Source organism: Actinoplanes sp. URMC 104, from assembly GCF_051386375.1.
Lineage (GTDB): Bacteria > Actinomycetota > Actinomycetes > Mycobacteriales > Micromonosporaceae > Actinoplanes.
In genome coordinates this window covers 459637-516199 of record NZ_JBPQTO010000007.1, presented here as the reverse complement: position 1 = coordinate 516199, position 56563 = coordinate 459637, and the positions used below count along the sequence as shown (strand labels likewise).

Genomic DNA, 56563 nt, shown 5'->3' with positions numbered 1-56563 from the left:
CCTGATCTTCATCATGGTGTTCGTGCCGCGCAAGCGGGAGGCCGTCAACAAGGGGCACTTCATCGGGATCATCGCCCTGACCCTCGCCAACGCGGCCGTAGCCGTTTTCTGGCGCTGACCGTACGTAGTCACGGCCGTTGACGGCGTGCCACACGCACTATCCGGCATGGGCAATCAACGGCGGCCTAATCGGCATCAGTCGAACGTATGATTTTCGACCGTGCTTTTCGAGTTGAGGTTGTGCCGCAGCGCATTCATAGCTGAACTCTGACGCGGCCGGCTCGTTCTCCGGTCGGCCTGGCGCGCTTTTCCGTCGAACAAATGACGGGCTGCGCGTCGTCGCCGCCGTTTCGCTCGCTCACCCGGCCGTCCGCCGTGTGGCCCGGCCGTCGTTGTCGTGTCGCCCTCCTGGCTGCTGCTGTCGTGCGGCCCTGCCCCCGTCGTCGTGTCGCTCGCCTGGCTGCCGCCATCGCCCTCGCTCGCCTGTCTGCCGCCATCGCCCTCGCTCGCCTGTCTGCCGCCATCGCCCTCGCTCGCCTGTCTGCCGCCATCGCCCTCGCTCGCCCGGCCGCCGCACTCTCCCTCATTCACCCGGCGCCGCTATCTCGCTCGCTCACCCGGCCGTCGTCTCGCTCGCCTGCCGCCGTTGTCGTGCTGCCTCGCGCCCCGGACGCGCCGTTGCCCGTGACATCGCTGTCTGCGGCCCGGCCGAGGAGTACGTCCCTTTGGGCAGGCCGCCGGCCCCGGAATAGGTGCTTTACCGTGCAACTACCCCAGCCGTGCCGGACTCGGGGCGAAAAGCGTCATGTGCCGACTTGCCCCGATCGTTTTCGCGACGGAAACAATGGCGCCCGAAACCGTAAATAGTTCGCGGCATTCTCTTACGTAATTCATAGATTCGCTGTGTAGCGTTCCGCCCGCGGCTTGATCAACTCGCACCTTTTCGAAACACCGCCACGGCTTCACCCCTGGAGCGCCCGCCATGACCGACCCCGACATCAGCGTCGTCGTCCCTACGCACAGTGACCACCGCTGGATCTCCCTGCAACGCACCGTTGCGTCCGCGCGGGAGCAGAAAGTCACACCGTCCGAGATCATCGTGGTGGTCGACCACAATCCAGCGCTGTTCGAGCGGGCCAAGGCTGAGTTCGACGGCGTCACCGTGCTCGAGAACACGTCGGCGCGCGGGGCGTCGGGCAACCGGAACACCGGCGCCTTCCACGCCCGCTCCGAGCTGATCGCGTTCCTCGACGACGACACCGTCGCCCACCCGACGTGGCTGGGAAGCCTGGCCGAGCCGTTCGGCGACCCGCGGGTGGTCGGCGCGGGCGGCAGCATCGTGCCGGCGTGGGAGAGCAGCCGCCCGAGCTGGCTGCCGGACGAGCTGCTCTGGACGGTCGGGGTCTCGTACGCGGGAATGCCCACCTCGGTCGCGGAGATCCGCAACGTCTGGTCGGCCAGCATGATGGTGCGCCGCGACGCCTTCCTGCGGGTCGGCGGTTTCCGGGCCGGGTTCGGCAAGCTCGGCGACCGCAACCGCCCCGAGGACACCGAGCTGTGCCTGCGGATCAGCGCCGAGACGGGCGGGCACTGGATGTACGTTCCGGACTCCGTCATCGAGCACGACGTGCCGCTGGACCGCTCGACGTTCCGGTTCTTCCTGCGCCGCTGCTACGCCGAGGGCCGCGGCAAGGTCCAGATGGCCGCCCTGCTGCCGCACGACCAGAAGCTCGGCGCCGAACAGAACTACCTGCGGCGCACCCTGCCCCGCGCAGTCGCCCACAACCTGAAGGCCGCCACCCTGGGCCGCGGCGGCTTCCACGCCTTGCGCGCCGCCACCATGATCGCCGCCGTGGCCGCCGCAGGTGTCGGCGGCGGCGTCGAGACAATCGCCGCGCTGAGCGACCAGGAAACGGCTTACCACTGACCCTGTACGTCACGCGGCCGCCCTCCCGGGCGCTCAGGCCCCTGCTCGCTCAAACCCGGCCCGCCCCGCTCAGACCTCCACCCGCTCGGGTCCCCTGCCGGCCCGGACTCCCGCCATCTTGGCGTCCACCGGGGCCACCCGCTTTGATCTTGCTGTCGCTCCGGAAGCGCAAGCCATTCGTCGGCTCCGATTAACCCGGGCGTCCTAGCGTCCGGCCATGCGAAAGTTCGTCCGTCTCGCGGCCGGGACCGGTGTCCTGGCCCTCACCCTCTCGATGGCCGCCACCGCCTCGTACGCCGGCGGCCACAAGGTCACCCAGCCCACGCTCACCGGCTGGGCCGCGCTGCCCGCCGGCACGTTCGTGCCCGGCAGCGAGCCCTCCGGCGCGCTCGCCACCGGGAACCTCAACGGCTTCACGGCGCCGTTCGCCGACCAGCCGGTCCAGGGCTTCTCCGGAATCGTCGACAACGGCGACGGCACCTTCGACGTGCTCTCCGACAACGGGTACGGCAACCAGGCCAACTCGGGCGACTTCCTGCTGCGCATCCAGAAGCTCGCGCCGGTCTTCCGCACCGGCAAGGTGGACGTGCTCGGCGGCGTCACGCTGACCGACCCCGACGGCAAGGTCTCGTGGAAGCTGACCCGCGAGGACCGCGTGCTCACCGGCGCCGACTTCGACCCCGAGTCGATCCAGCGGGTGGCCGACGGCTCGTACTGGATCGGCGACGAGTTCGGCCCGTACCTGCTGCACTTCGACCGCGCCGGCCGCCTGCTCGACGCGCCCGTCCCGCTCGACGGCGTGATCGCGCCGGAGACCGCCGCGCGCACCGGCGCGACCGCGACCGCCCGCAGCAGCAAGGGCTTCGAGGGTCTCGCCCAGTCGCCCGACGGCCGCTACCTGTACGGGCTGCTCGAGGGCAACGTGACCGGCGACCCGGCCGGCGCGCTGCGGCTCAACGAGTTCGACCTGCGGGAAAAGGCTTACACGGGCAAGCGCTGGACGTACCAGCTCGACAACCCCGACTTTGCCATCGGCGACGCGATCGCCGTCTCCCGCGGCCGCTTCCTCGTCATCGAGCGCGACGGCGGCCAGGGCGCGACGGCCGTCGTCAAGAAGATCTACCTGGCCGAGGCGCAGACCGACGGAACGCTGCGCAAGACGCTGGTGGCCGACCTGATGAACATCGCCAATCCGCGCAGGCTCGGCGGTTTCGGCACGACGTTCACGTTCCCCTTCCAGACCATCGAGGACGTCGTCATCCTCGACGACCACACGATCGCGGTCCTGAACGACAACAACTTCCCGTTCTCCACAGGCCGCAGCGCCACCGCGGCCGACAACAACGAGTGGATCACCATCGCGCTGCCCCAGTCCCTGCGGGCCGACAAGCGCCTGCTCAAGTAGTCGAGGCGGCAACACACCCGATACTCGATCCTCGGATTTCGGCCCGGCCGTGAGTGGCCGGGCCGCTTCTTTTCCGGTACGGGCTTGCCCGCAGCTTGTCGGTAGGGCTTTGCCGGCAGGCCGCCCAGATGCTGACGCTGCCACCCCACTTGCCTAGCCTCCTAGGACGCCATAGCCGAGGTGCACTGGCGCAGGTACGGCCGCCGCCATCCGAGCCGCACCGTCATCGAAGCGGCGCCGCCTCGACAGCTGCACCTACCGCTCGGGCCGCACCGTGCTGAACCGCACCGTGCTGAACCGCACCGTGTTGAAACGCACTGTGCTGGAACCGCACTGTGCTGGAACCGCACCGTGCTGGAACCGCACCGTGCTGGAACCGCACCGTGCTGGAACCGCACCGTGGTGAAACCTCATCGTGTGGGAACCGCATTGTGTTGGAACGACACTGTGTGGGGGCCACACTGCCGCTCGCGCCCTGCAGGTGTGCGACATCGGGCACGGCACTGCCGGGGCTTCGAGCAGCGCCCGCCGTCCGGCAGACGTTCGCAGTGCATCGATGCTGCTGAACTTTATTGGACGCGCCGGCCTGGAGGGGCTGGCTGCGGATCTGCCAAGCAGTGCCGGAGCGGATCTGGGCGTTGCTGCGCTGTCCTCGGTCGGTCGGTGGGGCCGCCGCGGCCGGGGTTTCTGATCTTGGAGGGTGGGTGCCTTGCATCGCCGTGCGGGGCTGTCGCTACGGTATGGAGATCGGCACCGTCCTAAGTGGAGTCTCTACTCCGTTTAAAACGGACGCTAGGCTGATGAACGGACAGTCGGCCGTCATAGCGACATAACAGACGGGGGACAGGCAGATGGCTGCTCGCGCGCCGCGGGCCGATGCTGTACGGAATCGGTCGCGGGTTCTGGCCGCGGCCGAGCAGGTGTTCGTGGCGCGAGGCACGTCGGTCTCGACCGAGGAGGTCGCTCGGGTCGCGGGGGTCGGCATCGGCACGGTCTTCCGGCACTTCCCGACCAAGGCGGCGCTGATCGACGCGGTGTTCCGGGAGCGGCTGCGGCGCTTCGCCGAGGAGGCCGACCGGCTGGTGGCCTCGGACGACCCCGGCACCGCGATCTGGGAGTTCCTCACCCGGGTTGCCGAGGTGGCGGCGGGCAAGCAAGCGTGGGCGGATGCGTTCGCCGCCGCGGATCTGCACGACGCGTTGACGCCGGCGCGGGAGCAGCTTCCGCGCGCGCTCGGCGTGCTGCTGAACCGGGCGCGCGAGGTAGGAGCGATCCGCCCCGACGTGACCGTGGCCGAGCTGGTCGCACTCATGCTGGCGGTGTCCCGGGTTCCCGAGCGCGCGGCCGACGGCGCCGTCCTGCGCTCCCGCGTCCTGTCGGTCGTCTTCGACGGCCTGCGCCCGCGCCCCGCCGCGAGCCCCCGCGTTCCCCACCAGCGCGGCTGACCGGGGACGGGTGAAGCGGCGGGTCTACGCTGAACGGGTGGCCCAGCTCACCGTCGCCTGGATCGACCACCACTACGACCGGGACCATGCGGGGCTCGGCCGCAGCCGGTTCGCCGAGCACGTGTGGGTGCACGCCAAGGAGTTCGACGACTGCTGGGGTGACATCTCGCCCGTGGGGTTCGCCTGCACGGCCTGGCGGCTGGCCACGGCGCCCCATCTCGACCCCGGTTTCGTACGCCTGCACCGCCGCGTGCTGCGGGCCGAGTGCAGCCGCAACACCTGGGACGGCTCGCTGACCGCCGCGGCCACCCTGGTCGCGCCCTGGCCGGACGCGCTCACCCGCGACCGCTCCTGGACCCGCGACCGCGGCTGGCGCGGCTGGCCCGAGACGTTCGGCCAGTTCCTCGCCCCCTCGCAGCAGGAGCTGAGCCGCATCCCGCACGCGCGGTCCACGCTCCTCGTCGACGCCCCGCTGCCGCTCGCCGATCTGCCCGAGGTGCCCGAGGACCCCGGCCCCAAGCTGCCCGAGCTCGCCGAGCGCGCCGTCACCGTGCTGGTGCGCGAGCTCAACGACCTGCTCGCCCCGATGGTGGCGCGACTCGACGAGGCCCGATGACGAGGCTTCTCACCGCGCTCCACTCGGACGAGGACCGGTCCGACGCCGTACGCGTCCAGCAGGAAAGCGTTTCCCGCCACGATCTGCTGGCGAGGGCAGCGGCACGGGCGGCGGACCTTCGCGGTCGCCGGGCGGTGGCCGTGCTCGCCGAGCCGACCCTCGACACGGTCGTCACGATCACCGCGGCCCTGCTCGCCGGCGTTCCCGCGGTGCCCATCCCGCCCGACGCCGGCGATCTCGAGCGCGAGCACATCCTGCGGGACTCCGGCGCCGAGCTGTACGCCGCGGAATCGGCCGCCTCGGGTTCCGTCCCGGCCGAGCCCGACCCGGACGCCCCTGCCCTCGTGCTCTACACCAGCGGCACCACCGGCCCGCCCAAGGGCGCGGTCCTGTCCAGGAAAGCCCTTGCCGCCGACCTCGACGCGCTCGCCGCCGTGTGGCAGTGGACCCCCGACGACACCCTCGTGCACGGGCTGCCGCTGTTCCACGTGCACGGGCTGGTTCTCGGCGTGCTCGGCCCGCTGCGCATCGGCTCGCGCCTGGTCCACACCGGAAAACCGACCCCCCAGGCGTACGCCGCCACGCCCGGCAGCATGTACTTCGGCGTTCCGACCGTGTGGTCGCGCATCTGCGCCGCCCCCGCCGAGGCCCGCGAGCTGAGCCGTGCCCGCCTGCTGGTCAGCGGCAGCGCCCCGCTCCCCGTGCCCGTCTTCACCAGCCTGCAAGCGCTTGCCGGCCAGGCGCCCGTCGAGCGCTACGGCATGACCGAAACGCTCATCACGGTCAGCACTCACGCCGACGGCGAACGCCGCCCCGGCCACGTCGGCCTCCCCGTCCCCGGCGTCGAGACCCGCCTGGTCGACGACGCGGGAAAGCCCTTACCCCGCGGTGACACGATCGGCCACCTCCAGGTCCGAGGCGCCACCCTGTTCGACGGCTACCTCCGCGCCGACAACGCGAGCCGCGCCGACAACGCGAGCAGCGCAGGCGGCGGGGGTAACGCGAGCGGCGGGAGCGGCCCAGACGGCATCGGTAGCGCAGGTGGTGCGAGCAGCGCAGGAGGCGGGAAGAGCGCCGGCGGCGGGAGCGGCACAGCCTGGGGAAGCGCCGGCGGGGCCGACAGCGCGGGCCGGTGGGCGCTCCGGGCGGAACCGGCCACCGGGCCCGGCGGCTGGTACGCCACCGGCGACGTCGCGACGATCGGCGTCGACGGCTGGCACCGGATCGTGGGGCGGGCGTCCACGGACCTGATCAAGACCGGCGGCTATCGGGTGGGCGCGGGCGAGGTCGAGGACGCGCTGCTGCTGCACCCGGCGGTCCGCGAGGCGGCGGTCGTCGGCACCCCGCATCCGGACCTGGGCGAGCAGGTCACCGCGTACGTCGTGGGCGACGCCACCGAGCGGGAGCTGATCGCCTTCGTCGCGGAGCGGCTGGCCGCCCACAAGCGGCCCCGCGCCGTCCACCTCGTCCCGGCCCTGCCCCGCAACGCCATGGGCAAGGTGCAGAAGAAGGCGCTCCAGGAGGGCACGTGGTGAGGGTCTGGCTGACCCCGCAGTTCTGGCTGCGGGTGTTGATCGTCGGCTCCGGGTTCGCCGGGCTGCTCATGGGGCAGCACCGGATCGCGTACTACACGGTGCAGAGCAATCTCGTGACGCTCGGCTATTTCGGCGGCGTCCTGTACTGGATGGTGCGGCGCCGCACGACCGACCCGGCCGCGCCCCGCCTGCGCGGCGCGGTCACGCTGTGGATTCTCATCACGGGGCTGATCTCGCACTTCATGCTGCAGCACGGCGCCGACCCGCTGCCCGGCCTGGCGGCGAGCGACCCGGCCGAGCAGGTCGCCAACTGGTCGCGGTTCCTGGTGCACTACGCCGTGCCGGCGCTCGTGGTGGCCGACTGGGTCGCGTTCGGCCCGCGCCGGGTGTCGCCGTGGCGCGACCTTCCGCTGTGGATCCTCTTCCCGCTCGGCTACGGCGTGTCGTCGGTGGCCCGCGCCGTGTTGTTCCCGACCGTCACCGACCGCTACCCGTACTTCTTCCTCGACCCTACCTCCCGCGGATACGGGTGGGTGGCCGGCCAGTTCGTCGAGCTGGGCGTCATCTTCGCGGTCCTCGGAGCGGCGCTGCTGGCCGTCGACCGCCTGGCCGCGCGGCTGAGCAGGGCGGCGCAGCGGGGACGGGCGACGCGGCCGACCAGGGCGGCACGGCCAAGCGAGGCGCAGCGGCGGGAAGGGGCGGCGCGACTGAGCGGGCCCGCGCAACCGGAAGACGCCGGGAAAGAGGCCGGGGAGGAGGCCGCGCAACCCGAGGAGGCCGCGCGGCCGGACGAACCTCAGCTCACGTCCCCACCCGCCCGAAGCGCACCTGGGACCACGACCAGATCGGGGCGAGCCTGACCCGGTCGCCCGGCTTGGGCGCGTGCCAGACGCGCCCCGCGCCCGCATAGACACCCACGTGGTAGGCGTGCCCGCCGGACACCCAGAACACCAGGTCGCCCGGCCGGGCCGCCGCCTTCGGAACCGCGCGGGCGGTCCGGTACTGCGCCTGCGCGGTCCGGGGCAGCCGCAGACCGACCTTCGCGTACGAGTAACCGGCGAGCCCCGAGCAGTCGAAGGCGCCGGGCCCGGCAGCCCCGTACCGGTAGGGCTTGCCACGCTGGGCGCTGGCAGCGGCGACGATCCGGACGCCCCGGGCGGCGGCGGCCCCAGCGGCGGCGGCCCGAGCGGCCGGAGCGGCGGCGGCCGGAGCGGCGCTGGCGGCCTGCGCGGCCGAAGGGGTGACGAGCAGGGTGGTGGCGATGGCCGTGGCCGCAACGAGCAGCAGCAGACGGCGCAGCGTCGGGAACAGCAAGACGATCCTCGGTCCTTCAACCGCCTGCGAGGTTAGCTGTCGGATTAGGCCTGAAGGCGGCCCGTCGCTCGCGCGACCTCACCCCGAGCCGGCCATCGCTGACCGGCAGTCTGGTTCCCCCGTTCCCGCCCACTGAAGTTCCGTCGGTGACAGGTCGGGCCGCCCCCGGTGGGCGGGACTCGGCGTCCCGGGGCGGCCTGGCGCGACCGGCGTTGCGGCCGCACCCCAGGACGATCGGCCGGGATCCGGGGTTCGGCACCTTTTCTCAGCCGTCCCGTGCGCCTCGTTCGTCCCGGACCGGAAGCCCGGGCCGATCTCGCAACGGACATCCGGGCGGAGCCGCGCTCGTTCGGCGCGATACCGGGCCGGCCCGGCGGTGAACCTTGTCACCGAATTCGTCGCGGCATCCGGCTACGCGGAGCAACTTAAGGCATCCCTTAGGTAGCTGTTGACTTTGGACGCCCGGCGCGAAAGATTGCTGCCCAATCGATGGAGGTGCAGCGTGCAGGTGCCGGCTCCGTTCGAGTACGAGCGTGCCACCAGTGTGGATCAGGCGATCGGGCTGCTGGAGCGGCTGGGCAGCTCGGCGCGGCTGGTGGCGGGCGGGCACAGCCTGCTGCCGATGATGAAGCTGCGGCTGGCGAACTTCGACTACCTGATCGACATCAACCCGCTGCACGACGAGCTCGGCTACATCCGGGTGGAGACCGACGGCGTACGCATCGGGGCCCTCACGCGGCACCGCGAGCTGCTCGAATCCGACGAGCTGGCGGCCGCGTTCCCCATCTTCCGCGACGCCGAGCGGGTCATCGCCGACCCGGTGGTGCGCAACCGCGGCACGCTCGGCGGCTCGCTGTGCCAGGCCGACCCGTCGGAGGACCTGTCCGCGGTGTGTACGACGCTCGACGCGAGCTGCGTCATCCGCGGCCCGGGCGGCGCCGAGCGGGTCGTCGGCATGGCGGACTTCCACGTCGGGCCGTACGAGACGGCGGTCGGCGACGGCGAGATGCTCACCGAGATCCGGCTGCCGCTGCGGCCGGGCGGCGGCAGCGCGTACGAGAAGGTCGAGCGCCGCGCGGGGGACTGGGCGGTGGTCTCGGCCGGCGCCGCGGTCTGGCTGGCCGCCGACGGCACGATCGCCGACGCGCGCGTGGGGCTGGCCGCCGTCGGCCCCAACACCACAGGCATCCCGGAGATCTCCGCCGCGCTGCGCGGTCACGCGCCCGCCGAGGAACTGTACGAGCAGGCCGGCGCGATCGCGGCGCGCAGCTGCGAGCCGGCCACCGACCAGCGGGGCAGCGCGGACTACAAGCGCCACCTCGCCGACGAGCTGACCCGGCGGACGCTGCGCCGGTCCGTGGAACGGGCGAGGAGCTGAGGCATGCAGGTCACGATGACCGTCAACGACGTCGAGGTCACGCGGGAGATCGAGGGACGGCTGCTGCTCGTGCACTTCCTGCGCGACGTGCTCGGCCTGACCGGCACGCACTGGGGCTGCGACACCAGCAACTGCGGCACCTGCGTGGTGTGGCTGGACGGCGAGCCCGTCAAGTCGTGCACCGTGCTCGCCGCGATGGCCGGCGGGCACGAGGTCCGTACGGTGGAGGGCCTTGCGAAGGGCGCGGAGCTCGACCCGATCCAGCAGGGCTTCATGCAGTGCCACGGCCTGCAGTGCGGGTTCTGCACGCCGGGCATGATGATGACCTGCCGGGCGCTGCTCGACCGCAATCCCGACCCCACCGACGCCGAGATCCGCGAGGCCATCTCCGGTCAGATCTGCCGGTGTACGGGTTATTCGACGATCATCCGGTCGGTGCGCTGGGCGTCCGTCCACGAAGCGGCGGTGAACCAGTGACCACAGTGCACGAGTCCCGGTTCACGGACTTCCACGACAACGACCAGAAGCCCGTCGGCTACGGGCGCATGCTGCGCAAGGAGGACCCGCGGCTGGTGCGCGGCCGGGGCCGTTTCGTCGACGACGTCCAGCTGCCGGGCATGCTGCACCTGGCGATCCTGCGGTCGCCGTACGCGCATGCCCGCATCGTCAGCGTGGACACCAGCGCCGCCGAGGCCACCCCCGGCGTCAAGGCCGTCGTCACCGGCGAGACGCTCAAGGGGCTGGGGCTGGCGTGGATGCCGACGCTCTCCAACGACGTGCAGGCCGTGCTGGCCACCGACAAGGTGCGCTTCCAGGGTCAGGAGGTCGCGTTCGTCGTGGCCGAGGACCGCTACGTCGCCCGCGACGCGCTCGAGCTGATCGACGTGGAGTACGACGTGCTCGACCCGGTCGTCGACGCGCGCCGGGCGCTGGAGCCGGGCGCGCCGGTCATCCGCGACGACCTGGAGGGCAAGCAGGACAACCACTGCTTCGACTGGGAGACCGGCGACGCCGACGCGACCGAGGCCGTGTTCGCGAAGGCGGACGTGGTCGTGCAGCAGGACATCGTCTATCCGCGCGTGCACCCGGCGCCGATGGAGACCTGCGGCGCGGTCGCCGACTTCGACCCGGTCGAGGGACGGCTGCGGCTGTGGTCGACGACCCAGGCCCCGCACGCGCACCGCACGCTCTACGCGATCGTGGCCGGGCTGCCCGAACACAAGATCCAGGTGATCGCGCCGGACATCGGCGGCGGCTTCGGCAACAAGGTGCCCATCTATCCGGGCTACGTGTGCGCGATCGTCGGCTCCATCGTCACCGGCAAGCCGGTGAAGTGGATGGAGGACCGGTCCGAGAACCTCATCAGCACGGGCTTCGCGCGCGACTACATCATGCGCGGCGAGATCGCGGCCACCCGCGACGGGAAGATCCTTGCCATCCGGACGAACGTGCTGGCCGACCACGGCGCGTTCAACGGCACGGCCGCGCCGGTGAAGTACCCGGCCGGCTTCTTCGGGGTCTTCACGGGCAGCTACGACCTCGAGGCGGCGTACTGCAAGATGACCGCCGTCTACACCAACAAGGCGCCCGGCGGGGTGGCGTACGCCTGCAGTTTCCGCATCACCGAGGCCGTGTACCTGGTCGAGCGCATCGTGGACTGCCTGGCCGCGGAGCTCGAGATGGACCCGGCGGAGCTGCGCCTGAAGAACTTCATCCGGCCCGAGCAGTTCCCCTACACCACCAAGACCGGCTGGGTGTACGACTCGGGCAACTACGAGCCCACCATGCGCCAGGCCATGGACATCGCCGGATACGCCGAGCTGCGCGCCGAGCAGGCCGAGAAACGGGCACGCGGCGAGCTGATGGGCATCGGCATCGCGTTCTTCACCGAGGCGGTGGGCGCCGGCCCGCGCAAGAACATGGACATCCTCGGCCTGGGCATGGCCGACGGGTGCGAGCTGCGCGTGCACCCCACCGGCAAGGCGGTGGTCCGGCTGTCGGTCAAGACGCAGGGGCAGGGGCACGAGACGACGTTCGCGCAGATCATCGCGGAGGAGATCGGCATCCCGCCGGCCGACATCGACGTCGTGCACGGCGACACCGACCAGACGCCGTTCGGCCTGGGGACGTACGGCAGCCGGTCCACTCCGGTCTCCGGCGCGGCGGCGGCTCTGGTCGCGCGCAAGGTGCGCGACAAGGCGCAGCTGATCGCGTCGTCGATGCTCGAGGTGACGGTCGCCGACCTGGAATGGCAGAAGGGCGCCTTCGCGGTGAAGGGCGACCCCGGCAAGTCGGTGACCATCCAGCAGATCGCCATGCGCGCGCACGGCGCCGGCGACCTGCCCGAGGGCGTCGAGGGCGGGCTGGAGGCGCAGATCTGCTACAACCCGTCGAACCTGACGTACCCGCACGGCGCCTACATCTGCGTCGTGGACATCGATCCCGGCACCGCGCAGGTGAAGGTGCGCCGGTTCATCGCGGTCGACGACTGCGGCACCCGCATCAACCCGATGATCATCGAGGGACAGATCCACGGCGGGCTCACCGACGGCGTCGGCATGGCGCTGATGGAGATGATCGCCTTCGACGAGGACGGCAACTGCCTCGGCGCGTCGCTGATGGACTACCTGATCCCGACCTCGCTCGAGGTGCCCGACTGGGAGACCGGCTACACGGTCACGCCGTCGCCGCACCATCCGATCGGCGCCAAGGGGGTGGGGGAGTCCGCCACGGTCGGCTCGCCGCCGGCGATCGTCAACGCCGTCGTGGACGCGCTTGCGCCGTACGGCGTCCGGCACGCCGACATGCCGCTCACCCCGTCGCGGGTGTGGGACGCCATGCGTGGCCGCGCGACGCCCCCGATCTGATGACCACCACGGCCGAGCTCGCCCGCTCCCGGCGCCCGTACGTGCACGCCACCGTGGTGCGTGCCCAGGCGCCCACGTCCGCCCGCCCCGGCGACGAGGCGTTCATCCTGGACGACGGCTCCATCGAGGGTTTCGTGGGCGGGGTGTGCGCCGAGAGTTCCGTACGCGCCGCCGCCCTCGACGCCCTGCGCGACGGCAACACCGTGCTGCTGCGCGTGCTGCCCCCCGGGGCGCAGCCTTTCCCGACACCCCCGGCGCCCTGGTCGTCGTCAACCCGTGCCACTCCGGCGGCGCCATCGAGATCTTCCTGCGTCCCGTGCTGCCCAAGCCCCTGCTGGCCGTGGTCGGCGCCACCCCCATCGGCGCGGCCGTGACCTCCCTGGCCGAGTTCCTCGATTTCGAGGTGACCACCACCTATGAGGGCGCCGCGGCCGTCGTCGTGGCCGGCCTGGGCCGCAACGAGGAGCAGGCCGTCCGCGCCGCCCTCGACGCCGGCGTTCCCTACATAGCCCTGGTGGCCGGCCGCCGCCGCGGCGCCGCCCTGCTCGACGAGATGGCCCTGACGCCCGCCGAGCGCTCCCGCGTCCGCCCCCATCCCGGCCTGGACATCGGCGCCCGTACGCCCAAGGAGATCGCCCTTTCCATCCTGGCCGAGCTGATCCAGGAGTCCCACCGGGGCGTTCTGACTTCTCCTCCCACCACGCCGCCGCCGACCTCCCATTCCGAGCCCACATCTCTCCCCAGCGCGTCCACCTCTCCCAGGCCCGCCGATCCGGCGCCCCCGTCTTCCGCGCCGGCCGCCTCTGCGTCCGCAGCATCGGCTTCCCCAACTCCTGATCCGGCCGGAACTGCCTTCTCCGCGCCGGCTCCGGCCACGCCTGTCTCCCCGGCGGTCGGTGCGTCGCCTTCCGCGCCTGCCGCATCTGCGCTCACCTCGGCGCCCCGCCAGCCGGCCTTTTCGCTGCCCACCCCCGCGCCCTTCCTTCCCTCGCCCTCCCCGCGTGCGCCGCGGCAGACCGTCGATCCGGTCTGCGGCATGACGGTCTTCGTCGACGACGACACCCCGCACGCCGTGGTCGACGGTCAGGAACACTGGTTCTGCTGTGTGCGGTGCCGCGACAAGTTCGTGGCGGCGTAGCCCATGACCGTCACCGGTCTGGTGCTGGCGGCCGGCGGCTCGCTGCGGCTCGGCGAGCCCAAGCAGTTGCTGCCCTACCGCGGCCGGACGCTGCTGGATGCCACGCTCGACCTGGCCCGCTCGTGCGGGTTCGACCAGCTGCTGGTCACGCTCGGCGGATCGGCCGACGAGATCCGCTCGCGGGTCGACCTGTCCGGCTGCACGGTGCTCGAGAACGCCGCCTACTCGTCGGGCTGCGGTTCGTCCGTCAGCTCCGCGATTCCCACGGTGAAAGGCCTTTCCCTGATCCTGCTGCTCGGCGACCAGCCCGGCGTCCGCGTGTCGTCCGTCCGGTCGCTGCTGGCCGCGCCGACGCCCGTGGCGGTGTGCCGTTACACCGACGGGCCGGCCCACCCGTTCCTCTTCCGCCGCGAGGTTTTTCCCGACCTGGCGCACCTGCACGGCGACAAGGCGGTGTGGAAACTTCTGCACTCCGGCGCCTACCCGGTGACCGAGGTCGCCGTGGACGGGCCCACTCCGATCGACGTGGACACCCGCGCCGACTACGAGCGCCTGCTGGCCGGTGAGGTGCGGTGAAGGACCCGGAGGAGGTCCGGGCGCGCCTCGACGCCGTCGACTACCTCGTCGACGACGGCCTGGCGATGGCGATGTTCCTCGCGCTGCGACTGGGAAAGCCCTTACTCCTCGAAGGCGAGCCCGGCGTGGGCAAAACGGCCGCGGGGAAAGCCCTTGCCTCGGCCCTCGACACGCCACTGATCCGGCTCCAGTGCTACGAAGGCCTTACCGCCGGCGAAGCGCTGTACGAGTGGAACTACCAGCGTCAGCTCCTGGCGATCAGGCTCGCCGAGGCCCGCCAGGAGAAACTGTCCGACGCCGACCTGTTCACCGCCGAGTTCCTGCAGGAAAGGCCTGTCCTGCGGGCCGTGCGCCACCCCGGCCCCACCCCGCCGGTGCTGCTCATCGACGAGATCGACCGCGCCGACGACGAGTTCGAGGCGCTGCTGTTCGAGTTCCTCGGCGAGGCCGCGATCACCGTGCCCGAGCTCGGCACCTTCACCGCCGCGTGCCCGCCGATCGTCGTGCTCACCTCGAACCGCAGCCGCGACCTGCACGACGCGCTGCGCCGCCGCTGCCTGTACCACTGGATCGAGTTCCCGACCCCTGCCCGCGCCGCCGAGATCGTGCGGCGCGCCGTACCCGGAGCGTCCGAGCCGCTCATCCGCAGCGCCGCCGAGTTCATCGGACGCGTACGGCACAGGGACCTCGACAAGGCGCCCGGCCTCGCCGAGACCATCGACTGGGTGTCGGCGCTGTCCGCGCTGGGCGTGACCGACCTGGCCGCCGCCGACGTGCTCAGCACCCTCGGCACGATCGCCAAGACCCCCGACGACCGGACCACCGTGGCCCTCGCCGTCACTCAGGAGACGCTATGAAGATCACCAACGAGTTCACGGTGCACACCCCCATCGACCGCGCCTGGCAGGTGCTCACCGACCTCGAAGGCATCGCCCCGTGCCTGCCCGGAGCCGCCCTGACCGGCGTGGACGGCGACGTCTACCGGGGCAAAGTCAAGGTCAAGGTCGGCCCCGTGATCTCCGACTTCACCGGCACGGCGAGGTTCGTCGAGAAGGACGCCTCCGCCCATCGCGCGGTCATCGACGCCAAGGGCCGCGACGCCCGCGCCGGCGGCAACGCCACAGCCCTGGTCACCGCGGTCCTCGAACCGGCAGGCGACAGTACGCTCGTAGCCGTCGACACCGACCTCAAGATCAGCGGCAAGCTGGCCCAGTTCGGCAGCGGCATGATCAAGGAGATCTCGAGCAAGCTGCTGGCCCAGTTCGTCACGAACCTGGAGGCAAAGCTGGCCGCGAGCCCGTCCACAGCCCCCGACCCCACCGCGCCTGGGGACAGCCCGCCTGTGGACGACAGCCTGCCTGTGGACACCGCTGCTGTGGATGGCGGCGTCGTAGGGCCCGCTGCTGTGGGTGGCGCCGCTGTGGGTGGCGCATCTGTGGATCGCGCTGCTGTGGATGGCGCTCCTGGCAATCGCACCCCTGTCGAAGGCGGATCCGTCGACGCCACCAGCTCATCCCGCGGAACCCCGTCGACCGCGGCTGTGGGGACAGCCCCCGATACGGCGGCAGTGCTGGCACCCGGCTCGCCGGCCCCGAGGCCCACCCCCGACACGCCCAGCCCTCAGACACTCACCGCCAACCTCATACCGGCCGAGGCAGGCGCCGCGGAGCCCGCCGTCCCCGCCGTGGCCGGCAGCGAGCCCTTGGCCACCGTCACGACGACCGACAGGGCCGACGCCGTCGCCGCCCCGCCGGCCACCACGACCCCACCCGCTCCGACCACCACTTCGGGAGCCGCCGCCGCGGCGGCATCCGGCTCGACCCGCACGATCGCGGCCACCTCCGACCCCGAACCGCTCGACCTCCTCGCCGTAGCCGGAAGCTCGGTCTACAAGCGCGCCATCCCGATCGCCGTAGGCGTGGCCGTGATCGCAGCGGTCATCGTGTGGCGCGTTGCCCGGCGCTGACCCTGTGGACAGGCCGGGTTCAGAACCCGCGCCCGTAACGGACCCTGCCGGAACCCTCGGAACGCATCCGGCGCGTGCCGCCGGGATCGATCCGGCAGGGTTGCCCGGGTCCGATCCGGCAGCCGCGCCCGGACCCTCAGCCGGCCCGCCGCGCACCCGGCCGATGCTGCTGCGGGGCACGGACCGGGCCGCGCTGGCCGTCGCGCTGGTGGACCGGCTGCGCGGCGCCGGACTGGCGGCCGGGCTCACGGAGACCGGCGACTTCGTGCACGCACTCGAAGTCAGCCCGCCCCTCTCGCTCGACACGCTCTACTGGACGGCGCGCGTGGCGCTCGTCCGTCGGCAGCCGGATCTGAGCATCTTCGACGAGGTCTTCGCGGCCGTCTTCGCCGACGCGCCCCCTCTGCCCGTGACCCGCCGGGCCAACCCGCCCGCGGCCGGGCGGGACGATGTCCACGTGCCCGTCCCGGACGGCGACGAAAAGCTGGCGGCCGGGGGAGGGCTGCCGTGGGCGACCCTGCCGCCGATCGCGGAGGCGGCCGAGCCCACGGGCTCGGGACAGCGCCTTCCCGAACGCCGCCCCAGCGACCTCGCGGCGCTGGCCGAGCTGCCCTTCGAGGAGCTCGACGACGCCCGGACCGCGCTGCTCGGGGAGACGCTGCGGGCGGCCCTCGCCCGCTGGCCGACCCGGCGGAGCCGCCGCCACGCCGCGGACTCCTCGGGCCGGCGGATCGCGTTGCGCCCCACCATGGCCCGGGCGCGCCGCACGGGCTGGGAACCGGCGAAGCTGATCCGCGAACGCCCGGTCCGCCGCCCGCGCCGGGTGGTGCTGTTGTGCGACGTCAGCGAGTCGATGCGGGCGCAGGCTACCGCCTACCTGCATCTGATGCGGGCGTTCGCGCTGGTCGCCGACGCGGAGGTGTTCGCCTTCGGCACGACGTTGACCCGGCTGACGCCCGCTCTGCGCGACACCTCCGCCGCCGAGGCCGTCGCCCGAGCGGGCGAGCTGGTGACCGACCGTTTCGGCGGTACGCGGATCGCGACCACCATCGCCGCCCTGCTCGACTCGCACCACGGCAACGCCCTCCGCGGCGCGCTCGTGCTCATCGCCTCGGACGGCTGGGACAGCGACCCGCCGTCCGCCATGGAGACCGCCATGGCCCGGCTGCGCCGCCGCGCCCACCGCATTCTCTGGCTCAACCCCCGGGCGAGCGCCCCCGGCTTCGCCCCGCGCGTGGGGGGCATGGCCGCGGCCCTCCCGTTCTGCGACCGCCTGCTCCCCGCGGCGACGTTCCAGGATCTGACGACCGCCGCCGCTCTGCTGCAGGACGGTTCGCCGGGCGGCCGCCGAGCGCCCGCAGGCAAGGCCGCGACCGGGCCGCGCGAAGAGCTCAGGAGGCCACGCTCAGCTCCAGAGCGTCACGTGCACCGACGGCCGGAAGTGCCCCACCTTGGCCCCCGCGCCGCGCATCATCGCCTGGATGGCCCGCGGCGTGGAGGCGAACCGTGACAGCTCGGCGGCAGCCGAAGGCGCCCCCTGGTCGGCCAGGGTAAGCGCGTACCAGCTGGCTTCGACCGCGCACTGCGCGCCTGGCAGCTGCACCAGGCTGCCGTTGCGGACGTCCGGCGCGACGGCGAACGAGAGCGCCGGCGTCAGGCCGCGGCCGCGCTTGGCCTCCTCGACGGCGGCGGCGTTGCTCTGGAAGATCTGCTGGTTCTTCTCCGGCACCCCGAGGCGGCGCAGCAGGTCGGGGACGGCGCCGACGGTGGCGGCGGCCGACGGGCCGAGCAGCCAGGTCTGGTCGCGCAGCTGCGCGGCGGACGGGCGCAGCGCGACGACCGGGTGGTCGGGCCCGGCGACGACCACGATGCGGTAGTTCATCACGGGCCGGCCGGCGAACGCGGGATCCAGCACGGCCGGCGGCGGCCCGATCGCGATGTCGACCGTACGGCTCGCCAGCAGCGCCTCGAAGGTGCCCGGATCGCGGACGCTGAGCTCCACGTCGAGGTCGGCCGCACGACCGGCGAAGAGCTCGATCAGGCCCGGCGCGGCGTGCTCGGCGAACAGGCTCGACGCCCCGACGCGCAGCAGCCGCCGCCCGCGCCCGGCGGCGCTCACCTCGAGCACGGTGATGTCCTGCAGCCCGAGCAGCTCGGTGGCGCGGCTGGCCAGGCGCAGCCCGCCGGGGGTGAAGGCCAGACCCGCCGCCGTACGGGAGAACAGCTGGTCGCCGAGCTCCCGGCGCAGCTGCCCGATGTGCAGCGACACCGCCGACTCCGACACCGACAGCTGCGCGGCGGCCAGCTTGACCGAGCCGAGCCGGACCACGGCTGAGTACGCGCGCAGCTGTGTCGGCGTCATGAACCGTCCCCCACGTCGATCCTTGAGCGTTGCTCGCAATCTATCTCGGCTTGCCGCGCGCGGCATGACCCCGCCGGGCGTCTAGCGGCCGCACGCATCGACGTTTTAACATGTATGAATTCTTTTCGCGTTCGCGTCACCTTCCTCCAGAAGGGCCACCGCCATGCGCCGACGCACGTGTCTCGTCCTCATCGGACTCCTCCTGACTCCGGTCCTCGCCCGGCCCGCCGGGGCCGCGCCCGCCGCGGAAGCCGCGAAGGCGTACGCCCCCGACGACTACTGCCTGGGGGAGTGCTCCGACATCCTGCCGCCCGGCCAGAACGGCGACGCCGACCTGCTGCAGATCCTCGCGTCGCAGGCGTTCGGCCTCAAGCCGCCGCACTCCGACGACCAGCTCGCCCCGTACGCCGCCCTCGCGCACAGCTACACCGGTCTGACCCCGCAGCAGATCAACGCCTTCTTCAACGACAGCTCGTACGGCGTCGCCGCCCGCGACGTGGCGAGCACCGTCTCGCCGCGTGCCGACGTCACGATCGTGCGCGACCGGGCCCGCGGCATCCCGCACATCACCGGCACCACCCGGGCAGGCACGATGTACGGCGCCGGGTACGCCGGAGCGCAGGACCGCCTCTTCCTGATGGATCTGCTGCGGCACGTCGCCCGCGGCCGGCTCACCCCGTTCGCCGGCGGCGCCGAGGGCAACCGCGCGCTCGAGCAGAGCGTCTGGCGCACCTCGCCGTACACCGAAGCCGACCTGCAGGCCCAGATCGACGCGCTGCGGACCAGCGGCCCGCGCGGCGCCCAGCTCTACGCCGACGTGCAGCAGTACATCGCCGGCGTCAACAAGTACGTCGCCGACTGCATGGCCGCCCGCGACTGCCCCGGCGAGTACGTGCTGACCGGCCACCTCGACGCGATCACCAACCGGGGCGGCCCCCAGCCGTTCGTGCCGGCCGACCTGATCGCGGTCGCCGGCGTGATCGGCGGCCTGTTCGGCCGGGGCGGCGGCGAGGAGATGCGGTCGGCGCTGGTCCGCATCGCCGCCCGCGCCAAGTACGGCACGACGGCCGGGGACCAGCTTTGGCAGCAGTTCCGCTCGCAGAACGACCCCGAGGCCGTGCTCACGGTGCACAACGGACAGACCTTCCCGTACGGGAACGGAGATCCCAACGCCGCGGGTGTCGCCATGCCTGATCCGGGTAAGGCCTTTCCCGAGCCGCTGGTCTTCGACGAGACCGGATCCGCCACCACCGGTTCGTCCGCGAGGAGCGCGTTGCGGCCGATGAGCGGCCGCGCCCGCGGCATGTCCAACGCGGCGATCGTCTCGGCCGCCCACAGCGCGACCGGCCACCCCGTCGCCGTGTTCGGCCCGCAGACCGGGTACTTCGCCCCGCAGCTGCTCATGCTGCAGGAGCTGCGCGGCCCCGGGATCAGCAGCCGCGGCATCGCCTTCGCCGGGCTCAACCTCTACACGCTCATCGGGCGCGGCCCCGACTACGCCTGGAGCGCCACCAGCAGCGTCCAGGACATCACCGACACGTACGCCGTGAAGCTCTGCGAACCCGGCGGCGGCGCACCCACCACGGCCTCGGCGCACTACCTCTACCACGGCCAGTGCCTGCCCATGCAAGCGCTTACCCGCACCAACGCGTGGAAGCCGACCGTCGCCGACGCCACGCCCGCCGGCTCGTACCGCCTCACCGTGCTGCGCACCAACTACGGCCTGGTCACGTGGCGCGGGCTGGTCGGCGGCGAACCGGTCGCGTTCACCAGCCTGCGCTCCACCTACCGCCACGAGGCCGACTCGGCGATCGGCTTCCAGATGTTCAACGAGCCCGACCAGATGGGCACCCCCGCCGCGTTCACCAACGCGGCCTCGCAGATCGTCTTCGCGTTCAACTGGTTCTACGTCAACTCCGCCGACACCGCGTACGTCACCTCCGGCGCCGAACCGATCCGCCCGGCGGGCGCCGACCCCAACCTGCCGACGAGAGCCGATCCGGCGTACGAGTGGGAAGGCTGGAACCCCGCGGGCAACACCGCCGCGTACCGCCCGCCGGCCGCCCGTCCGCAGGCGGTGAACCAGGACTACTTCGTCAGCTGGAACAACAAGCAGGCGCCCGGGTACTCGGCGGCCGACGGCAACTTCAGCTTCAGCGCCGTGCACCGCGCCGACCTGCTCGACGTCCCGATCCGCCGCGCCCTGGCCGCCGGGCAGAAGTTCGACCGCGCCTCGCTGCTCAAGCTCGTCGCGTCGGCCGGCACCACCGACCTGCGCGGCGCGGAGGTGCTGCCCACGCTGCTGCGGGTCATCGACACCGCACCCGTCACCGACCCGGCCCTGAGCCAGGCCGTCACCAGGCTGCGCGCCTGGCTCGCCGCGGGCGCCCACCGCGAGGAGACCGCGGCCGGCAGCAGGGCCTACCGGGACGCGGACGCCATCCGCATCCTCGACGCGTGGTGGCCCCGGCTCGTCGAGGCGCAGTTCCGCGGCGGGCTCGGCGACGGGCTGTTCGGCGCGCTCGTCGACACGCTGCAGATCAACGAGTCGCCGTCCGGCGGCCAGACCGGGCCCACCTCGAGCCTGCCCGGATCCGCCAACGAGGAGCAGGCCCACAAGGGCTCCGCCTTCCAGTACGGCTGGTGGGGCTGGGTCGACAAGGACCTGCGTGCCGTCCTCGGCGACGCCGTGCCGCAGTGGCCGCGCCCGTACTGCGGCGGCGGCGCGGTCGCCGCCTGCCGCACCACCCTGCTGACCAGCCTCGCGGGGGCGCTCGCGGAGCCGGCGACCACCACCTACCCCGGCGACGAGCTCTGCGCGGCCGGCGACCAGTGGTGCGCCGACGCGATCGTGCACGCCCCGCTCGGCGGCATCGAGCACGCCCCGATCACCTGGCAGAACCGGCCCACCTACCAGCAGGTGGTGTCGTTCCCGGCCGGCCGGGGCTGACCGGGCCGTCACTCAGCCGCGGTCCGCCACCACGTGTCTCACCTCGGCCATGTACCGGTCGGCGGCCGCGGCCGCCTCGTCGGGAGTGCTGCCGTGCTGCCGCGACGCCAGGTAGGGGGCGTACCAGTCCCACCAGTCGTGCGGCGGCGCGGCAGCCTCGAACGAGCCGTGCCGCTCGGCGGTCTCGTGCAACAGCCGCGCCAGCGTCCCGATCTCGGTTCGCGGGTCGGTCATGTTCCCTCCTCGCATCAGGCGCGCAGCAGCTGCTGGCCGCCGTCGATGTCGTACGTCGCCCCGGTCAGGGCGGTGTTGGCCATGAGGTGCACGGCCAGGGCGGCCACGTCGCGCGGGCCGACCACCCGGCCGATCGGCAGCGTGTCCCGCAGCTGCCGGCGCCGCGTCTCGAGGTCGTCGCCGAGCAGACGCGCCGACAGCGGCGTGTCCACGAAGCCGGGCGCGATCAGATTGACCCGGATCGGCGCCATCTCCAGGGCCAGGCCGGCGATCAGCGCGGGCAGCGCGACGCTCATCGCCGAGGTGACCACCAGGCCCGGCGCGGGCCGGCGGGCGCCGGTGCCACCGACGAACAGCAGCGTGCCACCCGGGTTCACGCGCCCGGTGGCCGCGCGGGCCACGTGCAGCGGCAGCGTGAGCTCGGCGCCGATGTGCCGTCGCGCCTCGTCGAGGTCGAGATCGGCGAGCAGGCCGTAGTAGGGGCCGCCCGCGGTGACGAGCACCTGGTCGATCGGGCCGGGCAGGCCGGCGAAGAACGCGGCCAGACGGACCGGGTCGCCGGCGTCGAACGCGGTGGTGCTCACCGCGTCCACCTCCGCGCCGGCCTGCTTGAGCCGGTCCGGGTCGCGTCCGGTGAGAACGACCTCGGCGCCCTCGGAGCGGGCGAGCCGGGCGGTCTCCAGGCCGATCCCGGCGCTTCCGCCGATCACGACGACGGTCTGGCCGTGCAAGCTGGGCATGTCTGTCTCCTCAGGTCCGTACGGATGCCGGCGTGGCGGCCGGGGGCGTCACCGGCAGGGCGCAGCCGTGCGGCGCGGGCGGGGCGAGCGCCGGCGCCGGCCGGGTGGTGCGGCGGTCGGTGACGAAGACCGCGGTGACCGCGGCCGCCAGCGCGCAGATCAGCGCCAGCGTCAGCATGGCCGGCCGGAAGCCACCGGCCAGCGCGCTCCCGAGATCCTCGCGGCCCGCGCCGATCAGCAGCGGCACGGCGGCGATCGCCACGGCCCCGCCGATGCGCGAGGCGGCGTCGTTCACGGCCGAGGCCTCGCCCAGGTCGCTGTCGTCCACGGCGGCCAGCACCGCCGCGGTCAGCGGGGTGACGGCCAGCCCGAGGCCGAGCCCCTGCAGCAGGATGCCCGGCAGCAGAGCGGTGGGATAGGACGAGCCGGACTGCGCCCCGGACACGAGCGCCATCCCGGCGCCGACGGCGAGGATGCCGGCGGTCATCAGCAGGCGCGGGCCGAACCTCGCCACCAGCGCACCGCTGAGCGGGGACAGGGTGAGGAACAGCAGCGAGTTCGGGATCGCGACGGCGCCGGCCGCGGTGGCCGACCAGCCGAGCACGAGCTGGCACTGCAGGACCAGCAGATAGCCGCCCGCGGCGAGCGCGCCGTAGAACAGCACCGTGGTGACGTTGATGGCGTCGAACTGCCGCGACCGGAACAGCGACAGCCGCACCATCGGCGCGCGCACCCGTCGTTCGACCGGCAGGAGCACGGCCAGGGCGGCCACGCCGGCCACCGCCGCGACCAGCACCACCGGGTCCGTCCAGCCCCGCGCGGCGCCGCGGGTCAGGGCGAGGACGACGCCGCCGACCCCGAGCACGGCCAGCACCGCCCCTGCCAGGTCCGGCGAGAGCGGGCGCCGCTCGACGGCGGCCTCCGGCACGACCCGCAGCGCCAGCAGGGCGAGCAGGATGAGCGGCACGTTGAGCACGAAGATCCAGCGCCAGCCCGCGTGGTCGACGAGCCAGCCACCCGCGTACGGGCCCACGGTCGTCCCGATCGTGGCCAGGCCCGCCCAGATCCCGATCGCCCGCGCCCGGTCCGCGACGCGCAGCGTGCCGTTGAGCACGGCGAGGCTGGTCGGCACCACCAGGGCCGCGCCGGCGCCCTGCGCGACGCGGGCCGCGACCAGCGTGCCCGGCGTCGGCGCGAGCGAGCACAGCACCGAGGACACCAGCATCACCAGCAGTCCGGTCACCAGGATGCGCTTGCGGCCGAAGTGGTCGGCCAGCGCGCCGGACAGCAGCAGCAGCGCCGCCACGGTCAGCAGGTAGCCGGTCAGCGTCCACTGCAGCGCGGACACCGAGGCGCCCAGGTCGCGCTCGATGGCCGGCACCGCGACGGTGACCACGTTCGCGTCGAGGAACCCGACCATCGAGGCGAGCACGGTGGCGGCGATGAGGGCGGCCCCGATCCGGCTGCGCAGCGCGGTCGTCGTCATAGCTTCACCTCGGCGCGCAACGCCGCCAGCGCCCCCACGAAGACCTCCGAGAAGGTGGGGAACGGCTGAATGGTGTCCCGCAGGACGTCCAGCGGCACCCGCGCGCGGATCGCGAGGGTGGCCTGCTGCAGCCATTCGCCCGCCTCCGGGCCCAGGGCGTACGCGCCGGTGAGCCGCTCGCCGTCGCTGAGCAGCGTCAGGAAGCCGTTCGACGTGGCGTACTCGCGGGTCCAGGTCTCGGTCTTCGCGATCTGGTTGAGCGCGGCCGTGGCGCTGAACCGGGCCTCGGTGGCGCCCACCGCGGCCGCCTGCGGATCGGTGAAGACCACGCGCGGCACCGCGTCGTAGTTGACCTCACGGACCTCGCCGAGGATGTTCGCGGCCACCACCTCGCCCTGGTACTTGCCGACGTGGGTGAGCAGATACGCGCCGGTGGCGTCGCCCACCACCCACAGCCGCTCGGCGGCGCGCAGCCGGGCGTCGACCGGGATGCCGCGCGGGCCGGCCGTGACACCCACGGTCTCCAGACCCAGGTCGTCCACCCGGATCCGGCGGCCCGTCGCCACCAGCAACCGGTCGCCCCGCACCTCGCGGCCGTCGCCGAGGAGCAGCACGTAGTCGTCGCCGTCCCGGCGGGCGCCGGTCGCCCGGGCTCCGAGCACGACCTCGATGCCGTCGCGCCGCAGCACCTCGGCCAGCGCGTCGCCGAGCTCGGCCGGCTCCCGGGAGAGCAGGTGCTCACCCGAGTGGACGATCACCACCTCGGCGCCGAACCGGCGGACCGCCTGGGCCAGCTCGATCCCGGCCGGGCCGCCGCCGAGCACGAGCAGCCGGCGCGGCACCTCGCGCATCGCGGTGGCCTCCCGGTTGGTCCACACGCCGGCCAGCTCCGCCAGACCCGGCACGGGCGGTATCGCGGGGTCGGAGCCGGTGGCGAGCACGACGTGCTCGGCGGTGCAGCGCAGCCCGTCGACCTCGACGACGCCGGGACCGGCGAGCCGGCCGTGACCCCGTACGAGGTCGACGTCGTTGTCCTGCAGCCAGCGGGCCGCCCCGGTGTCGTCGTAGCCGGACACCATGAAGTCGCGCCAGTCCAGCGCCGCCCGCACGTCCACGTCGGCGGTCGCGGCCGCCTCCCGGGCGCCGTGCACGGCCTCGCCCGGGCGCAGCAGCGTCTTCGAGGGGATGCAGGCGTAGTAGGAACACTCCCCACCCACCAGGCGCTGCTCGACGACGGCGACCCGCAGGCCGCCGCCGACGAGGTCGCCGACGCAGTGCTCGCCGGGGGCGCCGCCGCCCAGCACGATCACGTCGTAGTCGGCGGTCACGGTCGTCACCGGCCCGGGAGCCGCTCGGTGATCTCCTGCAGCACCCAGCCGTTGCCGTCCGGGTCCTCGAACGAGGCGAACGAGCCGTAGCTGGCGCGCTTTGGGTCGGGGCCCGGCACCCGCGCCTCGGTGCCGGCGTGGTGGAAGATGCCGCCGGCGTCGTGGAACACCTCACTGACCGCGACGCCCTGCCCGGCCAGCTGCTCGCGGGCCGCCTCGATGTCGTCGACGACCAGGTGCAGACCCTGCGCGCTGCCCGGCGCCGCGTTCGTCAGGCCCGCGCCGAAGATGACCGAGGCCGGGGACCCCGGCGGCGTGAGCTGGATGACCCGGAATTTCGGGTCGGTGGTGAAGTCGGCGTCCAGCCGCCATCCCAGCCCCCGGTAGAAGGCGAGGGACCGGCCGGGGTCGGACACGGGAAGAACGATGACCTCGAGCTTGAAATCCATGACGGAAGCACCTCTCGTCGTTCTCGCGGATGCCTGTTCACGCTGGCACAGGCCCGGTCCCCGCCGACCCAGGGAGACGCCCTGGTCCGCACCCCGGGGAGCGGGCCCTGTGACGAGCGCCACGCTGCTCGACGCCTCGCTGGCATCTAACATTTCAGTTGTGGAGAGGGTGCAACGGCGGCTGCTGCGGGAGACGGCGTACGAGTCGATCCGCGACGCCGTCGTGCGCGGCGAGCTCGCGCCCGGCTCCGCGCTCAACAGCGCGGAGCTGGCCGACCGCCTGGGCCTCTCACGCGCCCCAGTGCGTGACGCGCTGGCCCGGCTCGCCGACGAGGGCCTGGTCGAGACCAAGCCGCAGAGCTACACGCGGGTGACCCCGGTCGTGCCGCGCGAGGTGCGCGACGCCGCCGCCGTGGTGCGGGCGATGCACGAGCTCGCCGCGAGCGCCACGGCCGGGTCGCTGTCGCCCGCGGACCTCGACGCGATGCGCGCGGCCAACCAGCGCTTCGAGGCGGCCACCCGACGGGGCGACGTCGACGCCGCCATGGCCGCCGACGACGAGCTGCACGGTGTGCTGGTGCGCGCCAGCGGCAACCGCGCGCTCGCCGCCACCATCGAGCGGTACACGCCGCTGATCCGCCGGCTGGAGCGGCTGCAGTTCGCGGACAGCCGCGCCCGCCGCTCGGTCGAGCGGCACGACGACCTGATCGCCGCCTGCGCTGCCGGCGATGCCCCCGAGGCCGCCCGCCTCACCGCGCTGATCTGGCGCTCGCTGGAAGGAATCGCATGATCGAGTTCGACCGGTACCCGCTGCTGTTCGGCCCCTCGCCGGTGCACCGGCTCGACCGGCTCACCGCCCACCTGGGCGGCGCCGCGGTCTGGGCCAAGCGCGAGGACTGCAACTCCGGCATCGCGTACGGCGGCAACAAGACCCGCAAGCTGGAGTACCTCGTCGCCGACGCGCTCGCCCAGGGCTGCGACACGCTGGTCTCGATCGGCGGCGTGCAGTCCAACCACACCCGCCAGGTGGCCGCGGTCGCCGCCCGCGTCGGGCTCAAGTGCGTGCTCGTGCAGGAGAGCTGGGTCGACTGGCCCGACTCCGTCTACGACAAGGTGGGCAACATCCTGATCAGCCGGCTGGCCGGGGCCGAGGTGCGGCTGGTGCGCTCGGAGTTCGGCATCGGCTTCAAGGAGAGCTGGGAACAGGCGCTGCGCGACATCCAGGCCTCGGGCGGCAGGCCGTACGCGATCCCGGCGGGCGCCTCGGACCACCGGCTCGGCGGTCTGGGCTTCGCCAACTGGGCGTACGAGGTGCAGGCCCAGGAGGAGCAGCTCGGCGTCTTCTTCGACACCGTCGTCGTGTGCTCGGTGACCGGCAGCACCCAGGCCGGCATGATCGCCGGTTTCGCCGCGCTGCGCGACGCCGGCGGCCGCCCGCGGCGCGTGCTGGGCATCGACGCCTCCGCCAAGCCCGCCGAGACCCGCAGCCAGGTCGCCCGGATCGCCCGCAACACCGCGCAGCTGATCGGCCTGCAGCGCGACCTGAGCGACGACGAGATCCTGCTCGACGAGCGCTACCACGCCGGCACGTACGGCATCCCCGACGAGTCCACGCTGGACGCCATGCGCCTGGCCGCCCGCACCGAGGGCATGGTCACCGACCCGGTCTACGAGGGCAAGTCCATGGCCGCCCTCATCGACCTGGTCGCCCGCGGCGAGATCCCCCGCGACGCCACCGTCCTCTACGCCCACCTCGGCGGCCAGCCCGCCCTCAACGGCTACAGCGCGCTGTTCTCCTGAAGCGGGCGTCAGCCGGCACGGGTCAGGAGCCGATGACGCTGCGCAGCCAGTGGTAGGAGTCCCGGGGCGTACGCCGCAGGGTCGCGAAGTCGACGTGGACGAGCCCGAACCGCTGGCTGTAGCCCTCGGCCCACTCGAAGTTGTCGAGCAGCGACCAGACGAAGTAGCCGCGCACGTCCACGCCGGCGGCGATCGCCGCGTGCACGGCCCGCAGGTGCGCGTCCAGATAGTCGATGCGGAACCGGTCGTCGGTGCCCTCGGTGGTGGAGCAGCCGTTCTCGGTGATGTAGACCGGCGGCAGCGCGTCGCCGTACGTGTCGCGCAGCCCGGTCAGCAGCTCGGTCAGGCCCTGCGGCACCACGGGCCAGCCGAACGCCGTGGTCGGGTAGCCCTCGATCGGGCGCAGCTCGAACGGCAGCGGGGCGTCCGGAGCCGCGGCCCCGACCAGGGTGGGGTTGTAGTAGTTGACGCCCAGCGCGTCGATCGGCGTGCGGATGGTGGCGAGGTCGCCGTCGTGGACGACCGGGTCGAGCGCGGCGGCGAGGAAGTCCGGATAGGAGCCCAGCAGCACCGGATCGTTGAACAGCCGGTTGTGGAACGCGTCGTAGACGGCCGCGGGCGTGGGGTCGTCGCCGTCGGCCCACACCGGCGTGCAGTTGTTGGTGAGCATGACCTCCTGCGCTCCGGCGGCCCGCAACGCCTGCACGGCGAGCCCGTGCCCGAGCAGCTGGTGGTGCGCGACGGGCAGGGCATCGAGCAGCAGCGAGCGGCCGGGGGCGTGGGTGCCGTACGCGTACCCCTGCGCCATGTGCACGACCGGCTCGTTGAGCGTGATCCACCGCCGTACGCGGTCACCGAGCCGCGCCGCCACGTGCCCGGCGTAGTCGCCCAGGCGCGCCGCCGTGTCCCGGTCGAGCCAGCCCCCGCGGTCCTCCAGCGCCTGCGGCAGGTCCCAGTGGTACAGCGTCGGCAGCGGCACGATGCCCCGCTCGAGCAACGCGTCCACCAGCCTGTCGTAGAAGCCGAGCCCCGCCGCGTCCGGCCCGCCGCTGCCGGTCGGCTGCACCCGCGGCCAGGCGATCGAGAACCGGTACGCCCCCACGCCCAGATCCGCGAGCAGCGCCACGTCCTCGCCGAAGCGGTGGTAGTGGTCGCACGCCACGTCGCCGGTGTCCCCGCCCAGCGTCCGCCCCGGCGTGTGCGCGAACGTGTCCCAGATGGACGGCCCGCGCCCGTCCTCGTGCACGGCGCCCTCGATCTGGTACGCCGCCGTCGAACAGCCGAACAGGAACCCCTGCGGGAACCGGGGCAACGGGTCCACCATGAGCCGAGGCTAATACCTAGGATGAGGCGGTGCTGCAGGGTCTTCTGGATCAAACCGCTGCCCGGTACGACGTTCCCGGCGCGGCAATCGCGGTCGGCCACGGCGACGAGCTGCTCGAGGCCGCGACCGGCGTGCTCAACCGCGACACCGGCGTCGCGGCCACGCCGGACAGCGTCTACCAGATCGGGTCGGTCACCAAGGTGTGGACCGCCGCGCTCGTGCTGCAGCTGGTCGACGACGGGCTGATCGGCCTCGACGACCCGGTGCGCCGCCACCTGCCCGAGTTCGCGGTGGTCGACGCCCACGCGTCCGAGACGGTGACCGTACGCCAGCTCCTGCTGCACACCGGCGGCTTCGACGGCGACCTGTTCACCGACACCGGACGCGGCGACGACGCGCTCGACCGCTTCCTGGCGCACCTGGGCGGCCACGCGCAGCAGGTGACTGCGCCCGGCACGTTGTACTCGTACTGCAACGCGGGCTACAGCGTGCTCGGCGCCCTGGTGGCCCGGCTGCGCGGCGGCACCTGGGAGTCGGTGCTGCGCGAGCGGCTGATCGAGCCGCTGGGCGCGCGGCACATGGCCCTGTTCGCCGAGGAGGCGGTCCTGTTCCGGGCCTCCGCCGGCCACATGCACGCCGGCAACACCGTGGCGCGGCCCTGGCAGATGGCCCGCTCGCAGGCGCCGGCCGGGGCGACCACCTGCGCCGCTCCGCGCGACCTGGTCCGGCTGGGACAGATGCTGCTCGCCGGCGGCCGCACCCAGGCCGGCGAGCGCCTGCTGTCCGCCGAGGCGGTCGCCGCCATGACGTCGCCGCAGCTGACCCTGCCGGGCCCGGCCGTGCGCGGCGGCGGCCGGCGCGGGCTGGGCCCCGAGCTGTTCGCGTGGGACGGCGAGGCGGCGTACGGCCACGACGGGCTGACGATCGGGCAGTTCACGATGTGGCGGGTGGTGCCCGCGCACCGGCTGGTGGTCGCGATCCACGCGAACGGCGGTGCGGCCCCGGGTTTCCTCGACGCGGTGCTCGACGCGGTCGTCCAGAGGTGGACCGGGCTTACTGTCCCGCCGCGCCCCACGCCGCCGGCCGGTCCGTACGCGCCGGTCCCGTCGGCGTACGCGGGCCGCTACGAGTACCCGATGGCCCGGTACGACGTCGGCGTCTCCGGCGACGGCCTCGAGGTGACCACGACGCCGCTGGGTTTCGCCGCGGAGTGGGACGAGCCCGTGACGACCCATCGCTACGTCCCGCTCGACGGCGCGACGTTCGTCGGCACCGAGCCGGTGGACGGCCGTCACCCGATGCTCACGTTCCTGCAGGACGGCCGCTACGTGTACGGCGGCCGCGTCGCCCGCCGCATTCCGTGACACCTGGCTCGCCCGGACACAGTCGTGCCCGGCGGTCCGCCACCCGCCGGGCACGCCCCCGATAGGAGCAAGGTCTTATTTGCCGGGCTGGCTCACGGCCGGGCTCGCCGGCGCCCCGGCGGTCTTGCCGCCGTCCGGCTTGATCGCGAACCACTTGCCGTTGAGGCCCTGGCCGTTGATGTCGCCCGGCTTGGCGTCGGCGACGAAGTAGTAGACCGGCCAGCCGTTGATCGTCACCTGGCAGGTGCCGTCGGCGCGTTCCACGTACCCCAGGATCTTGGGGTCGATGCCGTTCGGGAAGATCTTGCCGGGTGACTTGATCAGCAGCGGCGGCCAGGCCGTCGCGCAGTCGCCGTTGCAGACCGACTTCGGCGGCTTGTTCGAGTCGTTGTCGAAGCGGTAGAGCGTGCGGCCGGCACCGTCGGCGACATAGGTGCCGATCTTCTCGTTCTCGGTGGCGTTCAGCTCGACCGTCTTGCTGCCGCTGGTGCGCGACTTCGGCGGCGTGATGTCCTGCTGCGACGGACCGCTGAAGATCTTGACCCATTTCTGCGTCTTGGCGACCGTGGGCGACGGCTCCGGCTCCGGCGCGGCCTGCTCTTCCGCCTCCTGCTGCTGCGCGCCCTCGTCGGCCGGCAGCGTCTCTGTCGGCTCGGCCGCCTCGGGAGTCTCCGCCACCTCGGGCAGGCCGCCTTCTGCGCCCGCTCCCGCGAGGTCGGGCAGCTCACCGGGGCCCTGCGGGTTGACCGGGGCCGCCGAGCCCTGCACCGCCACCGGCACCTGCCCGGCCGCGGCCTCGGTCGGCGCCGCCTGGTTCCCGCAGGCCGCCACGCCGGCCAGACCGGCCAGCATGGCTACGATCGTGATCGTCCTGCTGCGCTTGCTCACGGTCTTCTCCCGTTCTGTTCGCTTCCCCGCCTGCCTCCCACACGCCGCCCTCACCGGGCCGGTTCACCGAGATGTGCCACATTGCCGAAAATCTTGATCCGGGTGCGCCACCGGGCACGTACTCCGAGTAGCCGCGGCACAGTACTTTCATCGATGTCGTCTTCGCCGTACCCGCGCCGGGTCGTCAGCGCGGGCCGCACGAGGCGGCACGGGAAGCGTGCCGCGGGGAGAGAGACGGATGCCGTCGAGCAGACAGAGACCGCACCGGGAGGTGGCCGATGAAGCGCTGGTCAGATCGTTGTTTACCGAACACGGCCGGGCCATGCTCGCGTACGCCACGCAGCTGACCCGCGACCGCGCCGCCGCCGAGGACGTGGTGCAGGAGGCGCTGGTGCGCGCCTGGCGGCACCCCGACAGCCTCAACAACGGCAAGGGCTCCGTACGCGGATGGCTGCTCACGGTCTGCCGCAACATCGTGCTCGACCAGATCCGCGCGCGGAACAGGCGCCCGCCCGAGGTCGCCGAGAGCCCGCCCGACGCCGCGGTCGAGCAGGACCACTCCGACCGCGTGGTCACGTCGATGGTGGTGGTCGACGCGCTGAGCCGGCTCTCCACCGAGCACCGCGAGGTGCTCGAGCAGGTCTATCTGAAAGGCAACACCGTGGCCGAGGCCGCCGAGGTGCTCGGCATCCCGCCGGGCACGGTCAAGTCCCGGTCCTTCTACGCGTTGCGGGCCTTGCGCGAGGCCGGCACGGAACGGTTGGCATCATGAACACGCCGGAGAGCGCGAACACGGCGAACGACCACGTCGACCTGGCCGGCTACCTGCTGGAGATGCTGTCCGAGGACGAGAAGGCCCGCGCCGACGAGCACCTGGCGGGCTGCGCCGAGTGCCGCGCCGAGCGCGACTCGCTGCGCGAATGGTCCGACAAGCTGGGCGAGGTGCCCGACGAGATGCTGCTCGACGGGCCGCCCGACGACGGCGACCTGCTGCTGCAGCGCACGCTGCGCCAGGTGCGGCGCGAGTCGTCCGGCAACCGCCACCGCCGTGTGGCTGTGGTGGCCTCCATCGCCGCCGCCGTGGCCGCGATCGCGATCGCGGGCGGGGTGGTGATCGGCCGGGGCACCGCGCCGTCGTCGGAGCCGGTCGCGCAGCCCACGCTGTCCGTGCCCGCCGGCGCGCGGGTCGGCTCGGCCACCGACCCGGCCACCGGGGCGACGATGCAGGCCGCGGTCACGCCCGCGGCCGGCTGGGTGCGGGTGTCGGCCACCGTGGGCGGCATCCCGGCGGGGGAGAGGTGCGTGCTCGAGGTCGTCGGCCGCGACGGGTCCGCGGCCGTGGCCGGCAGCTGGCTGGTGTCGCCGGCGGGCGAGAGCGGCGGGACGACGCTCAACGGCAGCGCGCTCATCGACCCCGAACAGGTGCAGGCCGTACGGGTCGTCACCACCACCGGGAAGCGGTTCGTGACTGTCGAGGTGTGAGTCAGCGCAGCACGGTCAGCGCGTCGGCGAGCACGTCCTGCGCGCGGAAGACGTCCACCTCGTACTGCTGCAGCGGCCCGCCGGTCTCGGTGAGGCGGGCCGCCTCGGCGCCGCCCGCGTAGAACGGGGCGAACCCCATGTCCCGGATGATCCGCGACGCGGCCTGCCGGGCGTCGGTGAGGTCCGTGCAGACGAACTCCGCGAGCAGCGGATCGTGCCCGCGGCGGCGGTTCAGCACGGCCGTCGGCAGCGTGTTGAACGCCTTCGCCCAGTGCGCCTTCGGCGCCATCTGCATCAGCGTCTCGAACCCGCTCGGCCCGTCGAGGACCGGCACCGTCGGGTTCGTCGCGTCGATGACCACCTTGCCGTCGAGCGCAGACCCCGCGAGCTCGATCGCCTGGGGCGCGGTCTCCCAGTTCGGGGCGAACAGCACCACGTCCGCGAAGGCCGCCGCCTCCGCCACGGGCAACGCCGTACCGTGGCCGCCCAGGTGATCCACCACGCCGCCGAGCCGTTCCGGATGCCGCGACGCGACCGCCACGTCGTGGCCGCTCTCCGCACACCACTCGGCGAGCGTTGCGCCGAGCTGTCCTGCCCCGATCACGCCGATGTGCATGCTGACAGCGTGCCGGTTGCCGACCCCTTCCGGGTGGCAAATCAGCATTTTGGCGGAGCTGCGTCGTTTAGCGCTCCCGGCGTCTTCCGCCGCTGTGGACAACCCTCTTTCGCTCCCTCCCGCCGCGTACCTTCATCACCGCTCCCCGGGTGGGTGGGGGTAAGGGTGGCCCACCGGTTGATCGACTTTTCGCGGCGCAGCGTGCGGCCCGGTCGGGTGGTTGCAGAGGCCGGCCGGGCCGTTGATCGTTTGTCGTCAGCGTTCGGGCGTCGTTCGCATGCCGCGTCCGCATCGCCCGCATCCGCATCGCCCGCGCCCGCATCCGCATCGCCCGCGCCCGCATCGCCCGCGTCCGCATCCGCGTTCGGACGTCCGCGGAGATGCGGCGGGCGTCGTCAGCGGATAACGCGGTGGGCGTCGTCAACGGGCGTCGTCATCGGGCAGGCAACGGGGAGGGCGTCGTCAGCGGGCAACGCGGCGGGCGTTGTCAGCCGGCAAACGCAGCGGGCGTCGTCAGTGGGCAACGCGGCGGGCGTTGTCAGTGGGCAACGCGGCGGGCGTTGTCAGTGGGCAACGCGGCGGGCGTCGTCAGCGGGCAACGCGGCGGGCGTCGTCAGCCGGCAACGGGGCGGGCGTCGTCAGCGGAGGATGCGGCGAGCGCCGGCGCCTGCACTGACCAGCGCGGGAACGGCCGCGGTCGGGTCGACGCCGGTGCGCAGCGTGGGCGTCCAGCCCGCGTCCGCAAGCAGGTCGGGGTCGTAGGCGGCGTTGTACGCGGCGACCAGGTCGACCGGCTGCGCGGGACGGCTGCCGACCTGCACGAGCGAGCCGATCGCGGTGATCCGCGTGCCCTTCCAGTACGCGATGACCTCCGACGGTGGCACGTCGGCGCTCAGCCGGAAGTAGTTGTTCTCGGCGTAGATGCTCGACTCGACCCCGACACCCAGCGAGTACGAGTAGTCGTCGTCGGTCGCGACGTACAGGTTGTTGTAGACGTCGACCTGGCCGAACCGTACGCGCGGCGCCCGCTGGACGACGTTGCCGAACCGGTTGTGGTGCAGGGTGACGCGCAGCTTGCCCACGTCGACGCCGGGCGTGTCGGTCGAGCCGATCAGCATGGTCTTGTCGTGGTCGTAGTAGTCGTTCCACGAGACCGTGATCAGGTCGGAGCCGCGGATGAAGTCGGTGGCGCCGTCGTGCACCTGGTAGGGCCGGCCGAAGTAGAGCGGCTGGGTGCTGTCGTGGTTGTTGCCGTCGCTGAACGTGTTGTGGTCGAGCCAGACGTTGGTCGCGCCGCTGAGCGACACCAGGTCGTACAGCGAGTTCCAGTTGCCCGCGGAGCCGTCGGTCGGGTCCCAGGCCGGGAAGCAGTCCGCCGCGTCGGTGACCTCGAGGTTGCGCACGATCACGTTGCTGACATTCGTGAGTACGAGGCTGCCGTGCTCGAGCCGGCCGCCGTTGATGCCGACGATCGTGGTGTTGCTGCCGACGTTGACGCGCACCTGGTCGGACTGCGTACGCGCCGACCGGACGCGCGCGTCCTCCAGCGGCCCGGTCGGCCGGGTGGCCCGTCCCCAGACCGCCGGGTCGTACGTGGCCAGGTACTGCTCGAGCGAGTACGCCGGGTCGGCGAAGTCGGCGCACGACTTGCCTTCCCGGAGGTCGATCCGGCCGCTGACCAGGACGATCTTCGGCGTGGCGTTCTGCCCGTTGGTGGCCGCGTTCCCGCCGAGAGCCGCGATCAGCTCGCTGCGCGTGCGGACGACCGACACGTGCGCGTCGTCGGCCGCGGAGCCGCCCGTCGTTCCCGCTCCGGCGGACGCCCATCCGTCGTTCGGGGAAAGGCCTTGCCTGGCCAGTTGCAGCGCCGCCGGCGGGATGCCGGGCGCTGCGGCGGAGGCGTCGGCGGGCGCAGCGGCGGAGGCGGCGGCAGGCGTAGCGCCGAGGGTGAGCAGGAGGGCAGCGGCTAATCCGGCCACGGGGGCGAAGGGCATGGTCGTTCCTCTCGAGCGGACGGTGGAGACCGCTTTGACATGCAGGAAAGCGCTTGCCGCCACCGTCACACGACGGTCGACCATCGTCAATGGATCGAACAACGCAGGAAATTTGCATAGCCGCGCCGTGAGAGGCGGCCGTACGCCGTCGGTCGCGGACGCGAAGCAGCAGGCGGGAAGCGCCGGCCGCGTTCGTGGCTACCGGGTCAGAGACGGCGGTCCGGGCGCCAGCCGTCGCTGCCGCGCAGGAAGGCGGGAACCGTGTACATCGCCGCCTCGGCGGGGGTCAGCTGCGGCCGGTCGGGGGTGACGAGGGCGCCGGGGCCGTAGTTGCGGTACTCGGCGAAGCGGGCCTCCCGCCACGGCCACGTGCCGAAGTCGCTCCACGCGACCGCGCCGATGTGGGCCTCGATGCGGGAGTCGCGGATGATCGTCTGGCCGATCGCGTTCGGGTCCTGGCTGGGGTGCCACGGGCGGCCGAGGAAAACGCTTGCCGGCGGGGCGTCCGACGTGAAGGAGCACCGGGCGAACAGGAAGCCGTGCGGGTTGCCGATGTCGGTGCTCGGCGCGGTGACGTACCCGCTGGGGGTCGTTCCGCGGTCGAGCGAGTGGATCCGGCAGCGGTCGAAGACGGCGGTCGCGCGGCCGAAGATGAAGTCGACGTCGCCCTCGACGTAGCAGTCGCGGAAGTACGCGCGGGCGACCGTCGTGGCGGCGGCGCTGTTCACATAGAGCGTGTCCTGGTTGCCGAGGAAGCGCACCCGCGTGAACGCGACCCGGTCCGCGCGGGTCAGGACGGCGACGGCCTGACGGTTGGTGATCTCGGGGTGGGCGGCCTCGTCGAACAGGTTGGCGAAGGTCAGGTTGTGCGCGCGGAAGTCCGCGCCGTCGACCGTCACCGAGGCACTGCCGGACGTTCCCCACGTCCCGCCGGCCGGGTTGGGCGTCCCGTTGGCGCGGTCGTCGGCGATGACCACGTCGCGCGGGTTCCGCCCGAGCCCGAGCATCGTGATTGTGGGCCGGTCCGCCGGGATGACGACCCTTCCGGTGTACGTGCCGGGGCGCACCGCGATCACGAAGGGAACGGGGTTTCCCGCGGGCACGGCGTCCACCGCTTGCTGGACGGTGGTGAAGTCCCCGCTCCCGTCGGCCGCGACGACGACGCGCTCGACCCCTTCGCCGAGGTGCCCGATGCCCGCCGGCGCGAGCGAGGACGCCGAGGCGGCGCGGCCCCCGAACGTCGAAGCCACCGTGATGGCCCCCGTCGATAGCCCGAGAAAGGTCCGTCTACGCATACCGCATCCCCTTAGGTAAGGCCTTTCCTGCGGCACAGTAGACAGCTCAATAGAGGACGGTCAATAGCCAAGGGGTGGCCGGAGAGCAGGCGGACGGCAGCTCGGGCGCGGGTCGACCGGGTGAAATCCGGCGGAGAGGTCGCGGGGAAGACGCCGCGAGGGCGGGGGCCGCTGGGTGGGTGAGCTGCAGGGCGAGCGTGGGCGGTGGGAATGGAGGGGAGGCGCCGCGGGGGCGGTGGGTCGCCGGGTGGGTGGGCTGCAGGGCGAGCGCGGTCGGAGGGGGTGGCGGGGAGGCGCCGCGAGGGCGGGGCCGCTGGCTGAGTGGACCGCAGAGTGAGCGCGGGCGGAGGGGGAGGCGGCGCGGGGGCGAGGGTCGCTGGGTGGGTGGACTGCCGAGCGAGCGGGGGCGGAAAGGGTGGCGGGGAGACGCCGCGGGGGCGGGGGCCGCTGGAGGGACTGCAGGGCGGCGTGGGCGGAGAGGCGGCGGCCGCCGGTTGGCGCTAGATCTCAGCGGCACTCGCTGATCTCGAAGGTGCTCTCCCGGCGGATCAGGTCGGCGGAGACGTGTTCGGTGCGCGGGCGGGAGTTCCCGGAGGGGGGATTGAGGGCCAGCTTCATCGCGAGCTCGCCCAGTTCGGCCAAGGGCAGGCGGATCGAGGTCAGCGAGGGGCTCACGTCGCGGGCCACCGGCATGTCGTCGAAGCCGATGACGGCCAGCTTGCGCTCCCGCCTGCGCAGGGTGGCGAGGGCGCCGACGGCCATGGAGTCGTTGAGGGCGGCGATGGCGGTCAGGTCGGGACGCTCCACCAGCAGGGCCTCGGCGCACTCCTCGCCGCCGTCGCGGGTGAAGTCGGACTCCTTGACGTGCAGCAGGGCGCCGAAGTCCGCGGCGGCGCGCTCCATTCCGGCCAGGCGGTCGGCGGTGGTGGTGAGGTTGGCCGGGCCGGCGATCACCCCGACGAAGCGGTGGCCCAGCTCGAAGAGGTGCGCGGCCGCCAGGTAGCCGCCCTCCTCGTTCGCGGGCAGGACGGTGTCGCAGCGGTAGCCGTGGCGGCCGATGACGGCGATGCGGCCGCCGGTGGCCTCGAAGCTCAGCATGCGGTCGGCCAGCTCGGACTCGGCCTCGGCGTTGAGATAGCCGGACCCGGCCACCACGATCGCGGCGACCTGGTGGGCGTGCAGCAGGTCGATGTACTGCAGCTCGCGGGCCGGGTCGCGGAACGTGTTGCAGATGATGACCAGCCGGCCGGCGTCGGTGGCCATGCGCTGCAGACCCCGGGTGATCTCGGCGAAGTACGGGTCGGAGACGTCGTGCACGAGCACCCCGACGGCGTTGCGGTGCGAGCGGGCCAGCATCTGCGCGTGCGCGTTGGGCACGTAGCGCAGCTCGGCGACCGCGGCCAGCACGCGGGCGCGCAGCTCCTCGGCCACCGGCTTCGTACTGCCATTGATGATCCGCGATGCGGTCGCGGTGGACACCCCGGCGCGACGCGCCACGTCCGCCAAGGTCGCCACGCTCACCTCCTGTTGAAAGCCGTTGCCGACCGGAGGATACCGCCGCCGGTCTTGCCCGTCCGGCACCGCGCCCCGTACGGTGTCAGGAAAGCGCTTACCTCAGGCCTTCCGCGGCAGAATCGCGGCGCCGAAAGTGGCTGGGCGGAGCGACGCGGGCGACGACGGCCGCCAGGGAAGGCGGCGAGCGACAACGACGGAGGCAGATCCATGGACCGGACACCCCTCGGCATAGTTCTCAACGGCGTCACCGGACGGATGGGCCTGCGTCAGCACCTCATCCGCTCGATCCTCGCCATCCGGTCCGACGGCGGCCTGCCGCTGCGCGACGGCACGGTGCTCTGGCCCGAGCCGGTGCTCGTCGGCCGCAGCGAGGCCAAGCTCCGCGCGCTCGCCGAGCGGCACGGCCTCAGCGACTGGACCACCGACCTCGAGGGCGCGCTCGCCCGCCCGGACGTGCAGATCTACTTCGACGCCCAGGTGACCTCGGCCCGCGTCAAGGCGCTGCGCGCGGCGATCGAGGCGGGCAAGCACATCTACACCGAGAAGCCGGTCGCCGAGAGCCTGACGGAGGCCGTCGAGCTGGCCCGCGAGGCGGACGCGGCAGGGATCAAGCACGGCGTGGTGCAGGACAAGCTGTTCCTGCCGGGCCTGCAGAAGCTGCACCGGCTGGTGCGCGGCGGATTCTTCGGGCGCGTGCTGTGCGTCCGCGGGGAGTTCGGGTACTGGGTGTTCGAAGGCGATTGGCAGAGCGCGCAGCGTCCCTCGTGGAACTACCGGGCGGCCGACGGCGGTGGCATCACGCTGGACATGTTCCCGCACTGGCACTACGTGCTCGAACAGATCTTCGGTCCGGTGCGGGCGGTGACCGCGCGCTCGGTGACGCACATCGACCGGCGCTGGGACGAGGCGGGCGAGCCGTACGCGGCGACCGCCGACGACGCCGTCTACGGGCTGTTCGAGCTCGACGGCGGGATCGTCGCGCAGATCAACTCGTCGTGGGCGGTGCGGGTCAACCGCGACGAGCTGGTCGAGTTCCAGGTGGACGGCACGCACGGCAGCGCGGTCGCGGGCCTGCACCACTGCCGCATCCAGCCGCGCGCCACCACGCCCAAGCCGGTGTGGGACCCGGACGTGCCGACCACGCAGCGCTTCCGCGAGCAGTGGCAGGAGGTGCCCGACAACGAGGTCTTCGTCAACGGCTTCCGCGCCCAGTGGGAGCAGTTCCTGCGGTACGTCGCCGAGGACAGCCCCTACACCGGCGACCTGTGGGCCGGCGCCCGCGGCGTCCAGGTGGCCGAGCTGGGCCTGCAGTCGTCGGCGGAGGGCCGCCGGCTCGAGATCCCGGAGCTGCCGCGATGATCACCGGGCTCAGCGGCCGCGAGAGCGAAGGAGCACGGCGATGACGACCGAGCCCGGCAGCCGCGAGGGTGAAGGCAGCGCGGCGATGACGATCCGATTCAGCGGGCGCGGCCAGGAGTTCGGCAAGGAAAGGCCTTTCCGCAGCCGGGTAGCGTACGCCGCTGCGCCGGTCACGGCCGATCCGCAGGCGGAGAACATCCCGGGCGCGCCGGCCGTGCTCGACTGGGACACGACGCTGCGCTTCCGGCACCACCTGTGGTCGTACGGCTTCGGGGTCGCCGAGGCGATGGACACCGCCCAGCGCGGCGCGGGGCTGGACTACCCGGCCACCCGCGAGCTGATCCGGCGCAGCGCCGCCGAGGCCCGCGCGGTCGGCGGCGCGATCGTCGCGGGTGTGGCCACCGACCAGCTGCCCCCGGGACCGGCGACCATCGACGACATCACCAAGGCCTATCTGGAGCAGCTGCACGACGTCCGCGACGCGGGCGCCACCCCGGTGCTGATGTGCAGCCGTCACCTGGCCGCGGCCGCCCGCGACGCCGACGACTACAAGCGCGTCTACGGCGAGGTGCTGGCCCAGGCGGACAAGCCCGTGCTGCTGCACTGGCTCGGCGAGGCGTTCGACCCCGCGCTCGCCGGGTACTGGGGCCGCCACGAGACCGTGCTCGAGATCATCGACGAGCACCGCGACCGGGTCGAGGGCATCAAGCTGTCGCTGCTCGACGCCGCGTACGAGGTCGAGATGCGCCGCCGGCTGCCCCGGGGCGTGCGCATGTACACCGGCGACGACTTCAACTATCCGGAGCTCATCCTCGGCGACGACCGGGGCCACTCGGAGGCGCTGCTCGGCGTCCTCGCGGTGATCGCCCCGCCCGCCGCGGCCGCGTTCCGGGCGCTCGACGAGGGCGACACGGCCGCGTACAAGCGGATCCTGGCGCCGACGCTGCCGCTCGCCCGGCACCTGTTCGCCGCGCCGACCTACCACTACAAGACCGGCATTGTGTTCCTGAACTGGCTCGCCGGCCACCAGGACCACCTCACGATGGTCAACGGCGCCCAGTCCGGCCGCTCGCCGCGCCACCTGCTGACGCTCATGCGGCTGGCCGACGAGGCGGGCCTGCTGCCGGACGCCGACCTGGCCGCCCACCGCGCCGGCGCGTGGCTGACGACCGTGGGGATGAGCCGATGAAGGGGTTCTCGCTCAACCAGGCCACGACCAAGCGCTGGCCGCTCGACGAGCTGGTGGCCGGGTGCGTCGCGGCCGGCGTGCGGGCCGTCGGGCTGTGGCGCGAGGAAGTGTACGAGTACGGCACCGAAAAGGCGGCTTCCCTCGTACGGGATGCCGGCCTCACCGTCTCGTCGCTGTGCCGCGGCGGCTTCTTCCACGAGGCCGACTGGTACGACGAGAACCGGCGCGCCATCGAGCAGGCCGCCGCGCTCGGCACCGACACCCTGGTGCTGGTCAGCGGCGGGCTGCCGGGCCGCAGCCGCGACCTGGACGGCGCCCGCCGCCACGTCGGCGACGCGATCGGCGCGCTCGTGCCCGACGCGCTCGCCGCGGGCGTCCGGCTGGCGATCGAGCCGCTGCACCCGATGTTCTGCTCCGACCGCTGCGTGGTGGCCACGCTCGGGCAGGCGCTGGAGCTGGCAAGGCCTTTCCCCGCCGAGGCGGTCGGCGTCGTGATCGACACCTACCACCTGTGGTGGGACGACCGGGTGTGGGACGGCATCGCCGAGGCGGGCCGCGAGCGGCGGATCGCGGCGTTCCAGCTCGCCGACTGGATCACGCCGCTGCCCGAGGGCGTGCTGCTCGGCCGCGGCCTGCCCGGCACCGGGTCGGTCGACATGCGACGGTTCGCCCGGGCGGTGCGCGAGACCGGCTACGACGGCCACGTGGAGGTGGAGGTGTTCCACGAACAGGTGTGGTCGCGCCCCGGCCCCGAGGTGCTCGCCGAGGCGCTGGCCGGCTACGAGGCGGCCGTGGCGTGACCGGCGGCGAGCGAGCGCACCGGGAGAAGGCCGGCGTGAGCGTTCTGCGGGTGGGGGAGATGGAGGTGGCGACGTACGTCGTGGACCCGCCGCTCGACATCCGGCTGGCGCCGCGGCCCTACCTGCATCCCGTGCGGACGCTCGGCGGGACTGTGGTGACCGACGAGCTGTGCTTCGATCACCCCTGGCACCTCGGCGCCTCGGTCACGGTCGCCGACGTGAACGGCTGGAACCTGTGGGGCGGCCGCACGTTCGTGCGCGGCCGCGGCTACACCTGGCTGGAGGACCACGGCTCGATCCGGCACGACGGCTGGGAGCCCGCCGGGCAGGGCCTTTCCGAGCGGCTGCGGTGGTGCGACGGCGAGCAGGGCACGCTGCTGACTGAGGATCGGCGGATCACCGCGGCGCCCGCCGAGGGGGGATGGGAGCTGTCCTTCCGGTACGCCCTCACCGCGCCCGAGCGGCATCAGGTCAGCCTCGGCAGCCCGGCCACCCACGGCCGTACGGGCGGGGCCGGGTACGGCGGCTTCTTCTGGCGCTGCCCGCCCGGCAAGGCCACGGCCACCACCGACCGCGGCGACGAGCCGCACGGCAGCACCGCCGCCTCGCTGACGCTCACGGTCGACGACCGCTACGCGCTGACGTTCCGCGGTCTCGAGGGCGACGACCGCTGGTTCGTGCGCACCGAGGACTACATCGGCGTGTGCGCGGCCCTGGCGTACGAGAAACCGCTCGTCATCCCGCCCGGCGGCACGCTCACCCGCCACCTCCGGGTGCTGGTGAGCGACCTGGACCCGTCCTAGATCGGACAGCGGCGCCCGTCCCCGGCCGCCCTACGCTGAGGTCCGGCGGCCGGGAGGGGACGGACATGACGCAGGCGGTGTCGCTCGACGACTTTCTCGGCAGCACCGAGGTCGGCCGGCTCACCCCGGCGCAGCGGCGGCTCATCGTGGAGCAGGCGCTGCTGCTGCTCGAGCACAACTACGCGCTGCTGCCGTTCAAGGTGGCGCGCTACGGCATCAACCCGCTGCAGCGGCTGCGGCTGCTCGGGCAGCGGCTGGGCCGCGACGGCGACCCGGGGCCCGAGTGGCGCATGCACGCCGAGCTCGCGGACATCTTCAACTCGCTGCGCGACCTGCACACCCGATACACGCTGCCCGAGCCGTTCAACGGGGTCGCGGTGTTCCTGCCGTTCCTGCTCAAGGAGTTCACCGAGGACGGTCGCCGGCGCTACCTGGTCGGGCGGCGGCAGGGCGAGCTGCCGCACCTGGACGACGCGGGGTTCCGCTTCGGCGTCGAGGTGACGCACTGGAACGGCGTGCCGATCGCGCGGGCGGTGGAACGGTTCGCGGAACGACTGCCGGGCGCCAACCCCGAGGCGCGGCACGCCCGCGCGCTGCAGATGTTCACGGTGCGGTCGCTGGCCTTCGCCCGGCCGCCGGACGAGGACTGGATCGACTTGAGCTACCTCGACGCGCAGCAGCAGCCGCGCGACATCCGGCTGCGGTGGAGCGCCACGCCGATCGCCGCCGCGGCCGCCACCACGAGCGCATCGGCGGACACACCGCTCGGCATCGACGTGGAGGGCGCCCACCTGGCCCGGCTGCGCACGGCCCTGTTCGCGCCGCAGGCGCTCGCGGCCGAGGAGTCGGGGCAGCCCGCGGTCGCCGGCCCGCAGAGCGTGCCCGTGCTCCCGGAGCTCGCGACGGTCTTCGAGGCGCGCCGGGTCACCGTGGGCGCGCGGGTGGTCGGCCACCTGCGGATCCGCACGTTCCTGCCGACCGGGGGCGGGATCGTCGCCTTCGTGCGCGAGTTCGCGCGGCTGCTGGGCGAGCTGCCCGCGGACGGGCTGGTGCTCGACATCCGCGGCAACGGCGGCGGGGCGGTCGTCGCCGCGGAGCTGTGCCTGCAGGCGCTGGTGGCGCGGCCCGTGGAGCCCGAGCCGGCGCAGTTCGCGGCCACCGCGCTGAACCTGCGCATCTGCCGGGCGAACGACCACCTCGGGCCGTGGCTGAGGTCCATGGAACAGGCGCTGGAGTCGGGTGCGCCGTACTCGGCCGGGGTCCCCTTCACCGAGCGGGAGTGGTTCGACGCCGTGCCGCAGTCCTACTTCGGCCCCATCGTGCTGCTGACCGACGCGCGGTGCTACTCCGCCGCGGACATCTTCGCGGCGGGCTTCCAGGACAACCGCATCGGGCTGGTGCTCGGCACCGACGGCAACACCGGCGCGGGCGGCGGCAACGTCTGGCAGCTGGCCGACCTGACCGGGTCGCTGGCCGGGCAGCCGGACTCGCCGTTCAAGCCGCTGCCGCTGGGCGCGGGCCTGTCGCTGGTGATCCGCCGGGTGACGCGCGTCGGGCCCAACGCGGGCAGCCCGCTGGAGGACTACGGCGTGGCGCCGGACGAGCGGCACGTGACGACCCGCCGCGACCTTCTCGAGGACGACGCCGACCTGATGGCGGCCGCGGCCGAGCTGCTCGAGAAGACGCCGCCGCGCCGCTTCGACGTCGCGCTGTCCGAGGCGGACGGTCACCTGACGGCGAGCTTCGCGGTGGCGGGCGCCGACCGGGCCGACTTCGAGGTCGACGGGCGGCCCCGCTACAGCGCCGACCTGGGCGACGACACCGGGCCGGTCCGGGTGGTGAACTGCGCCGGGGCCCGTACGGTCCGGGTGCGCGGCTTCGACCGCGGCGAGCTGGTCGCGCTGCGCACCTTCGTCCGCCGCGGCGACGAGCTGCGGCCGCCGGGCACGCTCGACGACTGAGGCCTACCTGGCCGGCAGGCGGCAGGAGTAGGGCTTCACCGCCCACGGCACGTCCAGCTCCGAGGGCAGCGACAGGCTCGCCGCCGCCCGGCGCAGCAGCGCGTTGATGCCGGGGATCGTCCGCTCGGCGCCCTCGACCGCGACGACGCCGGGGCCGAGCAGCCGGGGCGCGGGCGCGCCGGGCACGGTCAGGGCCTCGAGCACGGTGGTGAAGTCGGCGGTCGCCCGCAGCGGCACGAGCAGCGGCGTGCCCTCGGCCCGGTGCCGCAGCAGGTCGGTCAGCAGGTCGGTGCGGCCGGGAACGTCCACGAGCGACGCCTCGCCGGGCAGGGCCAGCCGGTCGGTCGGATATTCCAGCAGCGCGCGGCCGCCGGGCAGGCGCGCCTCGATCTCGCCGGCGACGAAGTCCTCGCCGGCCAGGGTCACGGCCACGAGCAGGGGCAGGCCGCTGTCGAACGTGATGCGGGCGAACGCGGTGTCCTCCACCTCGATGTCGCGCACCCGGTAGCGTTCGACCTCCAACTGGCGGGGGCGGCCCGCGCCCGTCGCGGCGCCCGCCGCCAGCGCCTGCATGACGGCGTGCGCCAAGGGGTTGACGAGCGCGCCGTCGACCACCGGGCGGCCGTCGACCGAGCGGCGGCCGGCCCACGGCGCGCGGGCGTAGTAGGCGTCGTCGCGCTTCCACGAGGCGACCGCGGTCAGCCCGGTGACCGACGGCGTCAGCGCGTCGCGGAACCGGGCCCACGCCAGCGAGCCCAGCGCCTGGAAGCCGACCTGGCAGGCCCGCCCGGCGGCGTCCACGGCGGCGAGCAGCGTGTGGTGGGCCGCCAGCGAGGTCACCGGCGGCTTCTCCAGCAGCAGGTCGCAGCCGGCGGCCAGGGCGTCGAGCGCGATCGGCAGGTGGGTGTGCGGCGGCGTGCAGATCACCACCACGTCGGGGCGGGTCGCCGCGAGCAGTTCGCGGTGGTCGGTGAAAACCGGTTCGGCGGCCGGGGGATCGATGGGCCGCACGTCGGCCAGCCCGGCCGGCGTGACGCCGTCCAGCGAGGCGATGAGCCGCCGGTGCCAGCGGCCGTGCCCGTTGGCGCCGATCAGCGCGACCCGCGCCGACGGGCTCACGCGGCACCGGCCAGCGTCTGCGCCACGCCGTGCTTCTCGAACGCCGTCAGCCACTCGACGAGCACCGCCCGCAGCTCGGCGTCCGCGGCCAGCGCCGGCGAGAACACGGTGTCCAGCCCCAGCAGGGCATCCACCACCCCGTCGGGGGTCGCGGGGGCGGCGGCCAGCCGGGCCCGGATCCGGTCGGCCAGCGGGTCGTTCAACGGCAGCGGGCGGCCGTCGTCCGCGACGCCCTGCACGAACCGCATCCAGCCGGCGACGGCCAGGCCGGCCCACCGCGGCACGGCGCCCGCGGCGCGCCTGTCCTCGATGGTGTGCAGGATCCGCTGCGGCAGCTTCTGGGTGCCGTCCATCGCGACCTGCACCGTGCGGTGGCCCATGGCGGGGTTGGCGAACCGGGCGAGCACCTCGTCGCCGTACGCCAGCGCGTCGACGCCCGCGGGCGGGACCAGGCTGGGCGCGACGTCCTCGGTGATGAGCCGCTGCACGGCGGGGCGCAGCCCGGGGAGATCGAGCGCGGCGGCGATGGTCTCCCGGCCGGCCACGGCGCCCAGATAGGCGATCGCCGAGTGGACGCCGTTGAGCGTGCGCACCTTCAGCAGCTCCCACGGGCGCGGGTCGCCGGTCATGACGGCGCCGGCCTGCTCCCACGCGGGGCGCCCGCCGGGGAAGTCGTCCTCGATGACCCAGGCCAGGTACGGCTCCCCGCACACCGCGGCGGCATCCCGTACGCCCAGGGCCTTCGCCGCCACCGCGAGCGTCTCGTCGGTGCTGGCGGGCACGATGCGGTCGACCATCGTGCCGGGGAACGTGACGTTCGCGCGCACCCAGTCGCTCACCGCGCACGCCGTCGCGAGCGTCTCGACCAGGCCACGCATCCGGTGCCCGTTCGCCGGCAGGTTGTCGCAGCTGACCAGCGCGATCGGGCCGGCGTCCGCGCGCCGCCGGGCGATCAGGCCGCGGATCAGCAGGCCGGGCACCGTCCGCGGGGGGCGGTCGGTCTCGAGGTCGGCGCGCAGCTCGTCGTCGAGCAGCAGCCGGCCGGTGGCGGGGTCCAGCCGGTACGCCTTCTCGGTCACCGTCAGCGTCACCACCCGGATCGCCGGGTCGCCCAGCAGCGTCACCACGGCGTCCGGGTCGGCCGCGGCGAGCAGCTGCCCGGCCGACGAGCCGATCACCCGCGTGCTGCTGCCCGAGGGGCCGAGCGTGGTGACGCTGAACAGCCCGTCCTGCGCCCGCATCGCCTCGACGACCTGCGGCGAGCGAGGCGCGACGCCCACGATGCCCCAGTCGCCGCCGGCCGCGGCCATCGCGTCCTCGGTGAACACCGCCTGGTGCGCGCGGTGGAAGGCGCCCAGGCCGAGGTGCACGATGCCCGGCGCGGGGGCCGCGATGCGCGGGCGCGACCCGACCGGCACCCGCGCGAGGGCGGAACGGCTCAGTTCCATGCGGGACCGTCCGGGAAGGAGAACCGGGCGATCGAGTCGGGCAGCATGTCGGAGCTGTAGCCGGGCCGGGTGGGCACCAGGTAGCGGCCGTCGCGGGTGCGCACCGGGTCGGCGAAGTGCTCGTGCAGGTGGTCCACGTACTCGACCATGCGCCCGTCCAGCGACGTGCCGACGCGCAGGTAGTCGAAGACGGCCAGGTGCTGCACCAGCTCGCACAGCCCGACGCCGCCGGCGTGCGGGCAGACCGGCACGCCGAACTTGGCGGCCAGCAGCAGCTCGGCGAGCACCTCGGGGATGCCGGCGACCCGGCACGCGTCGACCTGCATGACGCCGATCGCGTCGGCCTGCAGCAGCTGCTTGAAGACGACCCGGTTGGCGGCGACCTCGCCGGTGGCGACCCGCACCGGGGCGACCGCCCGCTGGATGCGTGCGTGGCCCAGCACGTCGTCGGGGTGGGTGGGCTCCTCGATCCAGTACGGGTCGAACTCGGCCAGCCGGGCCATGTTCGCGATCGCCTCGTCGACGCCCCAGATCTGGTTGGCGTCCATCATCAGCAGCGCGTCCGGGCCGATCTCGGAGCGGATGATGCCGGCGCGGCGCACGTCGTCCTCGATCGGGCCGCCGACCTTCATCTTCATGGCGCGCCAGCCCTCGGCGTACGCCTGCCGGGTCAGCGCCCGCACCTTGTCGTCGGGATAGCCCAGCCAGCCCACGCTGGTCGTGTACGACGGGAAGCCCTCGGCCTGCAGCAGCGCCAGCCGGTCGGCCAGCCCGTCGAGTCCCTTGTCCAGGATGGCGGCGGCCTCGGCGGGCGTCAGCGCGTCGTCGATGTGCCGGAAGTCCACGCACGACACCAGGTCCTCGGTCGGCAGCTCCGCCAGGAACTGCCACATCGGCTTCTGCGCGGCCTTGGCGCGCACGTCCCACACCGCGTTCACCACCGCGCCGGTCGCCATGTGCAGCGCGCCCTTCTCGGGGCCGAGCCAGCGCAGCTGCGGGTGGGCGGTGAGCGAGCGCAGGAACGCGAGCTGGTCGCCGTCGACGTCCAGGCCGGTCAGCGTGGGCGCCAGGGCGCGGACCGCGGCGCAGGTGAGCTCGTTGCCCTGGCCGTTGGTGAACGTGAAGCCGGTGCCGGTGATCCCGGCGTCGGTCGCCAGTTCGACGTACGTGGCCGAGTAGTCGCCGCGGTTGATGGAGTCGGAGCCGTCGCCCGCCGCCGCGGTGGGGAACCGGACGTCGTGCACCGTCACCCCGGTGATGGTGGTCATGAGCGACCCTTTCCGAGCTTGAAGATCCGCTTGGGCAGGTGGTAGGCGAGGTCGGCCATCGTCTCGGCGGCCTCGTCGGCGGGCAGGCGGTCCTGCTCGACCAGCGAGGCGAGGTACGCCGCGTCGACCCGCCGCGCGATGTCGTGGCGTACGGGAATGGAGCAGAACGCCCGGGTGTCGTCGACGAACCCGGCGGTGTTGTAGAAGCCGGCCGAGTCGGTGACCGCCTCACGGAACCGGCGCATCGCGTCCGGCGTGTCGAGGAACCACCACGGCGCGCCCAGGAACAGCGCGGGATAGCCGCCGGCCAGCGGGGCCAGCTCGCGGCTGAACGCGGTCTCGTCGAGCGTGTAGAGCACCACCCGCAGCCGGGGTTCCATGCCGTACGCGTCGAGGAGCGGGCGCAGCGCGTGCACGTAGTCGGTCGCCTGGGGGATGTCGCCCCCCACGTCGCGCCCGTGCGCCGCGAACAGCGCGCGGTTGTGGTCGCGCGACGCGCCGGGGTGCAGCTGCAGGACCAGACCGTCGTCGAGCGACATCCGCGCGAACTCGAGGATCATGTGCGCGCGGAACGTCTCGGCGTCGGCGGCGGACACCTCCCCGCGCAGCGCGCAGTCGTAGATCCTCGCGGCGTCGGCGGGGGAGAGCGCCGCCGTACGGGCGGTGGGGTGCCCGTGGTCCGAGGACGTCGTGCCGATCGCGATGAACGCCTCGCGGCGGCGGCGCAGCGCGGCCAGGTAGCCGGCGTACGTGCCGGTGTCCTCCCCGGCCAGCTCGCCCATCCGCGCCACGTTGGCGGCCCAGCCCTCGCGTTCGAGATCGACCACGTCGTCGGGCCGGAACGTGCTGATCACCCGCCCGCCGGGGCCGCCCCACCCGTCGGCGGCGAGCTTGGCGTGCCGGGACAGGTCGTCGGTGGGCGACTCGGTGGTCGCGAGCACCTCGATGCCGAACCGCTCGAACAGCGCCCGGGGGCGGAACTCCGGCTCGGCCAGCCGCGCGGCGATCGCGTCGTACACCTCGTCGGCGGTCTCGGCGCGCAGCGGCGTGTCGACCTCGAAGACCGTACGGAAGGTCTGCTCCAGCCACAGCCGGGAGGGGGTGCCGCGGAACAGGTGCCAGTTGGCCGCGAGCAGCCGCCAGATCGCCCGCGGGTCCGTCTCGACCGGACCGCCGTCGCGGCGCGGCACGCCGAGCCGGTCCGGCGGGATGCCCTGGCTCAGCAGCATCCGGGTCACGTAGTGGTCGGGGACGACCAGCAGCCGCGCCGGGTCGGGAAACGGCTCGTCGTCGGCGAGCAGCGCCGGGTTGACGTGACCGTGCGGGCTGAGCAGCGGCAGGTCGCGCGCCACCGCGTACAGCTCGCGCGCGAGGCCGGTGGTGAGGAGGGGGTCGGTCACGGGCTGGTCACCTTCCGGGTCAGCAGGTCGGCCACTCGCACGGGCGCCCGCTCCTGCAGGCTGCGGTTGGCCGCCAGCCCGGTGAGCAGGGCCAGCGCGCCGTCGCGGGCGGTCGCGGAACGGTTCATCGGGTCGGTGCCGCCGCCGAGCAGCACGGCGGTCATGCGCTTGTCGGCGCCGCCGTGGCCCTCCCGGTCCACCGGTTGCAGTTCCACGGCGTACGGCGGTGTCCAGTACGGCCGGATGGTCAGCGTCACGGAGCCGGACTCGGGGCTGGCGCCCTGCTTGACCATGCCCGCGGCGGCCGGGCTGACGTGGTCGCTCTCGACCACCTCCAGCTCCAGCCGGCCCTTGCTGCCGTTGACCATCAGCCGGTAGCCCTCCCAGGGGGCGTACGCGGTGAGGTGGTAGGTCATCGTGGCGCCGGTGTCGTAGCGGACCAGCACCGCCAGGTCGTCCTCGATCGTGATGCCGGGGCTGAACACGTCCTGGTCGCGGCGGTAGCCGTCCTCGGCCGCGGCGTCGAGGTAGAGCGCCCGCAGCCGCGGGTCGGCGGTCAGGTCGAGCGCGAACCTGTCGTCCGCGTGCCCGTGCCCGCTGCCCTTCTCGCCGTAGAAGAACAGCCGCCCGGACGCGTACACCTCGGCGGGCGCGGCCCCCAGCCACCAGTTCACCAGGTCGAAGTGGTGACCCGACTTGTGCACGAGCAGGCCGCCCGAGTTCGCCTTGTCGCGGTGCCAGCGGCGGAAGTAGTCGGCGCCGTGGCGCACGTCGAGCAGCCACTCGAAGTGCACCGAGCCGATCTCGCCGATCTCGCCGCCGGCCAGCAGCGTGCGCACCACCTCGTGCACCGGGTTGAACCGGTAGTTGAAGGCGACCTGCACTCGGCGGCCGGTGCGCTCGACGGCGTCGAGGATGCGCTCGCAACTGGGCGCGTCGACGGTCATCGGCTTCTCGGTGATGACGTCGCAGCCGGCCTCGAGCGCGGTGACGATGTGCCCGGCGTGGGTGCTGTCCACGCTGGTCACGATCAGCTCGTCGACGCGCTGCTCGGCCAGCATCCGCGCGAGGTCGGCGGCCCGGTAGGTGGGCACCGGCCGGGGGAGCCAGCCGTTGTGCACGTCCATCCGGGCCTGGTTGACGTCGGCCAGCGCGACCAGCTCGGTGGTGTCGGCGTGGTCGTCGGTGACCGCGCGGAGGAACATCTCGGCCCGCGATCCGGTGCCGACAAGGGCGATTCTGCGTCTCGTCATGATCACTCCCGCCGTGGCGGCAAAGGTTTGCAGGAAAGTTAGGCAGATCGATTCCCGTACGTCAATGATCGCGTGCCGTTGGTCCGGTATTGCCCGCCGATGGACCGATTGCAGGCGTCCATTTGCAACCTCGGCGCAACAGAACGGCATTGACAGTCGTGCAACCGCTTGCATTAATGGGCACCATCAGTGACGGGGGACACAAGGGAGCGTGGGGCATGGCGGTGACCATCCGCGACGTCGCTCGGGCGTCCGGCGTGCACATCTCCACGGTGTCCCGCACGTTCTCGGCGCCGCACCTCGTCAACCCGAACACGCGCACCCGCGTGCTGGCCTGTGCCGAGCAGCTGGGATACCGGCCCAACCGGGCCGCCCGGGCGCTCATCACCGGCCGCACCTACAACATCGGCCTGATCGTGGCCGACATCGCCAACCCGTTCTTCCCGCCGCTGATCAAGGCGGCGGAGAGCCAGGCCCGCAAGCACGACCACCACATCTTCGTCGCCGACACCAACGAGGACGCCGCGCTCGAGGAGGAGGTGGTGCGGGCGCTGGCCAAGCAGGTCGACGGCGTGCTGCTGGTCAGCCCGCGGATGAGCAACGCGCTCATCGAGCAGCTCAGCCGCGAGGTGCCGCTGGTCGTGGTCAATCGTCAGATCGCCGGCATCCCGGCCGTCGTGATGGACGTCGCCCGCGGCGCGAAGATCGCGGTCGAGCATCTCACCGGGCTCGGCCACCGCCGGGTCGCCCTGCTCAGCGGCCCCCGCGGCTCGTGGACCAGCCGGGAGATACGGCGGTCCGCCACCGCGACCGCGCGGGCAGCCGGGGCCGAGCTCACCATCATCGGCCCCAACCCGCCGACCGAGGTCGGCGGGCTCACCGTCGCCGAGGACGTCATCCGGGCCGGCGCCACCGCCGTGCTCGCCTACAACGACCTCATGGCGATCGGGCTCATCGAGGGTCTGCTGGCCGCCGGCGCCCGGGTGCCCGGCGACGTCAGCGTCGTCGGGATCGACGACATCATGCTCAGCCGGCTCACCCGCCCGAAGCTGACCACGGTGGCGACCCCCACCGCCGCCGCCGGTCGGGCGGCCGTCGACATGCTCCTCGCGCATGGCGACGACCGTCGCACCACCGCACACATCCATCTGCAGACCGAACTGGTCATTCGCGACTCGACGGGGCGGGGCCCGGGTCCGCACAGCCCTGCGGACCCGGGCAGCGTGCACGCCCCCGGAGGTGTCGCTTCCTGATTAGGAGAAGCGTCATGGAGCCCATCCAGCGGGGCAACACGCCCGCTCAACGTACTACCCGCCGCAGGCTGCTCGCCGCGGCCCTGACCGTCCCGCTCCTGGTCGGCGCCGCGGCCTGCGGCGGTGACGACGAAGGCGGCGGCAGCAGCGGCAAGACCGAGCTGTCGATCTTCTGGTGGGGCGCCGAGAAGCGCGCCGAGCTGACCGACCAGGCGCTCAAGCTCTACACCTCCAAGCACCCCGACGTCACGTTCAAGACGACGTGGCAGGGCAACCAGGGGTACTTCGACAAGCTCGCCACGCTCACCGCGGGCGGCAACGCACCGGACATCTTCCAGATCGACGACAACTACATCTCCGAGTACGCCGGCCGCGGCGTCACGCTCGACCTCACCCCGTACACCGAGAACGGCAAGCTCGACGTCACCAAGTTCCCCAAGAGCCTGCTCGAGTACGGCAAGGTCGAGGGCAAGCTGGCCGGCGTGCCCATGGGCGAGAACACCCAGGGCCTGGTCTACAACAAGACGCTGCTGGCCAAGTACAAGCTGCCCGAGCCGAAGACCGGCATGAGCTGGGAGGCGTTCGTCGACTGGGCGGCGAACGTGTCCAAGGTGGCCAAGCTGCCGGGCACCCAGGACGCGTCCGCGGTCTACCAGGCGCTGTGGGTCTTCCTGCGGCAGAACGGCAAGGACCTGTACGCCGGCAAGCAGCTCGGCTTCGACGAGGCCGACATGACCAAGTGGTTCACGCTGTGGAAGAACGCCCGCGACAAGGGCGCCACGCCCACCCCGGACGTCATCCACGAGGGCAACGCCAGCGACGTCAGCAAGCAGCTGGTCGTCACCGGCAAGGCCGGCACGTCGTGGGTCTGGGCCAACCAGATGCCCGAGCTCAAGAAAAACACCGACGCCGAGCTCGGTGTGGTGGCGTACCCCGGCAACCCGGACGCCCAGTGGGCCCGCGCCTCGATGTACTTCTCGGCGTTCCGCGGCAGCAAGAACAAGGACGTCGCGGTCGACGTGATCAACTTCCTGGCGAACGACCCGGAGGCCGGCAAGATCCTGGGCACCGACCGCGGGCTCCCGCCGAACCTCGACGTCCGCAAGCAGGTCGCCGACACGGTGTCCGACCCGAACATGAAGCAGACGATCGCGGTGCAGGACGAGCTCGGCACCAAGTTCGGGCCCAACCCGCCCGGCGTGCCGCCGCAGGGCCACAGCAAGGTGCGGTCCGAGCTCATCACGATCGCCGAGGAGGTCGTCTACGGCCGGCAGACCCCGGAACAGGGCGCGGCCGCGTTCGTCAGCGCGGCCAAGGCGGCGATCGGCGCGTCGTGACCGCCTCGACCCTGACCCCCGCTCCCGTCGCCCCCGCCGCCCCGCGGCAGGGGCGGCGGGCCCGCCGGCGCCGCGAGAACCTGGCCGGATACGTCTTCCTCTCGCCGTGGCTGCTGGGCCTGCTCGGCATCACGGCGATCCCGATGCTGATCTCGCTGTACATCAGCTTCACCGACTACAGCCCGCTCATCCCGCTGAGCGAGGCGAACTGGGTCGGCCTCGACAACTACCGGCGCATGTTCACCGCCGACGACTCGTACTGGCACTCCGTCCGGGTGACGGTGACCTTCGCCCTGGTGGCCGTGCCGCTCAAGCTGGCCGCCGCGCTCGGCGTCGCGATGCTGCTCAACCGGGCGATGCGCGGCATCGCGCTGTTCCGCGGGCTGTTCTACCTTCCCTCGCTGCTAGGCGGCAGCGTCGCGCTGGCGATCGTGTGGGTCAGCATGTTCAACCGCGACGGCGCGTTCAACTCGTTCCTGGCGCTGTTCGGCATCGAGGGCCTGCCCTGGGTCAACGACCCGGACTGGGCGCTCTACACGCTGATCCTGCTGGCGATCTGGCAGTTCGGCGCGCCGATGGTGATCTTCCTGGCCGGCCTCAAGCAGGTGCCGGTCGAGCTGTACGAGGCGGCCTCGGTCGACGGCGCGAGCGCCTGGCGCAAGTTCGTGCACATCACGCTGCCGATGCTCTCGCCGGTCATCTTCTTCAACCTCGTGCTCGAGACCATCAACGGCTTCCAGGGCTTCACGGCCGCGTTCGTGCTCTCCAACGGCACCGGCGGCCCGGTCGACTCCACGCTGATGTACACGCTGAACCTCTACATCAAGGGCTTCACCGAGCTCGACATGGGCTACGCGTCCGCGATGGCGTGGGTGTTCCTGATCGTGATCGGCCTCATCACGGTGGCGCTGTTCAGCACGGGCCGCTTCTGGGTCCACTACTCCGACAACGAGGAGCGGTGATGCGTTCTCCCCTCCGTCTCGTGGCGCTGCTGCTCATCCTCGCGGTCGTGCTCTACCCGCTGCTGTGGATGGTGGGCACGTCGGTCAAGTCGCCCTCGGAGATCGTCAACAACATCGGGCTGATCCCGCGCGAGTTCACCCCCGGCAACTTCAGCGAGGGCTGGAGCAAGTTCGACGTCAGCTTCGGCCGGTTCTTCGTCAACAGCGCGCTCGTCTCGCTGCTGACCGTGCTCGGCAACACGATCTCGTGCCTGCTGGCCGCGTACGCCCTGGGCCGTCTGCGGTTCCGGCTGCGCGGGTTCTGGTTCGCGCTCATGATCGGCACGCTGCTGCTGCCCGGGCACGTACTGATCATCCCGCAGTACATCCTGTTCCGCAGCCTCGGCTGGGTGGGCGGCGACTGGCCGTACCTGCCGCTGCTCGTGCCGGCGTTCCTGGCCACCGAGGCGTTCTTCGTCTTCCTCATGGTGCAGTTCATGCGGGGCATCCCGCGCGAACTCGACGAGGCCGCGGTGATCGACGGCGCATCGCCGTACAGCGTCTTCCGGCACGTGATCCTGCCGCTGTCCCGCCCGGCGCTGGTCACCACGGCGATCTTCTCGTTCATCTGGACCTGGAACGACTTCTTCCGCCAGCTGGTGTTCCTGTCGGAACTCAAGGACTACACGGCCCCGGTGGCGCTGACGCTGTTCATCGACTCCACCAGCGAGAGCGCGGTCGGCCCGATGTTCGCGATGTCGCTGCTCTCGCTCATCCCGGTGTTCCTGTTCTTCGTGGCGTTCCAGCGCCTGCTCGTCGAGGGCATCAACACCAGCGGCCTGAAGGGATGACCATGCCCGTCGACTGGCGCGACACGCTGCGGCTCGGCGCCGACCTGGCCCTGCTCGGCATCCTCGTGACGCTCGCCTCGCTGCCGCTGCTGACCGCCGGGGCGGCCCTGTCGGTGGGCAGCCTGGCGATCCATCGGCTGCTCACCGCCGGACGATGGCCCACGGCCGCGGAGTGCTGGACGGCGTTCCGCGCGCGGCTCGTGCCCGGGCTCGCCGCCGGGCCGCTGTGCGTGGGCGCCGGATGGCTGATCCTGATCGACGTGGCCGCGCTGCGCCGCGGGGCGGTGCCGGGCGGACCGGCGATGATCGTGGCCGTGCTGCTCGCCGCCGCGCTGGGCGCCGGCTTCGCCGCACTGGTGGCCGGGCTGGCGGGGACGGCGGAGACCCATGCCGTATGCCGGGCGCGCTCGCTGGTCGCGGCGCGGCCCGGCGTGCTGTTCGCCGCTACCGGGGTGGTGGTGATCGCGGGGGTGCTGGCCGTGGTCGTGCATCCGGTGCTCGTGCCGGTGCTGGCGGGGTTCGTGCTGTTCGCCGTGCACGCCGTGCTCGTGCGGGTGGAGCGCCGCCTGCCCGGCGATGGTGGGGGTGCTTCGCCGGGGCGGCTTGCCCAGCCGGCCCCGCTCGGACCGGCCCAGCTTCTTCACCCGGCCCAGCTCGAACCGGCCCAGCTCGAACCGGCCCCGCTCCGACCGGCTCAGCTTCTCCAACCGGCCCAGCCCACCCACCCGGGGGCCGCCACCCTACCGGAGATCGCGCGGACGACTCGCTAGTTTTCCACAGGCCCGCGTCGTCGCGGCCGTTGTCCACAGGCCGTCATCCGCGGCGTCTCGCTACACAGGCCGTCACTCCGCGGCGTCTCGCTCCACAGGCCGTCGCCCGCGGCGTCGCACTCCACCGGCCGTCATCCGCGGCGCCTCGCTCCACAGGCTGTCACTCCGCGGTGTCTCACTCCACACGCCGTCACTCTGCGGCGTCTCACTCTGCGGCGTCGACGAAGGTCAGCGCCGCCGTGGCGAACAGCGGCGACATGAACACGTTGTAGTGCGTGACGCCGGGCAGGATGGCCAGCGCGTGCCCGCCCTTGGGCCGGCCCTCGCCCATCCACCCGCCGTCGCGCTGCCCGCCGTCGAGCAGCGCGAACATCTCGACGAAGTGCGCGGGCGGGCACATGTCGGCGTCCGCGGCCACGATCAGCGTCGGCACCTGCACCCCGCGCAGCTCCTCGGTGAAGTCGTAGTCCACCGCCATCGCCTGGCCGATCTTGTCGAGCAGCCGCGGGAAGTCCTCCGGGCGCGGGGCGACGCGCTGGTACAGCTCGTACATCGGGGTCTCCTTCATGAACTCGGCGGCCGCCGCGCCCACCTGCCCCTGCTGCTCGAGGATCTCCGGGTAGATCGCGTTGCGGCGGATGCCGGCCGACCCGGCGACCAGGCGGCCCACCTTCTGCGGGTGCCGGAACGCCACCTGCAGCGCCACCCCGCCGCCGAGCGAGTAGCCGACCACGTCCGGCTTCTCCAGCCCGAGGTGGTCGATGAGCGCCGCCACGTCGTCGGCCATGAAGCGCACGTCGATCGGCCGGTCGATGTC

51 protein-coding genes and 1 riboswitch (2 of these 52 running past the window's edge) are annotated in these 56563 nt (G+C 72.8%); of the genes, 32 read left to right on the top strand and 19 right to left on the bottom strand.

Going from position 1 to position 56563, the window contains the following annotated elements; all coding sequences use genetic code 11:
- The 7 genes from ACSNN8_RS23930 to ACSNN8_RS23900 all read left to right on the top strand — a co-directional run.
- Positions 1 to 118: the 3' portion of a hypothetical protein gene (locus ACSNN8_RS23930; RefSeq protein WP_436651632.1), read on the top strand. Its footprint begins 230 nt before the window's first position; 118 of the gene's 348 nt are visible here — the last part of the coding sequence; its start codon lies beyond the left edge, outside the window; it ends in the stop codon at positions 116 to 118.
- Between the two features lie 864 nt (positions 119 to 982).
- The gene (locus ACSNN8_RS23925; RefSeq protein WP_436651630.1) at positions 983 to 1927 is read left to right on the top strand and encodes a glycosyltransferase; all 945 of its coding nucleotides are present in this window, start codon (positions 983 to 985) and stop codon (positions 1925 to 1927) included.
- 217 nt (positions 1928 to 2144) lie between these two features.
- Positions 2145 to 3332 carry an esterase-like activity of phytase family protein gene (locus ACSNN8_RS23920; protein WP_436651628.1) on the top strand — a complete coding sequence of 396 codons (1188 nt, stop codon included), beginning with the start codon at positions 2145 to 2147 and terminating at the stop codon, positions 3330 to 3332.
- A gap of 851 nt (positions 3333 to 4183) precedes the next feature.
- The gene (locus ACSNN8_RS23915) at positions 4184 to 4777 is read left to right on the top strand and encodes a TetR/AcrR family transcriptional regulator (RefSeq protein WP_436651627.1); all 594 of its coding nucleotides are present in this window, start codon (positions 4184 to 4186) and stop codon (positions 4775 to 4777) included.
- 37 nt (positions 4778 to 4814) lie between these two features.
- Complete coding sequence (locus ACSNN8_RS23910) at positions 4815 to 5393, top strand: hypothetical protein (protein WP_436651625.1); 579 nt, start codon at positions 4815 to 4817, stop codon at positions 5391 to 5393.
- On the top strand, positions 5390 to 6928 hold the full coding sequence (locus ACSNN8_RS23905; RefSeq protein ID WP_436651623.1) for an AMP-binding protein: 1539 nt from the start codon (positions 5390 to 5392) through the stop codon (positions 6926 to 6928). Before ACSNN8_RS23910 ends, ACSNN8_RS23905 begins: the two co-directional genes overlap by 4 nt.
- The gene (locus ACSNN8_RS23900; protein WP_436651621.1) at positions 6922 to 7788 is read left to right on the top strand and encodes a Pr6Pr family membrane protein; all 867 of its coding nucleotides are present in this window, start codon (positions 6922 to 6924) and stop codon (positions 7786 to 7788) included. The genes ACSNN8_RS23905 and ACSNN8_RS23900 overlap by 7 nt, the downstream gene beginning before the upstream one ends.
- Here the strand turns inward: ACSNN8_RS23900 and ACSNN8_RS23895 are convergent.
- Positions 7730 to 8242: a C40 family peptidase gene (locus ACSNN8_RS23895; protein WP_436651619.1), complete on the bottom strand. Its 513-nt coding sequence runs from the start codon at positions 8240 to 8242 to the stop codon at positions 7730 to 7732. The two genes, ACSNN8_RS23900 and ACSNN8_RS23895, sit on opposite strands and share 59 nt — an antisense overlap.
- 5 nt (positions 8243 to 8247) lie before the next feature.
- A riboswitch (cyclic di-AMP (ydaO/yuaA leader) is annotated at positions 8248 to 8398 on the bottom strand.
- Positions 8399 to 8744: 346 nt separating this feature from the next.
- On the opposite strand from ACSNN8_RS23895, the gene ACSNN8_RS23890 reads away from it, so the two are divergent.
- The 9 genes from ACSNN8_RS23890 to ACSNN8_RS23850 all read left to right on the top strand — a co-directional run bounded on the left by ACSNN8_RS23890 (position 8745) and on the right by ACSNN8_RS23850 (position 17677).
- Positions 8745 to 9620, top strand: coding sequence for an FAD binding domain-containing protein (locus tag ACSNN8_RS23890; protein WP_436651618.1), 876 nt, complete (start codon positions 8745 to 8747; stop codon positions 9618 to 9620).
- 3 nt (positions 9621 to 9623) lie between these two features.
- A complete protein-coding gene (locus ACSNN8_RS23885) occupies positions 9624 to 10097 on the top strand; it encodes a (2Fe-2S)-binding protein (protein ID WP_436651616.1) in 474 nt (157 codons plus the stop codon).
- Positions 10094 to 12487 (top strand): aerobic carbon-monoxide dehydrogenase large subunit, encoded by a 2394-nt coding sequence (locus ACSNN8_RS23880; protein WP_436651614.1) that lies wholly within the window; start codon positions 10094 to 10096, stop codon positions 12485 to 12487. Before ACSNN8_RS23885 ends, ACSNN8_RS23880 begins: the two co-directional genes overlap by 4 nt.
- Positions 12487 to 12861 (top strand): XdhC family protein, encoded by a 375-nt coding sequence (locus ACSNN8_RS23875; protein WP_436651612.1) that lies wholly within the window; start codon positions 12487 to 12489, stop codon positions 12859 to 12861. Before ACSNN8_RS23880 ends, ACSNN8_RS23875 begins: the two co-directional genes overlap by 1 nt.
- Positions 12804 to 13625: an XdhC family protein gene (locus ACSNN8_RS23870; RefSeq protein ID WP_436651610.1), complete on the top strand. Its 822-nt coding sequence runs from the start codon at positions 12804 to 12806 to the stop codon at positions 13623 to 13625. Before ACSNN8_RS23875 ends, ACSNN8_RS23870 begins: the two co-directional genes overlap by 58 nt.
- Before the next feature lie 3 nt (positions 13626 to 13628).
- Positions 13629 to 14201, top strand: a complete 573-nt coding sequence (locus ACSNN8_RS23865) for a nucleotidyltransferase family protein (RefSeq protein WP_436651608.1) — start codon at positions 13629 to 13631, stop codon at positions 14199 to 14201.
- A complete protein-coding gene (locus ACSNN8_RS23860) occupies positions 14198 to 15058 on the top strand; it encodes an AAA family ATPase (protein ID WP_436651606.1) in 861 nt (286 codons plus the stop codon). The genes ACSNN8_RS23865 and ACSNN8_RS23860 overlap by 4 nt, the downstream gene beginning before the upstream one ends.
- The gene (locus ACSNN8_RS23855; protein ID WP_436651604.1) at positions 15055 to 16167 is read left to right on the top strand and encodes an SRPBCC family protein; all 1113 of its coding nucleotides are present in this window, start codon (positions 15055 to 15057) and stop codon (positions 16165 to 16167) included. The genes ACSNN8_RS23860 and ACSNN8_RS23855 overlap by 4 nt, the downstream gene beginning before the upstream one ends.
- A gap of 163 nt (positions 16168 to 16330) precedes the next feature.
- Positions 16331 to 17677 carry a vWA domain-containing protein gene (locus ACSNN8_RS23850; RefSeq protein ID WP_436651602.1) on the top strand — a complete coding sequence of 449 codons (1347 nt, stop codon included), beginning with the start codon at positions 16331 to 16333 and terminating at the stop codon, positions 17675 to 17677.
- On the opposite strand, the gene ACSNN8_RS23845 is transcribed toward ACSNN8_RS23850, so the two are convergent.
- Positions 17573 to 18529 carry a LysR family transcriptional regulator gene (locus tag ACSNN8_RS23845; protein ID WP_436651600.1) on the bottom strand — a complete coding sequence of 319 codons (957 nt, stop codon included), beginning with the start codon at positions 18527 to 18529 and terminating at the stop codon, positions 17573 to 17575. The genes ACSNN8_RS23850 and ACSNN8_RS23845 overlap by 105 nt on opposite strands.
- A 163-nt stretch (positions 18530 to 18692) precedes the next feature.
- Between ACSNN8_RS23845 and ACSNN8_RS23840 the strand changes: the two genes are divergently transcribed.
- A complete protein-coding gene (locus tag ACSNN8_RS23840) occupies positions 18693 to 21479 on the top strand; it encodes a penicillin acylase family protein (RefSeq protein ID WP_436651598.1) in 2787 nt (928 codons plus the stop codon).
- A 12-nt stretch (positions 21480 to 21491) separates the two neighbouring features.
- On the opposite strand, the gene ACSNN8_RS23835 is transcribed toward ACSNN8_RS23840, so the two are convergent.
- The 5 genes from ACSNN8_RS23835 to ACSNN8_RS23815 are packed head-to-tail and all read right to left on the bottom strand — an operon-like array spanning position 21492 to position 25716.
- On the bottom strand, positions 21492 to 21713 hold the full coding sequence (locus ACSNN8_RS23835; protein ID WP_436651596.1) for a bleomycin resistance protein: 222 nt from the start codon (positions 21711 to 21713) through the stop codon (positions 21492 to 21494).
- 14 nt (positions 21714 to 21727) lie between these two features.
- Complete coding sequence (locus ACSNN8_RS23830) at positions 21728 to 22453, bottom strand: SDR family oxidoreductase (RefSeq protein ID WP_436651594.1); 726 nt, start codon at positions 22451 to 22453, stop codon at positions 21728 to 21730.
- Between the two features lie 10 nt (positions 22454 to 22463).
- Entirely contained in the window at positions 22464 to 23939 is a 1476-nt protein-coding gene (locus ACSNN8_RS23825) for an MFS transporter (protein ID WP_436651592.1), read from the bottom strand.
- Positions 23936 to 25267 carry a dihydrolipoyl dehydrogenase family protein gene (locus tag ACSNN8_RS23820; protein ID WP_436651591.1) on the bottom strand — a complete coding sequence of 444 codons (1332 nt, stop codon included), beginning with the start codon at positions 25265 to 25267 and terminating at the stop codon, positions 23936 to 23938. The genes ACSNN8_RS23825 and ACSNN8_RS23820 overlap by 4 nt, the downstream gene beginning before the upstream one ends.
- A 5-nt stretch (positions 25268 to 25272) precedes the next feature.
- A complete protein-coding gene (locus ACSNN8_RS23815; protein WP_436651589.1) occupies positions 25273 to 25716 on the bottom strand; it encodes a VOC family protein in 444 nt (147 codons plus the stop codon).
- Positions 25717 to 25876: 160 nt separating this feature from the next.
- Between ACSNN8_RS23815 and ACSNN8_RS23810 the strand changes: the two genes are divergently transcribed.
- Positions 25877 to 26506, top strand: coding sequence for a GntR family transcriptional regulator (locus ACSNN8_RS23810; RefSeq protein WP_436651588.1), 630 nt, complete (start codon positions 25877 to 25879; stop codon positions 26504 to 26506).
- Positions 26503 to 27516 carry a 1-aminocyclopropane-1-carboxylate deaminase gene (locus tag ACSNN8_RS23805; RefSeq protein WP_436651586.1) on the top strand — a complete coding sequence of 338 codons (1014 nt, stop codon included), beginning with the start codon at positions 26503 to 26505 and terminating at the stop codon, positions 27514 to 27516. Before ACSNN8_RS23810 ends, ACSNN8_RS23805 begins: the two co-directional genes overlap by 4 nt.
- A gap of 22 nt (positions 27517 to 27538) precedes the next feature.
- Here ACSNN8_RS23805 and ACSNN8_RS23800 read toward each other — a convergent pair whose 3' ends face one another.
- Positions 27539 to 28840, bottom strand: coding sequence for a GH1 family beta-glucosidase (locus tag ACSNN8_RS23800; protein ID WP_436651584.1), 1302 nt, complete (start codon positions 28838 to 28840; stop codon positions 27539 to 27541).
- 29 nt (positions 28841 to 28869) lie between these two features.
- Between ACSNN8_RS23800 and ACSNN8_RS23795 the strand changes: the two genes are divergently transcribed.
- Positions 28870 to 30204 (top strand): serine hydrolase domain-containing protein, encoded by a 1335-nt coding sequence (locus ACSNN8_RS23795; protein WP_436651583.1) that lies wholly within the window; start codon positions 28870 to 28872, stop codon positions 30202 to 30204.
- A 75-nt stretch (positions 30205 to 30279) separates the two neighbouring features.
- On the opposite strand, the gene ACSNN8_RS23790 is transcribed toward ACSNN8_RS23795, so the two are convergent.
- Positions 30280 to 31092 carry a hypothetical protein gene (locus ACSNN8_RS23790; RefSeq protein ID WP_436651581.1) on the bottom strand — a complete coding sequence of 271 codons (813 nt, stop codon included), beginning with the start codon at positions 31090 to 31092 and terminating at the stop codon, positions 30280 to 30282.
- A gap of 238 nt (positions 31093 to 31330) precedes the next feature.
- Between ACSNN8_RS23790 and ACSNN8_RS23785 the strand changes: the two genes are divergently transcribed.
- On the top strand, positions 31331 to 31864 hold the full coding sequence (locus ACSNN8_RS23785; RefSeq protein ID WP_436651579.1) for a sigma-70 family RNA polymerase sigma factor: 534 nt from the start codon (positions 31331 to 31333) through the stop codon (positions 31862 to 31864).
- A complete protein-coding gene (locus ACSNN8_RS23780) occupies positions 31861 to 32574 on the top strand; it encodes an anti-sigma factor family protein (protein WP_436651577.1) in 714 nt (237 codons plus the stop codon). The genes ACSNN8_RS23785 and ACSNN8_RS23780 overlap by 4 nt, the downstream gene beginning before the upstream one ends.
- Position 32575: 1 nt before the next feature.
- Here the strand turns inward: ACSNN8_RS23780 and ACSNN8_RS23775 are convergent, their stop codons facing one another.
- The 4 genes from ACSNN8_RS23775 to ACSNN8_RS23760 form a co-directional block, all read right to left on the bottom strand.
- On the bottom strand, positions 32576 to 33190 hold the full coding sequence (locus ACSNN8_RS23775) for an NADPH-dependent F420 reductase (RefSeq protein WP_436651575.1): 615 nt from the start codon (positions 33188 to 33190) through the stop codon (positions 32576 to 32578).
- A gap of 638 nt (positions 33191 to 33828) precedes the next feature.
- Complete coding sequence (locus ACSNN8_RS23770; protein ID WP_436651573.1) at positions 33829 to 35184, bottom strand: pectate lyase family protein; 1356 nt, start codon at positions 35182 to 35184, stop codon at positions 33829 to 33831.
- A gap of 206 nt (positions 35185 to 35390) precedes the next feature.
- Entirely contained in the window at positions 35391 to 36434 is a 1044-nt protein-coding gene (locus ACSNN8_RS23765; protein ID WP_436651572.1) for a pectinesterase family protein, read from the bottom strand.
- A gap of 552 nt (positions 36435 to 36986) precedes the next feature.
- Positions 36987 to 37994 carry a LacI family DNA-binding transcriptional regulator gene (locus ACSNN8_RS23760; protein WP_436651570.1) on the bottom strand — a complete coding sequence of 336 codons (1008 nt, stop codon included), beginning with the start codon at positions 37992 to 37994 and terminating at the stop codon, positions 36987 to 36989.
- Between the two features lie 207 nt (positions 37995 to 38201).
- Between ACSNN8_RS23760 and ACSNN8_RS23755 the strand changes: the two genes are divergently transcribed.
- The 5 genes from ACSNN8_RS23755 (at position 38202) to ACSNN8_RS23735 (ending at position 44106) form a co-directional block, all read left to right on the top strand.
- Positions 38202 to 39353, top strand: a complete 1152-nt coding sequence (locus tag ACSNN8_RS23755; protein WP_436651568.1) for a Gfo/Idh/MocA family protein — start codon at positions 38202 to 38204, stop codon at positions 39351 to 39353.
- 85 nt (positions 39354 to 39438) lie between these two features.
- Complete coding sequence (locus ACSNN8_RS23750) at positions 39439 to 40542, top strand: dihydrodipicolinate synthase family protein (protein WP_436651979.1); 1104 nt, start codon at positions 39439 to 39441, stop codon at positions 40540 to 40542.
- Entirely contained in the window at positions 40539 to 41342 is an 804-nt protein-coding gene (locus ACSNN8_RS23745) for a sugar phosphate isomerase/epimerase family protein (protein ID WP_436651566.1), read from the top strand. The genes ACSNN8_RS23750 and ACSNN8_RS23745 overlap by 4 nt, the downstream gene beginning before the upstream one ends.
- A 35-nt stretch (positions 41343 to 41377) precedes the next feature.
- Positions 41378 to 42145, top strand: coding sequence for a PmoA family protein (locus ACSNN8_RS23740; RefSeq protein ID WP_436651564.1), 768 nt, complete (start codon positions 41378 to 41380; stop codon positions 42143 to 42145).
- Between the two features lie 65 nt (positions 42146 to 42210).
- Positions 42211 to 44106, top strand: a complete 1896-nt coding sequence (locus tag ACSNN8_RS23735) for a S41 family peptidase (protein WP_436651563.1) — start codon at positions 42211 to 42213, stop codon at positions 44104 to 44106.
- 3 nt (positions 44107 to 44109) lie between these two features.
- Here the strand turns inward: ACSNN8_RS23735 and ACSNN8_RS23730 are convergent, their stop codons facing one another.
- The 5 genes from ACSNN8_RS23730 to ACSNN8_RS23710 are packed head-to-tail and all read right to left on the bottom strand — an operon-like array spanning position 44110 to position 50594.
- Positions 44110 to 45225, bottom strand: a complete 1116-nt coding sequence (locus tag ACSNN8_RS23730; RefSeq protein ID WP_436651561.1) for a Gfo/Idh/MocA family protein — start codon at positions 45223 to 45225, stop codon at positions 44110 to 44112.
- Positions 45222 to 46673 (bottom strand): mannitol dehydrogenase family protein, encoded by a 1452-nt coding sequence (locus ACSNN8_RS23725; protein ID WP_436651559.1) that lies wholly within the window; start codon positions 46671 to 46673, stop codon positions 45222 to 45224. The genes ACSNN8_RS23730 and ACSNN8_RS23725 overlap by 4 nt, the downstream gene beginning before the upstream one ends.
- Complete coding sequence (locus ACSNN8_RS23720) at positions 46664 to 47941, bottom strand: enolase C-terminal domain-like protein (RefSeq protein WP_436651558.1); 1278 nt, start codon at positions 47939 to 47941, stop codon at positions 46664 to 46666. The genes ACSNN8_RS23725 and ACSNN8_RS23720 overlap by 10 nt, the downstream gene beginning before the upstream one ends.
- A complete protein-coding gene (gene uxaC / locus ACSNN8_RS23715) occupies positions 47938 to 49341 on the bottom strand; it encodes a glucuronate isomerase (protein WP_436651556.1) in 1404 nt (467 codons plus the stop codon). Before uxaC ends, ACSNN8_RS23720 begins: the two co-directional genes overlap by 4 nt.
- Positions 49338 to 50594, bottom strand: coding sequence for a Gfo/Idh/MocA family protein (locus ACSNN8_RS23710; RefSeq protein WP_436651555.1), 1257 nt, complete (start codon positions 50592 to 50594; stop codon positions 49338 to 49340). Before ACSNN8_RS23710 ends, uxaC begins: the two co-directional genes overlap by 4 nt.
- Before the next feature lie 218 nt (positions 50595 to 50812).
- Between ACSNN8_RS23710 and ACSNN8_RS23705 the strand changes: the two genes are divergently transcribed.
- The 5 genes from ACSNN8_RS23705 to ACSNN8_RS23685 are packed head-to-tail and all read left to right on the top strand — an operon-like array spanning position 50813 to position 55746.
- Positions 50813 to 51847, top strand: a complete 1035-nt coding sequence (locus ACSNN8_RS23705) for a LacI family DNA-binding transcriptional regulator (protein ID WP_436651553.1) — start codon at positions 50813 to 50815, stop codon at positions 51845 to 51847.
- Positions 51848 to 51861: 14 nt separating this feature from the next.
- Positions 51862 to 53184 (top strand): ABC transporter substrate-binding protein, encoded by a 1323-nt coding sequence (locus ACSNN8_RS23700; protein WP_436651551.1) that lies wholly within the window; start codon positions 51862 to 51864, stop codon positions 53182 to 53184.
- 11 nt (positions 53185 to 53195) lie between these two features.
- The gene (locus tag ACSNN8_RS23695; protein ID WP_436651978.1) at positions 53196 to 54146 is read left to right on the top strand and encodes a carbohydrate ABC transporter permease; all 951 of its coding nucleotides are present in this window, start codon (positions 53196 to 53198) and stop codon (positions 54144 to 54146) included.
- The gene (locus ACSNN8_RS23690; protein ID WP_436651549.1) at positions 54146 to 54976 is read left to right on the top strand and encodes a carbohydrate ABC transporter permease; all 831 of its coding nucleotides are present in this window, start codon (positions 54146 to 54148) and stop codon (positions 54974 to 54976) included. Before ACSNN8_RS23695 ends, ACSNN8_RS23690 begins: the two co-directional genes overlap by 1 nt.
- A 2-nt stretch (positions 54977 to 54978) precedes the next feature.
- Positions 54979 to 55746 carry a hypothetical protein gene (locus ACSNN8_RS23685; RefSeq protein WP_436651547.1) on the top strand — a complete coding sequence of 256 codons (768 nt, stop codon included), beginning with the start codon at positions 54979 to 54981 and terminating at the stop codon, positions 55744 to 55746.
- Positions 55747 to 55951: 205 nt separating this feature from the next.
- On the opposite strand, the gene ACSNN8_RS23680 is transcribed toward ACSNN8_RS23685, so the two are convergent.
- Positions 55952 to 56563, bottom strand: the 3' portion of a protein-coding gene (locus tag ACSNN8_RS23680) for an alpha/beta fold hydrolase (RefSeq protein ID WP_436651545.1). Its footprint extends 213 nt past the window's final position; 612 of the gene's 825 nt are visible here — the last part of the coding sequence; its start codon lies off the right edge, out of view; its stop codon occupies positions 55952 to 55954.

Excerpts from the sequence above, each read along its gene's own strand:
- ACSNN8_RS23725 (WP_436651559.1), bottom strand. The coding sequence starts at position 46,673 with ATGGAACTGAGCCGTTCCGCCCTCGCGCGGGTGCCGGTCGGGTCGCGC.
- ACSNN8_RS23855 (WP_436651604.1), top strand. The coding sequence starts at position 15,055 with ATGAAGATCACCAACGAGTTCACGGTGCACACCCCCATCGACCGCGCC.
- ACSNN8_RS23805 (WP_436651586.1), top strand. The coding sequence starts at position 26,503 with ATGATCGAGTTCGACCGGTACCCGCTGCTGTTCGGCCCCTCGCCGGTG.
- ACSNN8_RS23775 (WP_436651575.1), bottom strand. The coding sequence starts at position 33,190 with ATGCACATCGGCGTGATCGGGGCAGGACAGCTCGGCGCAACGCTCGCC.
- ACSNN8_RS23750 (WP_436651979.1), top strand. The coding sequence starts at position 39,439 with ATGACGATCCGATTCAGCGGGCGCGGCCAGGAGTTCGGCAAGGAAAGG.
- ACSNN8_RS23845 (WP_436651600.1), bottom strand. The coding sequence starts at position 18,529 with ATGACGCCGACACAGCTGCGCGCGTACTCAGCCGTGGTCCGGCTCGGC.
- ACSNN8_RS23865 (WP_436651608.1), top strand. The coding sequence starts at position 13,629 with ATGACCGTCACCGGTCTGGTGCTGGCGGCCGGCGGCTCGCTGCGGCTC.
- ACSNN8_RS23825 (WP_436651592.1), bottom strand. The coding sequence starts at position 23,939 with ATGACGACGACCGCGCTGCGCAGCCGGATCGGGGCCGCCCTCATCGCC.
- ACSNN8_RS23850 (WP_436651602.1), top strand. The coding sequence starts at position 16,331 with ATGCTGCTGCGGGGCACGGACCGGGCCGCGCTGGCCGTCGCGCTGGTG.
- ACSNN8_RS23920 (WP_436651628.1), top strand. The coding sequence starts at position 2,145 with ATGCGAAAGTTCGTCCGTCTCGCGGCCGGGACCGGTGTCCTGGCCCTC.
- ACSNN8_RS23800 (WP_436651584.1), bottom strand. The coding sequence starts at position 28,840 with ATGGTGGACCCGTTGCCCCGGTTCCCGCAGGGGTTCCTGTTCGGCTGT.
- ACSNN8_RS23700 (WP_436651551.1), top strand. The coding sequence starts at position 51,862 with ATGGAGCCCATCCAGCGGGGCAACACGCCCGCTCAACGTACTACCCGC.
- ACSNN8_RS23925 (WP_436651630.1), top strand. The coding sequence starts at position 983 with ATGACCGACCCCGACATCAGCGTCGTCGTCCCTACGCACAGTGACCAC.
- ACSNN8_RS23835 (WP_436651596.1), bottom strand. The coding sequence starts at position 21,713 with ATGACCGACCCGCGAACCGAGATCGGGACGCTGGCGCGGCTGTTGCAC.
- ACSNN8_RS23705 (WP_436651553.1), top strand. The coding sequence starts at position 50,813 with ATGGCGGTGACCATCCGCGACGTCGCTCGGGCGTCCGGCGTGCACATC.
- ACSNN8_RS23840 (WP_436651598.1), top strand. The coding sequence starts at position 18,693 with ATGCGCCGACGCACGTGTCTCGTCCTCATCGGACTCCTCCTGACTCCG.
- ACSNN8_RS23685 (WP_436651547.1), top strand. The coding sequence starts at position 54,979 with ATGCCCGTCGACTGGCGCGACACGCTGCGGCTCGGCGCCGACCTGGCC.
- ACSNN8_RS23875 (WP_436651612.1), top strand. The coding sequence starts at position 12,487 with ATGACCACCACGGCCGAGCTCGCCCGCTCCCGGCGCCCGTACGTGCAC.
- ACSNN8_RS23735 (WP_436651563.1), top strand. The coding sequence starts at position 42,211 with ATGACGCAGGCGGTGTCGCTCGACGACTTTCTCGGCAGCACCGAGGTC.
- ACSNN8_RS23785 (WP_436651579.1), top strand. The coding sequence starts at position 31,331 with ATGCCGTCGAGCAGACAGAGACCGCACCGGGAGGTGGCCGATGAAGCG.
- ACSNN8_RS23770 (WP_436651573.1), bottom strand. The coding sequence starts at position 35,184 with ATGCCCTTCGCCCCCGTGGCCGGATTAGCCGCTGCCCTCCTGCTCACC.
- ACSNN8_RS23720 (WP_436651558.1), bottom strand. The coding sequence starts at position 47,941 with ATGACCACCATCACCGGGGTGACGGTGCACGACGTCCGGTTCCCCACC.
- ACSNN8_RS23905 (WP_436651623.1), top strand. The coding sequence starts at position 5,390 with ATGACGAGGCTTCTCACCGCGCTCCACTCGGACGAGGACCGGTCCGAC.
- ACSNN8_RS23710 (WP_436651555.1), bottom strand. The coding sequence starts at position 50,594 with ATGACGAGACGCAGAATCGCCCTTGTCGGCACCGGATCGCGGGCCGAG.
- ACSNN8_RS23830 (WP_436651594.1), bottom strand. The coding sequence starts at position 22,453 with ATGCCCAGCTTGCACGGCCAGACCGTCGTCGTGATCGGCGGAAGCGCC.
- ACSNN8_RS23885 (WP_436651616.1), top strand. The coding sequence starts at position 9,624 with ATGCAGGTCACGATGACCGTCAACGACGTCGAGGTCACGCGGGAGATC.
- ACSNN8_RS23915 (WP_436651627.1), top strand. The coding sequence starts at position 4,184 with ATGGCTGCTCGCGCGCCGCGGGCCGATGCTGTACGGAATCGGTCGCGG.
- ACSNN8_RS23745 (WP_436651566.1), top strand. The coding sequence starts at position 40,539 with ATGAAGGGGTTCTCGCTCAACCAGGCCACGACCAAGCGCTGGCCGCTC.
- ACSNN8_RS23780 (WP_436651577.1), top strand. The coding sequence starts at position 31,861 with ATGAACACGCCGGAGAGCGCGAACACGGCGAACGACCACGTCGACCTG.
- ACSNN8_RS23755 (WP_436651568.1), top strand. The coding sequence starts at position 38,202 with ATGGACCGGACACCCCTCGGCATAGTTCTCAACGGCGTCACCGGACGG.
- ACSNN8_RS23690 (WP_436651549.1), top strand. The coding sequence starts at position 54,146 with ATGCGTTCTCCCCTCCGTCTCGTGGCGCTGCTGCTCATCCTCGCGGTC.
- ACSNN8_RS23815 (WP_436651589.1), bottom strand. The coding sequence starts at position 25,716 with ATGGATTTCAAGCTCGAGGTCATCGTTCTTCCCGTGTCCGACCCCGGC.